This window comes from Pantoea sp., from assembly GCF_032114055.1.
In the GTDB taxonomy this organism is placed as follows: Bacteria; Pseudomonadota; Gammaproteobacteria; order Enterobacterales; family Enterobacteriaceae; genus Pantoea.
In genome coordinates this window covers 229,389-287,059 of the sequence record NZ_DAMCTB010000001.1, presented here as the reverse complement: position 1 = coordinate 287,059, position 57,671 = coordinate 229,389, and the positions used below count along the sequence as shown (strand labels likewise).

The following is a 57,671-nucleotide window of genomic DNA, read 5'->3' as shown; positions in this document are numbered from 1 at the left end:
TGATTTTAAGATGTGATACCGCTCTACATTTTTCTTCGCTAATCCCGCTAAAACTAGCCCAGCGTCTGCACAGGCTGACTACACAGAGCAGTCTAACGCACTGATTTATGGCTGTACCCACAAAACAAAACTAACTGGTAGCGTTTACACCAATTCGTTATTAGCAGCGAAAAATAACCTGGTACCGGAGAGCATCATGCATAAATTCACTAAAGCATTCGCGGCCATCGGCCTGGCAGCGGTTATGTCACAATCCGCTATCGCCGAGACCATGAAGCTGGGTTTTTTAGTCAAGCAACCAGAGGAACCCTGGTTCCAGACTGAATGGAAATTCGCCGACAAGGCGGGCAAAGATCTTGGCTTTGACGTGATCAAAATTGCCGTACCGGATGGGGAAAAAACCCTGAATGCCATCGACAGCCTGGCGGCCAACGGTGCAAAAGGTTTTGTAATCTGTACGCCCGATCCGAAACTTGGCTCCGCCATTATGGCGAAAGCGCGCGGCTACGGCCTGAAGGTCATCGCAGTCGACGACCAGTTCGTGACGGCCAAAGGCAAACCGATGGACACGGTGCCGCTGGTGATGATGGCCGCGACCAAAATTGGCGAGCGTCAGGGACAGGAACTCTATAAAGAGATGCAGAAACGCGGCTGGGATGTAAAAACCACCGGCGTGATGGCAATTACAGCCAATGAACTCGATACCGCACGTCGTCGTACCGGCGGCTCTATGGATGCACTCAAGGCAGCCGGTTTCCCTGCCGGACAGATCTACCAGGTTCCGACCAAATCCAACGATATTCCGGGCGCATTTGATGCCGGTAACTCCCTGCTGGTTCAGCATCCTGAAATCAAACACTGGCTGGTTGTCGGTATGAACGACAACACCGTGCTGGGTGGCGTTCGTGCCACAGAAGGTCAGGGCTTTAAGGCGGCTGACGTCATCGGTATCGGCATCAACGGTGTGGATGCGGTCAGCGAACTGTCGAAAGACAAAGCGACCGGCTTTTACGGCTCGCTGCTGCCAAGCCCGGACATTCACGGCTATAAAAGCAGCCAGATGCTCTACAACTGGGTCAGCAAAGGTGAAGAGCCGCCGAAATTCACCGAGGTTACTGATGTGGTGCTGATCACCCGTGACAACTTCAAAACCGAACTGGCGAAAAAAGGACTGATGTAACCCTGAGCCTGTCAGGTGTTTTGCACCTGACATCCTTCGTAGCCGATTTCGCGTCACCCGCTGCAACCGGCGGGTGGCGCGAAAGAGTGAGGATCCACATGAACACTGATTCAGCATTTCTGTCGTTTCATGGCATCAGTAAAACGTTTCCTGGCGTGAAAGCGTTGCAGGATATCTCTTTCGACTGCCGCGGCGGTGAAGTCCATGCACTGATGGGCGAAAACGGTGCGGGCAAATCGACGCTGTTAAAAATACTCAGCGGCAGTTATCAGCCGAGCGGCGGTGAGATTCGTATCAAAGGTCAGCCAGTGAACTTTCAGCGCACCACGGATGCGCTGGACGCGGGCGTGGCCATTATCTACCAGGAACTGCATCTGGTACCGGAAATGAGCGTGGCGGAAAATATCTACCTCGGTCAGATCCCCCATAAACACGGGCTGGTAAACCGTAAGCTGATGCGCTTTGAGGCGGGCCTGCAGCTGAAAAATCTCGGCATGGATATCGATCCGGATATGCCGCTGAAATACCTGTCGCTGGGGCAGTGGCAGATGGTGGAGATTGCCAAAGCACTGGCGCGTAACGCACGCATCATCGCCTTCGATGAGCCGACCAGCTCTCTGTCGGCACGTGAGATCGACAACCTGTTCCGCGTCATCCGCCAGCTCCGTCAGGAGGGCCGGGTGGTGCTCTACGTTTCGCACCGTATGGAAGAGATCTTCGCCCTCAGCGATGCCATTACCGTCTTCAAGGATGGCCGCTACGTGCGCACCTTTACCGACATGGCGAACACGCATCACGACGATCTGGTGCAGGCGATGGTGGGGCGTAACCTTGGTGACATCTATGGTTACACGCCGCGAGCCAAAGGCGCGGTGCGGCTGGAACTGGATAAGGTTGAGGCGAAGGGCGTCCGCACACCAATTTCGCTGAAGGTTCATGCCGGTGAAATCGTCGGGCTGTTTGGCCTGGTGGGCGCCGGACGCAGCGAACTGCTGAAAGGGCTGTTTGGCGGCACCCGTCTGCGTGGCGGTCAGGTGATCCTGGATGGCAAGCCGCTGCCGCTGCGCGAGCCGATCGACGCCATCCGGGCGGGTATTATGCTCTGTCCGGAAGATCGCAAAGCCGAGGGCATTATTCCGGTGCATTCGGTGCGCGATAACATCAATATCAGCGCCCGCCGTCATAATCTCACCGCTGGCTGTCTGATTAAAAACGGCTGGGAAAATAAAAACGCCGACAGCCACATCCGCTCGCTGAAGATCAAGACGCCCAGCGCCGATCAGCTGATCATGAATCTTTCCGGTGGCAACCAGCAGAAGGCGATTCTGGGACGCTGGCTGTCGGAAGAGATGAAGGTGATCCTGCTGGATGAGCCGACGCGCGGCATTGATGTCGGGGCCAAACACGAGATCTATAACCTGATTTATCAGCTGGCGAACCGGGGCATCGCGGTGCTGTTCGCCTCCAGCGATTTACCGGAAGTGATGGGCCTGGCCGATCGCATCGTCGTGATGCGCGAAGGTGCCATCGCCGGTGAACTGCTGCACGACGACGCCACGGAGCAGCAGACGCTGAGCCTGGCGATGCCTAAAACCACTCAAGCGGCCGCCGTGGCCTGACAGGAGAGTATCATGGCTTCATCCACGACCTCAAATACGCCGCAGCCTGCATCACGCGGCGGACTGCAGTTCGGTCGCATCTGGGACAACTTCGGCATGCTGGTTGTTTTTGCGCTGCTGTTTATTGTCTGTGCGATTTTTGTGCCGAACTTCGGCTCCTTTATCAACATGAAAGGCCTGGGGCTGGCGATGTCGATGTCCGGCATGGTCGCCTGCGGCATGTTGTTCTGCCTGGCGTCAGGGGATTTTGACCTGTCTGTCGCCTCTGTTATCGCCTGTGCGGGTGTGGTTACCGCTGTCGTGATTAATATGACTGAAAGCCTGTGGATTGGCGTGGCGGCCGGTCTGGTGCTGGGTATGGTCACGGGTTTTATCAACGGTTTCGTGATTGCCCGGCTGAAGATCAACGCGCTGATCACCACGCTGGCAACCATGCAGATTGTGCGCGGTCTGGCCTACATTTTCTCGGACGGTAAAGCGGTCGGCATTGAAGATGAACGCTTTTTTGCGCTGGGCTTTGCTAACTGGCTTGGTGTACCGGCGCCGATCTGGCTGACCCTGGCGACCATGCTGATCTTCGGTTTCCTGCTCAACAAAACCACATTTGGCCGCAATACGCTGGCCATCGGCGGCAATGAAGAGGCGGCGCGACTGGCGGGCGTGCCGGTGGTGCGTACCCGCATCATCATCTTTATCCTCTCCGGTCTGGTGTCGGCGGCGGCGGGTATCATCCTGGCGTCACGCATGACCAGCGGCCAGCCGATGACCTCTATCGGCTATGAGCTGGTGGTGATCTCAGCCTGCGTGCTGGGCGGCGTTTCGCTGAAGGGCGGGATCGGCAAAATTTCTTATGTCGTGGCCGGGGTGCTCATTCTGGGTACGGTTGAGAATGCGATGAATTTATTGAATATCTCGCCATTCTCACAGTATGTCGTGCGCGGTCTGATACTGTTAGCTGCGGTGATATTTGACCGTTATAAACAGAAAAAAGCCTGATTGCACGCGTCGCTGGCCCGCAGGTGCAGCCGCTTCTGCGGGCTATCCGGACAATAACAGACTGAGTGAGGACGCTATGTATCACCGCGAATTACCGGCCGAACAGCAAAACCCCTTGCTGCCGGGCTATTCATTTAACGCCTGGCTGGTCGCGGGGCTGACCCCGATTACTGCCGATGGCCCGCTCGATTTCTTTATCGATCGTCCGCACGGCATGAAAGGTTATATTCTGAATCTCACCATCAAAGGTAAAGGACGGGTATTCGACGGCGAGCGGGCATTTGACTGCGAACCGGGCGAACTGCTGCTGTTCCAGCCAAAAACCGCCCACTATTATGGCCGCGCGCCAGACAGCCCGCAGTGGTTCCACCGCTGGGTTTATTTCCGCCCGCGTGCTTACTGGCAGGACTGGCTGCGCTGGCAGGATGAGCAGGAGGGGGTCGGACGCCTGCTGCTGCCGGAATCGCTGCGCGGCGAATTCGACCGGCTGTTTGCCAGTATCGAACAGACTCACAACTCCGGACGTCGCTTCGCGGAAGAGCTGGCGATGAACCTGCTGGAACGGCTGCTGCTGCGCGCCGTCGAAGAAGATCCCCGCAGTCATCAGCTGATCCGCGATCCGCGCGTTATTGAAGCCTGCCAGTATGTCACTAACCATCTCGCCAGCGAAGTCAGAATCGAAGAGGTGGCCCGCCACGTCTGCCTGTCACCGTCGCGACTGGCGCATCTGTTCCGCGAGCAGATGGGGGTCAACCTGTTGCGCTGGCGGGAAGATCAGCGCGTGATCCGCGCCAAGCTGCTGCTGCAGACGACTCAGGAACCGATTGCCTCGGTCGGGCGCGAAGTGGGTTACGACGATCAGCTCTATTTTTCCCGGGTCTTTCGTAAGCGGGTCGGCGTCAGCCCCAGCGACTTCCGCCGCCGTAATCAGGATGCACACGACAGCCTGGCGGCGCAGACTGCCTGGCCGTTGGCGCGTAGTGCTATCTCTTAGTTTTTTTGGTAAATTCCTCCTTGTCCCTATCAGGTTAATCGTCTTAAATCAGTCAGGTTAGCGACTAAATACCTGACCCAGCGGGCGGATCCTGACATCAGCCGGAAGCCGGGCAGTGTGATTGCGCCTTATGGACTGCACTGCCTGTACCCGCGCTGACTGTTAAGATTTCACCGGATGGGCTGGCTCTGAGAGGGAGTAAAATGAGCGATAAATTACGTGTTGGCCTCATCGGCTACGGTTTTGCCAGTAAAACGTTTCATGCCCCGCTGATTGCGGGAACGCCGGACGTGGAGCTGGCTGCGATTTCCAGTAGCGACGCCAGTAAAGTCCACGCCGACTGGCCTGGCGTTCAGGTCGTCACCGATCCTCAGGCACTGCTGGACGACCCGACACTGCAGCTGATCGTGATTCCGACACCCAACGATACCCACTTCCCACTGGCTAAAGCGGCGCTGAATGCCGGAAAGCATGTCGTGGTGGATAAGCCTTTTACCGTGACGTTGTCACAGGCGCGTGAGCTGGATGCCCTGGCCAAAGCGAAAGGACTGCTGCTTTCCGTCTTTCATAACCGTCGCTGGGATAGCGACTTCCTGACGCTGAAGTCGCTGCTTGAAGCCGGTACGCTGGGCGAAGTCCGTTATTTTGAGTCGCACTTTGACCGCTTCCGTCCGGAAGTCCGCAATCGCTGGCGCGAAATGAAGGGCGCAGGCAGCGGCATCTGGTACGACCTGGGGCCGCATCTGCTGGACCAGGCGCTGCAGCTGTTTGGCCCGCCGGTCGCCATCAATGTCGACCTGGCCGAGATGCGGCCGGGGGCGCAGACGACGGACTACTTCCATGCCACACTGACCTATCCACAGCGCCGCGTGGTGCTGCACGCCAGCATGCTGGTAGCGGCGGAGTCCGCCCGCTATACGGTGCATGGCACGCGCGGCAGCTACATCAAATATGGGCTGGACCCGCAGGAAGATCGTCTGAAATCAGGTGACTTCCCGCCGCAGGAAGACTGGGGTTACGACATGCGTGATGGCACCCTGACGCGGGTGGATGGCGATGCGCTGAACGAAACCACGCAGCTGACACAGCCGGGTAACTATCCGGCTTACTATGCAGCGGTGCGCGAGGCGATTGCCGGGCGGGGCAGTAACCCGGTTACGGCGGAAGAGGCCATTCAGGTCATGGAGCTGATCGAGCTGGGTCTGCAATCCGCCGAAAAGCGCCAGACAATGTCGCTGAAGCGCGTCTGATCGCCAGAGGGTAGTCCGAGAGCAGAACGGGCCGGCTAAGCCGGCCCGTTTTTTTTCGCGTCGGAATTACTGCACGCGGGCGCGAATGGCCGCTTTCTCTGCGTCGCTGAGGAAGGCGATCGTCAGCCCATTTTCCTGCGCCTGACGGATCTGCGCCGCGCTCAGACCCGCCGCAGGCGCGGCGTGATGGTATTCGTGGGCCAGCTCAATGCCCTGTACTGCCGGATCATCCGTGTTAATGGTCGCCAGAATGCCATGCTCAAGGAAGGTCTTCAGCGGATGCTGCGCCAGTGACGGCACGGTGCTGGTCTGAATGTTGGAGGTCAGACAGGATTCGATGCCGATGCGGTGCTCCGCCAGGAAGTCCATCAGCGCCCGATCCTCTATCGCTTTAACGCCGTGACCGATACGCTCCGCGCCCAGCTCACGAATCGCCTGCCAGATGCTCTCCGGACCCGCGGCTTCGCCCGCATGGACCGTCACGCGGAAGCCCGCATCGCGCGCGCGCGTAAAGTGGCTCAGGAATTCGCTGCCGGGAAAGCCCAGCTCATCGCCCGCCAGATCGACCGCGGTGATATGATCGCGATGTGCCAGCAATCCCTCCAGCTCGTTCAGGCAGGCTTCTTCACCGAAGGTGCGGCTCATAATGCCAATCAGGCGCACGTCAATGTCGTGCTGCTGACGGCCTGCGCGCACACCGTCGATGACCGCTTCCACCACACCGGCGATCGGCAGGTTGTGGGTCATCGCCATATAACCCGGGGAAAAACGGAGTTCCGCGTAGTGAATGCCCGCGCGGGCGGCATCTTCGATATTCTCCTGCGCGATGCGGCGGCAGGCATCCAGATCGCCCAGCACTTTTACGCCCCAGTCGAGTTTCTGCAGAAAGCTCACAAGATCGGGTTCATTCTGGCCCACCTGGACGTGCGGACGCAGCGTTTCCAGCGTGGAAGCGGGCAGAGCAAGGTTAAACTGGCGACCTAAATCAAGAATAGTCTGTGCACGGATGTTGCCATCAAGATGGCGATGAATATCAGTCAGGGGAAGTTTAGAATCAATCATAGTGCACTCGCTCAGTTGTCAGTGAAGTGCAGAGCATTATAAAAATATCATGCGCAACAGCGCCAGTTATTTGCGCAAACGGTGCCGCCGGATGCTGCATAATTACCCATAACCCCGCTGAAATGCCTGGTCAGGCCGTTGCGGCGAAAAAAAAGGCGACCCGAAGGCCGCCCTGATGCGATGAAACGACTTACTGTGGCATCCCTTCGCTGGTCGGCATCCCCAGCATGTAGCGGGACAGAAATTGCTCCAGCGTCATCTTGTCGCCGTTCATATTGACCTGGCCATTAGCGTACTGCAGGCTGGTCACAATGTTGTTGTCCTGCTGCTGCGTCAGGCGGAACATCTGGCCCATCGCCGCCAGTCCTTTCACCTGCTGATCGGCCAGTTTCTGCGCGTCATCAGCCTGATATCCTTCAGCCAGACCCACTTTTTGCATGGTTTCGGTCGCCATCGGCATATTGATCGTCAGCTTGCTGTCCAGCGACTTCAGAACCCGGTCCACCATGGCGCTCAGGCTCTGCGCCTCGCCGGTTACCAGAGAAGGATCGTCGAAATTAGCGGTCAGGTTGAAGGTGCTTTCCCCTTTGTCGTTTTTCCAGCTCAGCGGTGCAATGCTGAGAGAGGGGGCGCCTTTCAACAGCACGGGCAGATTATTCATTAGGATCTGATGAAGGCCCGCCTGATAGCGGATTGGGTCATCGGCCAGGCCAGGCTGACTCTGCAGCGCCTGTATCTGCGCGTTATAGCGGTCGGAGAAGGCTTTTACCGCCTGCGCGTCAAACTGAGACAGTTTCATCTTCAGCGCCGCCCGACCAAAATCCTGCTTCTGCAGCTGAACGCTTTCGACCTGATAGTCGATATTACCGCCAATCTTACCGGCGCTGTTATCGAACGAGGAGGTGCCCTTCATTTTATGCAGCGTCAGCGCGTCCTGACCGTTGATGCTGGCATTGACCTTCTCAATATCGACCGACTGATCGCCAATTCGCACGCCTTCAGGGCTGAGGTGGCTGTTACCGCTCAGCTTCAGGCCGTTCAGGGTGAACAGCACCGGCTGACCCATCTCATTTTTACTGGTCAGCGCCAGGCTATCGACATCACTGTCGAGCGAGACTTTGTCGCCCTTGTTGTCCGCGCTGACGTTGAAGGTGCCGCCATTGGTCGCCAGACGTTCGCCGCTTTGTGCGTTCTGATAATCAATCGGCAGGATACGCAGCGCCGTATCGGTCGCGCCGCTGTAACCAATGCGGGTATCTGCATTGATCAGCGATTTATTTCCGGTCAGCTCAAACAGCTTTTTCACCGCATCGGTATTCGCCAGTTCGGTATGCACGGAGGCCATGCTCGGGATCAGGTTGAAATGCTTCAGCTGCGCAAACGGGAAGGGGCCATGGTCGATGGTTTCATTCAGTATGAGGCTCTGGCCAGGCTTGAGCAGGGGATTATCTTCGGTCTGTGAGCTGGCCTGAATCACCAGATTCACTTTGCTGCTGAACACACCGCGCTGATAATCCTGATAGCTGATTTTCAGTCGGCTGTTGGGGGCATAAGCATTCAGCTGCGCGTTAGCATTCTGGACCAGCTGATCCCTGTGACTTTCAATCTGTTTGCCCGTGAACCATGCCGCGCCAGTCCAGATTACACCCAGTGCGATGATGACACCTACGGCAACATTGGTCTTTTTCATTGCTGATTCGTCCTTATCCTTGAGTCCGCTAACGCCGCAGGTGTGCCCTGGCGACCGAAGAAAAACGCCCGCAGGCGTTTAAATGCTAATAGGTTGAAATAATAGCAGTTAAGCGACACTTCGTCAGCCGGTTCACCCTAAGTCGTTAAATACCCGCGCCAGACGGCCCGTCCCGGCCACCGACACGGGTGATTCACAGGCGGGAATAAAGCAGGACTCACCGGGTTTCAGCGTCAGTTGCTCATAGCCTCTGACAAGCGTTGCCTGACCCTCAATGCAAAACAGCAGGGCGGCGCTCTGTTGCGCCAGCGATTGCGGCGCGGCGCTCAGGGTGTGAATGGCGAAAGCAAAATCGTCGACCGGAACCGGAAAGCGCAGGGTGTGGCGCTGTTGCATGGGTGCAATCAGCAGGGCGCTGGCGGGTTTCTCTTCGAACGAGAGGTTCGCCATCAGCTCGGCAACATCGATATATTTCGGCGTCAATCCGGCCCGCAGCACATTGTCAGAGTTGGCCATCACCTCCAGCGCCACGCCTTTCAGGTAGGCGTGCGGCGTTTCAGCATAGAGAAACATCGCCTCGCCCGGCTGCAGCGTTATCACATTCAGTAACAGCGGTGAAAACAGGCCGCAGTCGTCGGGATAGTCCGCCGCGATAGCGTGGATAGTCTGCCACGGCTCACCCTGCTGCACCCGCAGCACCGATTTCAGGATATCCAGCGCCCGCGACTTCGGCTCACCCTCCAGCGAGAGCAGGGCAGAAAAGAGTGCAGCCAGCGCCGTCAGGTCAGGATGCTGCAGAAAGTGGGCGATCTGCGGATGGGCGCCTGCGACGGGTTCCAGAAGCGACACTATCTCCGTCAGCGTGCGGAAACCATTCATCGCCTGAAAGGGGGTCAGCGCGTAAAGCAGTTCTGGCTTGTGGTTGGGATCCTTGTAGTTGCGTTCAGCTGCCGTCAGGGGGATCCCTGCCGCATTTTCCCGGGCAAAGCCTGCCTCGGCGGCGGGTTTACTGGGGTGAACCTGAATGGAGAGTGGCCGATCGGCGGAGAGGACTTTGAAGAGAAAGGGCAGTTCACCAAAACGCTGTGCAACGGTTTCTCCCAGCATGGCGACAGGATCGGCCGCGATGACCTCATGCAGCGATCGCGGCTGGCCCCGATCAGACACGGTAGAGGGACTTTTCGGATGCGCCCCCATCCAGAGTTCTGCCATCGGCAGGCCCTGCGGGTTGGCAATTCCATAGAGGCGGGTGAATGCTGTCTGGCTGCCCCAGGCATAATTTTGCAGTGAGTTGTTCATTTTTTGCATCACGAACTCCCGGGGCACAAAAATTATGGTCGTTATTAAAGCAGAAACTGTCGTTAAAAATAGCGACCGGATCCCAAACGGCGCTAAGCTCTGATAATGTTAAATTATTGTGTATTGCTATCTGGTGTACCCTGGACGCGCGCCAGAACGGGTGCACATTCTTTTAAATACAAGGTGAAGGAGATGTATTCATGGCAGCCAACCGCATTGAAAAAGATTCAATGGGCCCCATCGACGTACCGGCAGACAAACTGTGGGGTGCGCAGACGCAGCGCTCACTGGAGCACTTCCGCATCTCAACCGAAAAAATGCCCACTGCGCTGGTGCATGCTCTGGCGCTGACCAAACGGGCGGCCGCCAGTGTTAACCGCGATCTGGGCCTGCTGCCTGCTGACCGGGCCGATGCGATTGTCCGCGCGGCAGATGAGGTACTGGCTGATAAACATGCCGATGCGTTTCCACTGGCAGTCTGGCAGACCGGATCCGGCACTCAGACCAATATGAACATGAATGAAGTGCTGGCCAACCGCGCCAGCGAACTGCTGGGCGGCGAGCGCGGTATGTCGCGGCTGGTGCATCCCAACGACGATGTGAATAAAAGCCAGAGTTCCAACGACGTTTTCCCGACCGCCATGCATGTGGCCGCCGTGATCGCCCTGCGTGAACAGCTGATCCCGCAGATCCACGTGCTGAAAGATACCCTGAGCCAGAAGTCCGACGCCTTTAAAGATATTGTTAAGATTGGCCGTACCCATCTGCAGGATGCCACGCCGCTGACCCTGGGGCAGGAGATCTCTGGCTGGGTAGCGATGCTGGAGCACAACCTGAAGCATATCGGGCAGAGCATTCCGCACGTAGCGGAGCTGGCACTGGGCGGCACCGCCGTCGGAACCGGTCTTAACACCCATCCGGAATATGCGGTGCGGGTGGCGGAGGCGCTGGCCGAACTGACGAAGCAGCCGTTTGTTACTGCGCCGAACAAGTTCGAGGCGCTGGCGACCTGTGATGCACTGGTTCACGCGCATGGTGCACTGAAAGGACTGGCCGCCTCGCTGATGAAAATCGCTAACGACGTGCGCTGGCTCTCGTCCGGCCCGCGCTGCGGCATCGGCGAAATTGCCATTCCGGAAAATGAACCGGGCAGCTCGATCATGCCAGGTAAGGTAAACCCCACCCAGTGCGAAGCGATGACGATGCTCTGCTGCCAGGTGATGGGGAATGATGTAGCGATCAACATGGGTGGTGCGTCCGGTAACTTCGAGCTTAACGTCTTCCGTCCGATGATCATCCATAACTTCCTGCAGTCGGTTCGCCTGCTGGCGGATGGCATGGACAGCTTTAATCACCACTGCGCGGTCGGCATCGAGCCGGTGCGCGAGCGTATCGATCAGCTGCTGAATGAGTCGCTGATGCTGGTGACGGCCCTGAATACACACATTGGCTATGACAAAGCTGCCGAGATTGCCAAGAAGGCGCACAAAGAGGGGCTGACGCTGAAAGGTTCGGCGCTGAAGCTGGGCTACCTGAGCGAAGAGGAGTTCGATGCGTGGGTCAGGCCGGAAGAGATGGTCGGCAGCATGAAGTCGTAAGCGATGTCAGAGGCCAGCCTCCGCTGGCCTCTGCATTACAGCGGGCAATCCACCCACAAATGGAGTCGGGGGATGAGCAGATTCAGGGGTTCCGCGGCAGGCTTATGACGATGCTTAATATTGTCCGCATCATAGTTAAGCAACTCGCCCAGCACCGGCACCTGACTGCGATCGCGACAGATCACCAGAATCGGTGACGGGCAGGCCAGCTGCGTCTGTTTTTGCTCATCGGCACGCCAGACGCGCGCGACCGGCTGGACTTTCACCGGCCGTTTGATTTTAAGCCGTGCCGAGGCGGGCAGGGCGCGCACGCTGGCCAGCTCCTCCTGCACTTTTTCTGCCCACTGTTCGCGTGACCAGGGCGCCTGAGCGCGTCCTGCCTTCAGGCTTTTTTCCAGCTGGGCTATTACCTCTTCGCGTTTGAGATTCTTGATGATGTGTTTATTCGCCCAGCCAAAGCGCAGGCTGTCCGGTGCGCTGAGCAGGGTGATGGAGCGGTAGGCGTTGAGTGTAATTAACCCGCGCAGATGCTGGTGGACGAACTCAAAGCGCGCTTCACTCGGCAGGCCCGACTCCACCGTAATCAGCTTTTCCAGCCGCGCTTTCAGCTGATTAATGACTGTGACCAGCGCGCCGATCTCCGCTTCCTCCGCCGCATCGCACTCAATGCAGAGGGCGCCCGGCAAGCGCACGGCGGCCTTGGTGCTCAGCTGTTCCGACTGATGTTGCATAAACAGGCGGCAGTAGTGGTCCAGCGCCATCGTTAACGCGCGCTCACCGAGATGCTGCTCGACGGCAATCTGCGTAATTGCCTCGTGTTCGCGACCTTTCACGACAGGCGGCAGACTAAATACCCGGGCGATGAGCAGAGGCTGCGTTTCAATCTGCTGCCGCAGTTCGCCCAGCGCCTGTTCCAGGTCGTTTACACACTGATGCATATCAGCCACTAAGTCATAGCGCGTCATGGTCGATCCTCATAGTTACAACGTCCACAATGTGGCAGAAGCCTGTCGAAGATGCAAGTGCATTATAGTTACAACATACTTTTGATTGTACCCGATAAAACGTGCGGCCTGCCTGGCTCAGCAGCTAAAAGCGGTCGCGCATTTTGCCTTATCGCAGAACATGTTATAAAACGGTTCGCCTGCTAACCCTGAGATCGCCTGTGAATCTGACGAACAAACCCCGCATAGCCGCCATCATCACCCTGGGCTGGATACAGATCCTCTCATGGGGTGGATCCTTCTATCTGATGGCGGTAATGGCGTCACCGATTGCGGAGGAGACAGGCTGGTCACAGCAGTGGATTTACGGCGCGCTCTCTGTCGGACTTCTGGTGTCGGGCCTGCTGTCGCCGTTTGCAGGCAGGGTTATCGCCCGCACCGGCGGCCGCATGATGCTGGCGCTGAGCGGAGTGGTGATGGCAGCGGGGCTGACAATCATGGCCTGCAGCCATGCGCTGCCGCTGTTTATTGTCGCCTGGATCATCATCGGAATCGGGATGGCCATGGGTCTCTATGATGCGCTGTTTGCTACGCTTGGCACCTGTTATGGTGCGCAGGCGCGGTCAGCCATCACCGGCATTACGCTGATATCAGGTTTCTGCACCACGCTGGTCTGGCCGGGAACGGCTCTGCTCATTCACGGATTCGGCTGGCGCGACGCATCGCTAATCATCGCGGCCATGCTGGTGATCTGCGTCCTGCCTGCTTATCTGTTTGCTTTACCGGCGAGTCACGCTCAGCGACCGGTAAAACGGCGCGATCCCGTGTCCGCAGAGGCGGAGATTGCGCCAGTGCGCTTCTGGCTGCTGTGCGCCATCTTTACGCTGGCATCGGTGATCATGACCGCGATCTCCGTGCAGCTAATTACCTTGCTGCAGGCGAGTGGTCATACCCTGACCTCTGCACTGGCGATCAGCGCGGTGCCTGGCCCGTGTCAGGTCGCGTCCCGTCTCGTCGATATGGCCTTTAAGCGAAGCCATCCCATCCGCACTGCTTTCTTTTCTGTCGGACTGGTGGCGCTGGGGCTGCTGTTGCTGGCCTTGATGCCACAGATGGCACTGATGAGCATGTTGCTCTACGGGGCAGGAAATGGCCTGCGTGCCATTGTGCGGGGAACTTTACCGCTGGTGATGGTCAAACCAGAATCCTATGCCATCGTGGTGGGGAAAATGGCCCGCCCGGCGCTAATGGGGCAGGCGCTGACGCCGCTGGTCGGCGGATATGTCTTTGAAAAGATGGGCGCATCAGCCACGCTATGGTTGCTTTGCGCGCTGGCAATCATTAACGTGATGCTGGTGATGGCGCTGAAGCGGCGATTACCGGCGACCCCGGCCGCAGCCGTTTAAGGGGGTTCTGCGCCAGCCAGCCATTTTAAGGGCTGTTGGCAGGCTAAGCACCTTGTGCGGTCGGGCTTCTGCCTTTGGTGAATACGTGCCTTGTCAGCGTGGGTTGGCTTCAAAAAAGCAACTGTGTTTGTTATATTTATTGCTCATTGATTGTTCACTTATGCGGCAATAAAACAATAAGATGCACCGCAACTCAGGATAAAGAAATGCTTGATTACCGCTTCCCGACAGCTTTGCAAATGGTTCTGAGCGTAGCGATGGCGGAGCAAATGGATAAACGCTCTACCAGCGCGATTCTGGCCTACGGGCTGGAAGCGAATCCCAGTTTCATACGAAAATTGATGGTTCCGCTCACACGTGACGGCATCATTGTTTCGACGCTGGGGCGTACCGGTTCTATCCATTTGGGACGTCCTGCGGCGGAAATTACCCTGCGGGATATCTATGTCTCGGTGATTGAAGATAAAAAGATCTGGGCTGCACGCCCGGATGTCGCACCGCGCTGTCTGGTCAGCGCCAACCTCTGCTGGTACTTCAAGTCGATCGCCGACGAAGCCGAGCAGGCGTCGCTGGACGTGCTGGCAAAACGCACCGTGGCCGACGCGCTGAATGAGCTGAAAAAGCGCGACACCAGTAACTGCACCGCCGTGCCGGAACCTGAACCTGAAGAGAGTGAAGAACTCTGCAAAAAAAGCCGCTGATAAGCGGCTTTTTTTATGGGCGTGGATTCATGCTGCACGTTGCCTTTGGACCCTTCCTGCTTGCTTTCCAGCATTATCTCTCCTGCTCTCAATAAAGAAACATTTATGTTGCCTTAAGCATCATTAGTGTTAATCTTACTTTATACAGAGCGAGGGAACGCGATGAAGTACAGTGAATTCAGACGCTGACTCATTCAGCAAGGCGCTATTCTGGTTAAGCACCGCAGTGGAAGCAGCCATTTCAAAGTCTTCTTAGGCGACAGGCAGTCTGTCTTTCCAGATCATGGCGCGAAAGAAATGCCGGAAGGGACGCGCAAGAAAATTCTAAAAGATCTGGGCCTGTAAGCCTGATCAGTGAGGTCACCCTATGTTTAACTATGCCGTCAGATTAACGCATGACCTGAAAACCGATAGCTGGGAGGTATCATGTCGCGATTTACCATTATTGCATTCAGTTGGCGACACCATTGAGGAAGCGCTGGCCGAGGCAGCAGATGGACTGGTAGCCGCTATCTCTCTGGAAATGGATGCCCGTCGTCCCATCCCGTTAGCGAGTGATGCGCAGCAGGGGGAGTACATCGTCTCTGTGCCTGTCCTGGTAGCAATGAAAGCGGCACTGTATAACGCTATGATTGAAACCGGTACCCGCAAGGCGGATTTGGCACGCCAGCTGGGCGTAAATGGTCCACAGGTTGACCGACTGCTTGACGTAGAGCACTCGTCAAAAGTTGAAAAAGTTGAACTGGCGCTGGCGCAGCTGGGCCGTAAAGCCCGGGTTGAGATTCTCATCTGATGAGCCGCTTTCACGCAAAAGGGCGGTCAGGCGTGTCACAGACAAAAAAGGGGCGATCCTGCGATCGCCCCTTTCAGACATCACGGTTTACGCCGTCGCTGACTCCGCCTGTTCTGCGCGACTCGTCACCAGCTTGCGCAGCGCGACATAGAACACCGGCGTCAGGAACAGGCCGAACAGCGTCACACCGAGCATGCCGGAGAAGACCGTAATACCGGTCACGCCCCGCACTTCGGCTCCCGCGCCTTCACCCAGAATCAGCGGCACGGTGCCGGCGATAAAGGCGATGGAGGTCATCACGATGGGGCGCAGACGCAGGCGACACGCTTCCAGCGCCGCGTCCACAATCCCTTTGCCCTGAATCTCCAGCTCCCGCGCAAACTCGACGATCAGAATCGCGTTCTTACACGCCAGCCCCATCAGCACCACCAGTCCGACCTGCACGAAGACGTTGTTATCCCCGCCGGTCAGCCAGACGCCAGACAGGGCAGAGAGCAGCGTCATCGGCACAATCAGGATCACCGCCAGCGGCAGCGTCCAGCTCTCATAAAGCGCGGCCAGCACCAGGAAGGCCAGCAGCACCGCCATCGGGAAGACGATCAGCGCGGTGTTGCCCTGGGTTGACTGTTGATAACTCAGGTCGGTCCACTCGATATTCATGCCGTTGGGCAGGAGCTGACCGGACATCGCTTCCAGCTGGCTCATCGCCTGTGCGGAGGAGAGGATGCGCGGGTCGGCATCACCGATCAGATCCGCCGCCGGATAGCCGTTGTAGCGAATCACCGGATCGGGACCATAGGTGGTGGTAATGTTGACCATACTGCCAATCGGCACCATTTCACCGCGATCGTTGCGGGTGCGCAGATTCGCAATATCCTCGACGCTGTCGCGGAACTCCCCATCCGCCTGCGCCATCACCCGCCAGGTGCGTCCAAACCGGTTGAAATCGTTTACGTAAGAGGAGCCGAGATAGGTCTGAAGCGTACTGAACAGGGCGGTCAGCGACACACCCTGCGCTTTCGCTTTATCCCGATCGACCTGAACATCCAGCTGTGGCACGTTGGCCTGATAGGAGGAGATAGGGAAGTGCATCCCCGGCGTCTGCATGATGCTGCCCGACAGCGTATTGATCGCCGTCTGCAATGCGCCATAGCCCAGACCGGCCCGATCCTGCACATAGAGCGAATAACCCGATCCCTGACCCAGTCCAAGGATAGGCGGTGGCATAATGGAGAAGCCAAAGCCCTGCTGGATCTTCGCGATCTTCGCATTGATCTCCGCGTTAATCTCGTCCGCCGTATGCTTACGCTCATTAAAGGGCTTCAGACCGAAGAAGACCGTGCCGCTGTTTGGCGTATTGGTGAACTGCAGGGCATTCAGGCCGGGGAAGGCGACCGCATAGGCGACACCATCAGTCTGCATACCGATTTCGCTCATCTTACGAATCACCTCATCGGTCCGCGCCAGCGAGGAGCCTTCCGGCATCTTCACGCCACCAATCAGATAGAGCTTATCCTGTGTCGGAATAAATCCGCCCGGCACGGTGTGGAACATAAACCCGGCCCCGGCCAGCAGCAGCAGATAGACAGCGAACACCGCACCACGACGACGCAGCGTGCGGCCAACCAGCGATTCATACCCATGCGCACTGCGCTGGAAGAAGCGGTTAAACGGACGGAAAAGCCAGCCGAACAGCGCATCGATAATCCGCGTCAGGCGATCTTTCGGCGCGTCATGGCCTTTCAGCAGCATCGCCGCGAGGGCAGGCGAGAGCGTCAGCGAGTTAATCGCTGAAATCACGGTTGAGATCGCGATGGTAGTGGCGAACTGCTTATAGAACTGTCCGGTCACGCCCGACAGAAATGCCATCGGCACGAACACCGCGCAGAGCACCAGCGCAATGGCGATGATGGGCCCTGAGACTTCGCGCATCGCCTGATGCGCAGCGGCACGCGGTGACAGCCCCATCTCAATGTTACGCTCGACGTTTTCCACCACCACAATCGCGTCATCCACCACGATCCCGATGGCCAGCACCAGCCCGAACAGGCTCAGGGTATTGAGCGAGAAACCGAGCAGATAGAGCACGCTGAAGGTGCCGACCACCGACACCGGCACCGCCAGCAGCGGAATAATCGAGGCCCGCCAGGTCTGCAGGAACAGGATCACCACCAGTACCACCAGAATCACCGCTTCCAGCAGCGTCTGCACTACGGCTTTGATCGAGTCACGTACAAACACCGTCGGATCATAAGGTGCCGCCCATTTCACATCGTTGGGGAAGCGGGTCGCCAGCTCATCCATTTTGGCGCGAACCGCATTGGAGAGATCGATGGCGTTGGCGCCGGGTGCCTGGAAGATACCGATACCGACCGCATCCTTGTTGTTGAGCTGAGAGCGCAGGGCGTAACTGCCCGAACCCATTTCAATGCGTGCCACATCGCGCAGCCGCACCAGCGAGCCGTCATCAGAGGTTTTCAGGATGATATCGCCGAACTGCTGCTCGTTCTCCAGTCGCCCCTGAGTGTTGATCGACAGCAGAAAATCACTCTGTTTCTTAAGCGGTTCCGCACCTAACTGACCGGCCGAAACCTGCACGTTCTGCTCCTGCATCGCGGTGATCACGTCCGAGGCGGTCAGGCCGCGCGCCGCCACTTTGTTGGGATCGAGCCAGACGCGCATCGCATATTCACCCGCGCCGAAAATCTGGATCTGACCAACGCCGGGCAGGCGCGCCAGCTCATCTTTCACCTTGAGCGTGGCGTAGTTACGCAGGTAGAGCGAATCGTAGGTATTGTCTGGCGAGAAGAGATGAACGACCAGCGTCAGGGTCGGTGACATCTTCTGGGTAGTAATTCCCAGACGACGTACATCTTCCGGCAGACGCGCTTCCGCCTGCGCGACGCGGTTCTGCACCTGCACCTGCGCCTGATCGGGATCGGTGCCCGGGCGGAAGGTCACCGTGGTAACCAGCACACCATCTGAACCGGCGACGGACTTCATATACATCATGTTTTCGACGCCGTTGATCGCCTCTTCCAGTGGCGTCGCCACCGAATCTGCGATCACTTTCGGGTTCGCACCGGGATATTCGGCACGCACCTGTACGCTGGGCGGGACAACGTCGGGATACTCACTGATCGGCAGCAGCGGGATAGCGATCATCCCGGTGACGAAGATCAGAATCGACAGCACCGCGGCAAAAATGGGCCGATCGATAAAAAAGCGGGAAAAGTCCATAGCGGCCTCGGATTAGTGAGCGGCTGTCGCGCGCATGGCGACCTGCTGAGCGGTAACGGGCATGCCCGGCATGAAGACTTTCTGCAGACCGGCGACGATCACCCGGTCTCCGGCTTGCAGACCCGATTTCACGATACGCAGGCCATCCACCATTGCGCCGGGCTGGATATCACGCCGCTGCGCCTTGCCTTCGCCATCCACCACATAAACATATTTGCGATCCTGATCGGTCAGTACTGCCTTGTCATCGATCAGCATCGCCTGGAACTGCGCGCTGCCGGGCAGCCGCACGCGGGCAAACAGGCCCGGGGTAAACTGACGCTGCTGGTTGTCGAGCAGGGCACGCATCCGGATAGTGCCGGTGCTGGCGGTCAGCTGGTTATCCAGGAAATCGACCTTACCCTGATGCGGAAAGCCCTGATCGCCGGCCAGCGCAATCTCAACCGGCAGGGCGTGGCGCTGCTGGCCCTGACGCGCCATCGTCTGATAGTGCAGGAAGGTGTTCTCATCGACATCAAAATAGACATACATCTGCTGCTGTGACACCAGCGTGGTCAGGACACTGGCGCTGTCGCCCGCGGTCACCAGGTTACCGGCGGTAATCATCGCGCGGCTGGCGCGTCCATCGATAGGGGCGGTGACGCGGGTAAAGTCCAGGTTCAGCTGGGCCATATCGACCGCCGCCTCTGCCGCCAGCACCTCCGCCTGCGCCTGACTGGCCGCAGCGCGCCGCTGTTCCCAGGCTTCGCGGGAGATAGCCTGGGTGTCGATCAGCTTCTCGCTGCGGCCCGATTCGCTGCGGGCCAGACTCGCCTGACTGCGTGCCCGGGCCAGTTCCGCTCTGGCCTGCTCCAGCGCCGCACGGTAACTCCGGTCGTCGATGGTAAACAGCACCTGACCTTTGCGAACCTCATCGCCTTCGCGATAGTTCACGGAATCAATGTAGCCGGAAATGCGCGGACGCAGCTGTACGCTCTGCACCGCCTCTACACGGCCATTGAAGTTGTCCCACTGGCTGACCGGCTTAACCAGCACCGGCGCGGCGCTCACCTCCGGTGGGGCGGGTGGAGCGTTTTGCGCAACGCCTTTGTCGCAGCCGCTGAGCTGCGCGATAAGCAGTATCATCCCAAAGAGGGTCAAGCCCTGACGAACCCGGTTCGTAATCATTATTGTCTTTCCGCGATAAAGAGTAACAGGTGACCTGCTGGTCAATATTTGCAACTTTTAAGATTGCAATTAATCGCGGTGAGTGTAGGCTGGCGTCACTGGCAACTGCAAGAATAACAGATACACTTTATGTGCGGTTTGGGGCGGGTCGATGAAAGCCTGATCGACAGACGTTAAAGCCCCACAAAAAGTGCGGCATTTAATGTACTAATAAAACTTGCATTAAATGGCATAGTCAGCCACCCTTAAGTGTAACTGCAACTGATACTAATACTTTTCGCCGCGGCGACAGGAGAGACTGGAATGATGAGTGACGCCTTTATTCACGATTTAATCGACTGGATTGATAACAATATCGAAGCACGTCTGGATCTGGATACCGTTTCAGAGCGCGCGGGTTACTCCAAGTGGCACCTGCAGCGCATGTTCAAAGAGCACACGGGCTATCCGCTGGGTGAGTATATCCGCGTGAAGAAGCTGAAAAAATCAGCCGATCGCCTGACCAGCACCGATGAACCGATCCTGAACGTGGCGATCTCACTGGGCTTCGACTCCCAGCAATCCTTTAATCGCAGCTTCAAACGTCAGTATGGTGTCGCACCGGGTGCATGGCGTCGACACAGCGGCGATTCGCACGCCGCATAATCTCGCCAGGGCCAGCATGTCTGGCCCGCGCTTTTCTCTGCGCGCAAAACTGGTATCATCTGCATCCTGTCGTCACGGATGCCATTATGTCAAAAAAACTCTGGATTGGACTTTTCCTTGTCCTCGCGGTCTGTTTCTACGGCCTCAAACCCTGGCTGAATCGTCTTTCAGCACCCGCTCAGCCCGATATCGCCATCCTGACCGATGCCCGCACCGTTGCGCGCTGGGTCCTGCAACATCAGCATTTACCGGACTACTACCTGACGAAAAGCGACGCGCGCAAGCGTGGCTGGAACCCGGAGAAGGGCAATCTGTGTGATGTGTTGCCCGGCAAAGCCATCGGCGGCGATCGTTTTGCCAACCGTGAAAAACGGCTGCCCACACGAGCCGGTCGTCAGTGGTATGAGGCGGATGTGAACTACCGCTGTGGTCATCGCGATGCTGACAGGCTGGTCTACTCTTCAGACGGCCTGGTCTTTCTGTCGACCGACCACTACCGCAGTTTCAGACAGGTACCCTGAGCATGCCTGACCTGACTTTTGACCTGCGTCAACTCACCACGCGCGCCGCCTTTTATCAGCAGTTTGCTGAGCAGAGCGGCTGCCCGGAGAGTTTTGGTTATAATCTGGATGCGCTATGGGACTGGCTGACCGGCGGGATGGCGCTGCCTGCCACGGTGCGGTTGCAGCACGTTGCCGCACAGCAGGCCGATTTAGCCCCGGTGCTGGCGCTGCTGGAAGAGGCGGCGCAGTCGCTGGCGGGCGAACTGCGCCTGATTATGGATTAAGCGCGCAGCGGCTTAAGCAGGGAAATCAGTGCGTCACGCGCCGACGGCGGCAGATCGCCGCCGCCGGTGTAACCGTTGTTTTCAATAATCACCTGATTCAGTCCGACCAGCCAGTCATAGATATAGTAGGCGGTGTGGTTGGCCGGCGCGGCAGAAAGCCGGGTGAGGCGCTGACCGGCACCGAAACTGACGCTGGGCGCGGGCGGGCGTGAGAAGATCACCTGACCGCGGTTAACCCGGCTGGCGGGCCGTTCGGTTTCAGGCCGCTGTAAAAAGCCGAGCCAGGCGACGAAATCACCCAGCACCGTCATCGCCCGCGTCACCTGACGGTCGGCACGGGATTCATGGCTGACGCTCTGCGTATCGGGCTCATGCAGCGCCTGCTGCAGCTTTTGCGCGATATCGGTGCGGAACCCCGCCGTAATCAGCTCCTCGACCAGCCACTCCATCGTCGCTTTATCCACGTTCAGCAATGCCAGCAGACTGCGATTCTCCGGCAGCTGACGCAGATGATCCAGCCACAGCAGCATCACCTGACGCGGAAACTGCTGCGCGCCCTGCAGACTCTGACGCGGCTGAACCGGCGCTTCAGCCGGACTTTCGCTGAACAGGTCAAATTCAAAGCCAATCCCGAACTGATTCTCCGGCGCCTGCAGGCTGGCCGGTTTGCTGCCAGGCAGGGCGGACTGATTCAGCCACAGCTGACGCAGTGCCTCGCGGGGCGGCTGCAGGCGTTCCAGCAGCTCACCGTGCAGGCCGGTACGATGCTGCAAACATTTCAGCAGCGTGTCAGCGATGTTCTGTTTGCGGGCCGCCTGCTCCGGCGTGGCTTCCGCTTCGGTCCACGGCAGTAAGCGGCGCTCGACCACGGTATGCTGAATCTGCGCCAGCTGCGCCAGCAGCATGTCGCGACGGGCCTCCGGCTGCATCTCATCCTGTAACCAGCTCGCCATACGGTCAACGCCCGCGCGATCCAGGGCCAGCATCGACCCCCAGTGCTGACCGGGCTGGCCCATCTGACGCTGCACGGCTTCATCCACGTTCACCTGCTGATGACGGGCATCGAAAGGCGTAATCGCCCAGATGAGGCGCGGTTTCCCGGCGGACTCCTGTGCGGGCTGCTGACGCTGCCATTCACGCAGCGATTCGCTCACCAGGCTGGCATCCTGGCGATGGCTGGCGGCGGTGCAGACAATCAGCAGATCGATCGCCTGCCGGGTGGCGTAGAAGCCGGGCAACAGTGCGCGTTTCTGCTCCAGCAACTGCGCCCGCAATGGCTCCTGCTGACGCAGGCGCTGCCGGTCATCCTGCACGGTCGCGTCAGCGGGCTGACCTGGCGCGGGCAGCTCCAGCATGTCGGCATCGTCATAGAGTGCAGTGCGCGGTGTAGAGCAGAGCGGTACCAGCACTTCCAGCGTCAGCAGGGCCAGCAAGCCCAGCGGCACATGCTGCGCCTTGCCAATACGGTTGCCATTCAGCGGACAGACTTCCACCCGTTGCTGCTGATCCTGCTCGCTGGCGGGAACGATCAGCTGTTCAGCTGGTAGCAGTGACGCATCGGTGAGCAGGCTGAGAGGCGCGAGCAGACGGCTGCTGTTACGCAACTGATGACGCAGATGCAGCAGGCTGCGCAGCATCTCATTAAGAGCCGGTTGCGACGGCCACAGCAGCGAAAAGAGCTGCACGCGATCGTCCACGCTTAGCCAGGGGGCCAATTCAACTGCCTGCGGCCAGAAGTGACGGTCGAGACGGGCATCGTAGTGCGGACGGCGACGGCACCAGGACCAGAGCGTGACCAGCGCATCGCCCTCCAGACCCGCCAGCGGCGTCGCCAGGCGATGACGCTGCAGGCGCTGCAGTGCGCTGTCGATCTGCGCGGTGTCGGGCGCGCTCTCACCGGCAGAGGCGACCATCAGCCGCACAATCTCCGCCTCGCTCAGCAGCGCGAGTTCAACCGGCCACTCGCCAGAGAGCGGCTCACGCTGATGACTGAAACGGGTTGCCGTCGCAAAATCGAGGTTGCCGGGATTGATATGCTGGAACCAGCTCAGCAGCTTGTCACCCATGCGGGTCATCAGCTGGCCCTGGGCGTCAGCCACCATCTCATTCAGCAGCCAGGCTTTTCCGGCCTGCGACTGACCAAACAGCGCCAGCGTCACCGGACGCGCCACCTGCTGCGCCAGCGCCTGAGTCTGCACGCGCGCCTGACGCAGTTGCAGCGTCAGGGTTTCCGCTTCCAGCGCCAGACGCGGCGACTGTTCACGGCTCTCTTCAATCCAGGTCAGGCTCTGATTCAGGGCATCCTGCAGCAGGTTCAGGCGTTTTGCCAGCGTCTGCGGCTGGCGGGGTTTCAGGGCTTTCATCGTTTACATACGCTCCCGCTGTCAATCCAGTATTGCGCATTGGCATTGCCGGTGGCCGACAGGGTGTTCAGCTTCAGACTTAACTGCTCCAGCGGCACGCGGGTACCGTCATCCAGACGCGCATCGCTCAGCACCAGATTTTCCGGGCCGGTGGCACCCGGGCCGGCTTTTACCGCCAGGCGGATACGCAGCACGCTTTCCCCGGCCACTTTACGCGCCAGCGTGGCGTCGTTGAGCGTCAGGCTGTAGAGCGGCGAGGCGGGCCAGCGGTCGTTATCGAGCTGGCGGAAGCCCAGACAGACGTTGCCGCGAATACGGAAACTGCTCTTTTTGTCCAGCGCATAAGCGGGGTCGTCGAGGTCAATTTCGCTGTAACAGAGATTCTCATCGGTCAGCGCCTGATTCTCATCAAGCATACCCAGGTAGCGAATCGTCGAGTAGGGCTCAAAGTCGCCCGCGCGGAACCAGAAGCTGCTGAGACGCAGATCCAGCGCCAGCAGGCAGAGCATCGCACCTACCGCCGCAGTAGATTTCGGGTTATCGATGCGGCCATGCTTGTTAAACGGATACCAGTCGCTGGTGTGATAGCCCTCCAGCGACAGAATGCGGCTGCCCGGCAGCGGCTGCAGATGGCGCACCAGCGCCTGAATGCCCGGGAAACGTGACGGCCGACCGGTCAGCAGCAGCACGTCGCACTGATAAAGTGACACCACTTCACACATCGAGCGCAGCGCCGGAATGATCGCCATGCGGTGCTGCATAAACTCGCCGTGCAGCTGCGACAGGCTGACCACCAGCGGCACCTGCAGCAGGTCGAAGCGGCTTTGTCCGCCCAGCTCGCGCTGAATCTCACCGTTCACAAACGCCAGCACCGCTTCGCCCGGCGCCTGTTCCACCAGCTCGCCAAACAGCGCATTGATCTCGGCGTGGCTCTCAAGCGGATCCCAGTTTTCGTAGCGCTCCAGCACGGCCTGCGCCAGCGGAATAAAGAGCTGTAACGTTACCTGCTGACGTAGCGTAGCCTGACCATCCATACGGCTGTCGTGGCCAAAGAGTTTGTTCATCAGCGGATCGGTCAGGGCCAGGCCCGCTTTCTGCAGGTGCTGTTGCAGCGCAGGAAGGATCCACAGCTGAATCACATCCAGCAGGATATCATCGCCCGCCACCTTGAATCCCTCGCGGAACAGCAGACGCGGTGTAATTTTGACGTTGTTACCCTGACCATCATCCAGGCGATACTGGGTGATCGCCAGATCGGTGGTGCCCCCGCCGATATCGATCGAGGCGATGCGCAGGCTCTTACCGGGCAGCTCATCGGCCTCGCGCGGACGATCCGGGCGCGCCATGCTGCTGAAAAAGTCTTCGGCGCGACCGGCAAAATTAACCTGTGTCTCGTTAAACAGCCAGACCATCTGCCCGCAGGTCGCCTCATCCCACTCCATCTGCACATCCGGCAGCGGTTTCGGGCTCTGACGCGGCAGTGCCGGGGCCAGCTCATCCGCTTCGTTCAGCCAGCCCTCGGCTTTCCAGACCAGCGCCAGCGCCTCCTGCATTCTGCGGCGGAAGATTTCACGCTCCGGTTTTGGCATCGCCGAGGGTAGCGTCAGGATGACATGGCGCAGCTGACGCGGCGCGTGGCTCTGTGGCATCCGCTGACGCTGAGCGGCACTGTTCATCTGCATCAGCGCCTGCGCCAGCAGCTCGCACAGCATAAAGGTCATCAGCGAGCTGCGGCTGTAGTGGGGTGAAAAGACCGGCAGGCGGTCGTCCGGCGACAGCGTCGAAAGCGGCTGGCCTTCGTCGTTCAGCAGGGTGGTAAACGGCGCGGCATAGGCCAGCGGCTCACTCTGCTCGCCCGGCGTATTAAAGCGCCAGCCTGGCTGATAGCGCGCTTCATCCCAGAGATAGCGGCGCGGGCTGGAGAGGCCGGTGCTGCCTTCCAGTCCTGCGCGCTGCAGTGCCAGACGGCTCGCTTCACGGCCGACGCGGGTCAGAGACGGCCACATAAAGGCCTGCTCGCGGCCGCTCTCCAGCGAGAAGTTCGCCTTGCCAAAGCGCGCTTCGGCAAATTCCAGGCGACTGTCGAACAGCTCGTTGTAAACCTGATGCGGCTGGGAGAGATCGCGCAGCTGCAGTTCATAGGTCTGCTTCAGACCGTTGCTCTCTTCCGGATGATCTTCCACCAGGATGCCGCAGGTGTGGGAGTTGCCGACGTCGAGAATGATGTCGACGCTGACGGCCGGGGTCTGCAGCGTGGCGGCCTGAATATGGATCTCGCTGAGATCGAGCTTTTCGCCCAGCAGCTCCAGCAGATTGAGATAGTGCGCCTGATATTCAAACTCGCGAAGCGCCTGATTGATCGCCTGTTCACGGCGGTCGGCAACGCGATCGATAAAGGTTTCCCGCAGCCAGCCGTCAACCCAGGTGAGATCGAGAAAGTCACCCAGTTCGTAGTTGTGCCAGGCGAGCGCAAAGGTGACGCCATTCTGCGCATCGGCAGGCGTCAGGCCGAGCTGTTCGCCGCCATCCTGTTCCGCGACACAGCGGGTGTCGAATGCCACGCTGACGCGATGAGTATTGCCCGCCGCATCGGGCGCTGGCAGGGCGACCAGACGCATCCGCGCCCAGTTCTCCGGGCCGCCGATGAAACGGCGGCCACTGGCGCAGCGCAGCATGGGCAGCGGCAGCCAGCAGGCGGACAGGAGCGAGAGGGAGTCGGCCAGCGCGATATCGGACTCCGGACGCACCACTTCTGCGGCACCGCCATCTTCCGGGTAGAGCAGGAACTTACCGCTGTTGCCGTCAACGTTCAGGCGCAGCAGCGGGCCGTTGGCGGTCTGGCGCACAAACTGGCGGCGCGCCGGGGTGGCAGAGAGCTGCAGGCCGAAATCCAGAAACTGCACACCGCTGTTTTCAATCAGCGTAATTTTTTGTTTGTCATCGATCAGGGGAGCCAGCATCGTTATTTACTCTCACGCTTAATCGTCATCGGGAAGATCCGGTCTTCCGCATACTGCGCTTCACACACTGCGGCACCGATACTCGCGTGGCAGACCAGCAGCGGCATACGGTAGCGGGAACCATTCTGGCACTTCGCCGTATAACGGCTCTCGATTACCAGGTTACCGGCGCTGGTCATGGCCGCGCTGACATCCGCTTTGCAGCTGGTATTGCCCTGAGCAACCTGCACGCTGCCTTTGCCCTTTTTGAACTCGAAACGCATTACCGGCGGTTTACCGGTGGGCGTCGGCATCTGGTCGATGGTGACGCGCCAGCGGCCATCGATAACCTGCACCTGACCATCGCGCACCGCATCCGGCGTTACGATCAGGTCATCAGGCCGCGCCGGTACCGCAGGCGTCACCACACTGGCAAGGGTAGCAGATGAGTCGGCCGGTGCGGCTTCAGGCGCTGCGACGCTGGCCGGTTTCTGCGGCAGCGTCTCAGGAAGTTTCTCCGCGGCGGCCATCACGGCAGGGGGCGCAACGGCGGGCGCCGACGCGACCTGTGCTGGCGCAGCGGCCGGTGTCGGGGCAGCCGCAGCAGGCGTCGTCGCAGGTTCTGCACTGACTTTCGCGCTCTCAACCGGCGTCTCGGTCACGGGACGGTGCAGCAGCACCGCCACTGCGACGGCGGCCGCAATCGCCACCGGCGGCAGCAGATACCAGATACGGAAGCGGCGGCGGGCCGGTTCCTGTGTCTTCTGCACCGGTTCAGGCGCCATCACCGCTGGCTGCGGTTCAGTCACCTCTTCAGGTTCCGGTTCTGCCATCAGCACGGGTTCGGCGACCACGGGCGCGACAGGCAGCTCGGGCAGCGGCTCAACCAGCGCAACCGGCAGATTCTCCTCCAGGGTGTCGCGCAGACAGGCCAGCGCATCATCGCGGCTGCGCGCCTGGGCATCGACAAAGCCCCAGAACGTGATGACCGGTTTGCCATCCACCAGATAGACATATTGCTGATCGGGAAACTGCAGGGTTTTGCTCAGCAGCGCACCAAAGAGCCGCATGGCGGGGTTCTCTGCCGCGCGCGCGCGCGTGCTGAGATCCTGCATATCCTGCTGGCAGGCGGTGAGCTGCTGCAGGGCCGCGCGACGTTCATGATCGCTCGCGCCCAGCCAGGATTTTACCCGGCCACTGAAAGGGGCATACCAGTCGAGGCGGTCGCCCCGTTCATTGGCCTGCGGGATCGCCAGGCAATCTGCCAGTGCGCTCTGACGGCGCAGGCGCAGCGTTTCACGAATTTGCAGTGCTGAGGCGTAGACCGGCTGGCCGTTTTCACCTAGCGCCAGAACAGCATCTAATTTACCGCTGCGCAGAAAAGTTTTTGCCACCTGTTGGGCCCTTATCGGTCGTTGTCTGAGGCAGAAAATCGCGTGTTATCGACGATTAAATTGATTTTACGCCGGGCAATGACAAATCAAACGGCAGAAAAGGGGCTAAATCCACTGTTTTTTTCGCTGGCTGGCGTAAAAATAACCGAAATTTCAGAACAATGCGATCCTCAGCCCGTTTTGCGTACCAGCAGCAGGTGAGCGATAACGCCCCCGGTCAGCCCCCAGAAAGCGGGTCCGATGCCCAGCAGTGATACGCCCGAGGCGGTGATTAGAAAGGTAATCAGCGCGCTGTCACGTTCGGCTGGCTGCTCCAGTGCCCGCTGCAGGCTGCCGCCCAGGGTGGCCAGCAGCGCCAGACCGGCGAGCGCCTCGATCAGTACCGCAGGCAGGGCACTGAACAGCACGGCGATTAGCGCGCCAGACGCGCCCGCCAGCAGATAAAATACCCCGGCCAGCGCCGCCGCACGCCAGCGTTTCTGCGGGTCGGGATCGACCTCATCGCTCATGCAGATGGCGGCGGTGATCGCGGCAACGCAGACCGAAAAACCGCCAAACGGTGACAGCAGCAGCGCCGTCAGACCGGTGCGGGTCATCAGGGCAGAGACGGGCGGACGATAGCCGTGCGCCTGCAGGGTTGCGATGCCGGGGGCATTCTGCGACGCCATCGTGACCAGAAAATAGGGCAGGCCCGTGCCCAGCAGCAGGGTCAGGGTAAAGTGCGGCATGATCGGCTCCGGCAGCGCCAGGCTGACCGCCTGCGGTGGAAAGTGGATGGCGTGTTGTGCCAGAGCGACCCCAATGCCCGCCAGCAGCGTCACCAGAATAGCGTATCGGGCCAGCCAGCGGCGCGCGAGCAGCCAGGCCAGGCACATGCTGCCGCATAAAGCGAAGTTGCTCTGCAAATCGGCGAAGGTCTGCAGACCGAAGCGCAGCAGAATACCCGCCAGCATCGCCGCCGCCAGCGAGGCGGGGATGTGCTTCATCAGGCGAGCGAAGAGGCCGGTTACGCCGCAAAGCACGATCAGCAGGTTGGCAAAAACAAAAACCCCTACCGCCTCATTCAGCGTGACGCCGTGAAAACTGGTCGCCAGCAGCGCCGCGCCGGGCGTGGACCAGGCGGCGAGCAACGGCATCCGGTAGCGCAGCGACAGGCTCAGAGAGACGATCCCCTGCGCAAGACCCAGTACCGACAGCCAGCCGCCGATCTGCGCGGGCGTAGCGCCTGCCGCCTGAAACATCTGATAGATGATCGCGCCACTGCTGCTGTAGCCAACCAGCACCGCAACAAAGCCGGAGATCAACATCGGCAGGGTGAAAGGGGGGTGTTCCGCTCTTGTCATGCAGCCATTTCCGCCTGGGTTGTGCGTTATAGCGTACATGGTGGCATGGTGCGCTATAACGCACAAGTGTTACACTCTAAACCTGTTATTTTCAGGCTGTATGCAAACAACCGGGAGAAAAAATGGCGGATATTCAGCAACACCTGAGCGCGGCGCTCAGGCAGTTGCGTCAGGCCAACGGCTGGAGTCTGACGCTGACGGCGGAGCGAACCGGCGTCAGTAAAGCGATGCTGGGGCAGATTGAGCGCGGTGAATCGAGCCCGACCATCGCCACGCTGTGGAAGATCGCCACCGGTTTCAACGTTCCCTTTTCGTTTTTCATCGATGCCCGGGTGATCGCCTCCGGGACTGCGCCGGGATTCAGTCAGCCTGACGCCGGGATGGCCGTCCGGCCCCTGCTGTCCTACGATCCGCAACTGCGGTTTGAGCTGCTGGCGGTGGAGCTGGCCGCGGGAGCACAGAGCCACTCGTCGCCCCATGAAGCGGGCTGCGTGGAGCAGGTGGTGGTTATCAAGGGCGAACTGCTGCTGGCGGTCGGAGAGGTCTGGCGGCGTCTGCTCGCGGGTGAGGCATTCCGCTTTGAGGCCGATATGCCGCACAGCTACCGCAACCCGCTCAGCACGCCGCTGCGCTTTCACAGCCTGATCCACTACCCGCAACGGCCTGACGTTACAAATTGATACGGGCGCAAACTACACAGTCTACCTTCGTATCTCTATACTTTTGCCGGTTCACAGAGAGGGACAATGAGCGATCTGACTGATTCTGCCGCCACACTACGGATGCTGGTGGGTAAGCTGGCACGACGGCTGCGCGAGTCGGCACCGCCAGGCGAGCTGACCTGGTCCCAGGTGGCGGTGCTGGGCCATCTGGTGCGCGACGGAGCGATGACGGTGACGCAACTGGCTGCGGCTGAGGGCGTACGGACCCAGTCGATGGGCGCGACCGTAGCCGGTTTGCTGGCGTCAGGCCTGGTGACAGGCGAGCCCGATCCCCATGATGGTCGCAAAACGCGTTATCTTCCGACGCCCCCGAGTCTGGCTGTCATCACGTCGAGCCGGGCGATGCGCGAGGACTGGCTGGTGCGGACGCTGGCGGCCCGGCTGAGCCCGGCAGAACAGCAGCAACTGACCGATGTTCTCCCTCTGCTGCAACGACTTGCTGACGATTAACCCTGAGGATCTAACATGGCTGTAACCACACTTGATGCAAAAACTGCGCTGATTGTTATCGACCTGCAACATGGCATCGTGGCGCTGCCGCTGGTGCATGCGCCAGAGCCGGTGATTGATCGTTGTGTCGCACTGGCAGATGCTTTCCGTGCGCACCAGCTGCCTGTGGTACTGGTGAATGTGGCTGGCGCTGCACCGGGCCGCAATGAGCAGGGACGCCACAGCGGCGAATTGCCTGCCGACTGGGCCACGCTGGTGCCGGCGATGACGCCTCAACAGGATGACCTGACCGTCACCAAGAAAACCTGGGGTGCGTTTCACGGCACGGCCCTGCATGAGGAGCTGCAGGCGCGCGGCGTCACGCAGGTGGTGATTTGCGGAATCGCGACCTGCATCGGCGTCGAGTCCACAGCCCGTCAGGCGTATGAGCTAGGTTACAACGTCACGTTAGCCACCGATGCGATGACCGATCTCAATGCCGATACCCATAACAACAGCATCACTCTGATCTTCCCGCGCCTGGGCGAAACCGGCAGCAGTGAGGAGATCATGGCGTTAATGGGTAACACCCGCTGACAGAAAGTTCGCCTGCCTTGTCCTGCCACAACCAGCAGGGCAAGGTGTAAGGCGGATTTTGCCAGATCAGAAACTAAACCGGTAACCTGCATTTATCCGGTGCTGGTTGAAGCGTTCTCCCCGTGTCAAATCCGCTTCCAGATAAAGATGATGCGTATTGCGGATACGCGCACTGATGCCCAGGCCGTTATTCCATCCATTTCCACTGTAATCTGCATTTTCAGCGGCACCGTTAAGGGTGTAGTGCATTCTGGCTGAAAACTCGCGCTCCAGACCTGTTTTGATATAGGCATCATAATGGATACCTTCATGCGTCTGGCTGAATCCCGCAAGCGTGCTGATTCGCCCGTAAGCAGAATGATAGTGATCGAATTTGATGGCAAGGCCATTACTGGCCCGGGCTTGTGCACTTTTCTGGTGGGCTAACGTGATTTGTGCCTGAGGCTCCAGGTATAGCCCCTGTTCGTCGGGCGAAAAGCTGAAACGCTGTCCCACTTCTGTTGAAACGGTGATACCGGTGGATTTTGCCTGGCCGGACACCGGATTCTGCTGACTGTCCTTCACTTCGAACTGGTTGCTGATGCGGTTAATTTTCAGCACCTGATCTATATAAAAACCCGTTTCAGTCACCCAGGTCAGATAGCCACCGCCATATTCTGATCTGACAGTGCCCCTGCCGCCGCGATAGTCTGGCGAAGCGTGATTGACGCCCATAAACAGACCACCATATAGCTGTTTGCTCTCAGAGAGATTTTTGTCAGCACCAAACTGAAAACCGCTGTATTGCATTCTGAAACCATCGAGTTTCCCGGCAGAAGAGGCGTTCACTTTGCCGTCAATACCCCGCAGCCAGACGTTGCCGTGACTGCGGTTGTTGCGGATTTCACCCAGCCGCTGGAGGAGAGGCTGAGTTTCGGCGAGGTTCATCAGATAACTGACATGCAGGAAATTTCCGCCGGCATCAGCGGTGGTGGTGAGACGTTGAGCTTTTCGGCCCGAAGCGGGCGCTGTCGCCGGTCCGGCTTTTTGCTGCGCCGCAGGCGCGGGTACAGGTACAGGCTCAGCTTCCTGCTGAGTGATGGCTTCAGGGGCCTGTTTTTCTACAGGTGCAGGCTCAGACTCCTGCTGTGCTGTCGCTTTGGGTGCCTGTGATTCCACAGGTGCAGGCTCAGACTCCTGCTGTGCTGTCGCTTTGGGTGCCTGTGTTTCCGCAGGTGCGGGGGCAGGTTCCTGCTGTGGCGTCGCTTCGGGTGCCTCTGTTTCCGCGGGTGCAGGTGCAGGTGCAGGCTCAGGTTCCTGCTGTGAAGGGGAAATCATCGCCGGTTCTGGCACAGAGCCTGAAGCAGCGAGTTTCCAGTCAGTCCCGGCTTTGCGTAACGAATAAAGATATCCGCCAAGTTCAATATCAGCGTTGGCCGTGAAGCTTGCCTTGCCATCGGGTGTTTCAATGACTGTAATCTGCTCATTGCCCGTTGCTGACAGCGATCCCTGATTGACAAAAGAGACAGTATGGTTGCCTGCACTGCTATGCGTCACCACCAGCTTATCGCTTTTGTCATTCACGCCGTCGCCAGCCAGACCGACACGCATTAAAAAATCGCCGGTTCCCGTTAAGTCCGCGACGGTCAACGTGGTAAAACCACCGCGGGATGCCTCACGGTTGAAATCAATTCTGCTGTTTGTCAGGTTTAATGCATCAAGATTAGAGGTGTGACTTACATTCCATGTGCTGCTATTTAATGTGGCATTCAGATAACCATTATCGATATTATCACTGGATGCAGAACCCTCCCATTCGGAGCCCGGCTGCAGCGTTAAATCAATTTTACCACCGTTGGCGTATACAGAACCTTTTATATTCAGCCTGCCCTCTGCGTGTATATTCCCTGGCAGGTATTTTTCATTATATTGCGTAGCAATAGCCAGCTGTTCCGGTGAGGGTAGAGTAATGGCTACATCGCCCGTCAGATTGATTTTTCCACCGGCCATGGCGATAACTGCGGCATTTTTTGTGGCATCGTTATTAATTGTGATATTTTTTCCCGTCAGCTGGCCGGAAAGTAAAGCCAGTAGCGCAACGTCACCACTGGTAATATCTGTCTCTTCAATATTGACTTTCGACCCCGCTATCTGTGCAGAGGCTGCATAGGAAGTCGCTGCATTAATTGTGTTGCGTTTGTCGGCGGAGCCTTTGAAATTAATCGTGGTCGCCATGCCACTGGCAACGATACCCGCACCTTGTGAGGTTGTTACATGGCTGTCAGGACCAATATTGGCGACGCCGTTTAAACGGACCTCAAGACCGTTAGCCGCTTTGCCGGAGGTCGCGATGGTCAGATTCTCCGCCGTGAGATCACCAAAGTTCCAGATGCCCAATGAACCTTCGCCGGTCGTGGCAATACGGCTGCCTTTGCCTAAATTTACCCGGGTATGTTCCTGCATCTCCAGACCATTTGAAAAAGGGCCTGCTGTGGTAATGCTAAGCTGATCCGCATTCAGAAAAGTCTGCGTTGATGAGGGTTTACCATTGAGTGAATCAATTAAAATACCGGGACTTACCTCGCCGTTTGTCGAAATGGTCGTGCCACTGCCGAGTTCAGCGCTGCTGCCATGATTAGCAACAGCGAGACCGGTACCATATTTGCCAGAGGTGGTGATTGAGAGAGCATTGGCTTTCAGCGATGATCCATACGCCACTCTTACCCCACTGGCGAATAAGTTTTCGGTTCCGGTCACGTTAACCGTGGTTCCCGTACCCAGGTTAGCAGCCACCCTGTCAGCGTTAATGTTTATGCCTGACGCTCGCTGGCCCGTGACGTTAAGGGTAAGCGCCTCCGCCATCAGCTGGCTTTCCTGACCCATGATTTCCACGCCGCGAGCATAGGAATCAGGATCGCTGACGAAAATAAACGCGTGACGACCCAGATTGATCACGCCTGTCTGGTCAAGGGTATTAAACACACCATAAATGCCTGTCTGATAAGTTTTATCGCCGGTCAGAATATCGCCGTCATCCAGCGTGATATTGGCTCCTGACTGGCTACCGATGTTTTTGCCTGCCACCCCGCCGCTCAGGATGCATCCGGTGAACAACGCCAGTGGTGTAATGTGGCGCCTGCTTATTTTATTCATAAAACACTCCCTGTGTCGCATCTGTGCCTGTTCTGACTGTGATAAACGCAGACCAGTCGTATGACTGGCTGCATATACTGGCGAATAATTTATCAGGAAAGTGAGAGGGCTATTCTGGTTAAACCCGATGAGGGCTGATTTTTTTATTCTCAAAAGAGAACGTGTTTTGAAGTGATATAAAAAGGTATGGGCGTATTATGGTGGTTTTATTTAGTGATTTAATTAATTTCGGAGAGTTTTTTAAGCGGGTAAGAAGATATAAAAATAAAAGGGCGCTATTGCGCCCTTTTCTGGAGCAACAAATTAGTTAAAGGCGTAACTTAACGTGGCACCCACACTGTAGTTGCGGCCCGGCGCCGATTCAAAATAGCGTCCGTTGCTCTCATTCACGATCACCGATCCCACATAGTGGCGGTCAAACAGGTTATCGACCCGGCCAAACAGGTCCAGCGTCCAGTTCTCAATCTGCCATTTGTAACCACTGTTCAGCGCGGCGACAGTATAAGAAGGGCTGTTTACCCGGTTCTGATCTTCCGCGGCGATCTGACTCAGATAGCGTACCTCGCTGCCCGCGTAGAAACCCGTTTCCGGCAGATAACCCAGCCCGGCATAAACCATATTGCGGGCGATGCCCGGGATCCGGTTGCCGTCACAACTCTCGCTGCCACAGGCGTTGCTGCGATAGCGCGCATCCAGCAGGGTATAGGCCATCTTCAGCCGCCAGTCCCATGCAAACTGCTGATCCAGGCTTAACTCGAGGCCGCGACGACGGGTCTGGCCGGCATTCTTATAGGTGGTCCGCCCACCGCGGCTGGCCTCTGCCACAATCTCATCGCGGGTATCGGTCTGGAACAGTGCGGCACTGACCAGACCGTTGCCGATGCGTTTTTTGCTGCCAATCTCCAGCGTGTCGCTGGTGGCGGGTTTCAGACCCAGATTGAGGCCCGTGGCGTTGTCTGATCGATAAGAAAGCTCGTTAATGGTCGGGGTTTCAAACCCGCGCCCGGCGGAGATCCATGCATTCCAGCTGGGATCAAACGCGTACTTCAGCGCCGCAGCAGGCAGCCACTTGTGATAGCGCGCTTCACCGCTGTCATCGCCGTTACCGGGCCGGATATAGAAGTCATCAGAGTCAAAATTCACGGTGCTGAAGCGTACACCGGCATCCAGCGACAGTTTATCCGTCAGCTGCCAGCCGGTCTGGAGATAGGGGTCCAGCGTCCACATCAGGTTGCGTTCGTTGCGGCGCAGGTTGCCCTGTTCGCCCAGCTGCGTTACCCCATTGCTGACGGTAAAGTTTTCATAGCCCTTGCGGCGTTCGCTCATGGTTTCGTAATCGAGTCCGGCGGTCACCGCTACCGGAACCGACAGCAGCGTATCGCGATGGGTCCAGCGGCTGTCGACCCCCTGATAGTGGCGGGTCAGGGCGATCACGCCACCGGGATGCGCAGCGTTGCGCTGAACGGCCGCGGGAATCGACTGAAACTGCGTGGTTTCGCGCATGCCCGCATAGAGCATCACGCTGAGGTCGTCGTTCTCGCTCATCTGACGCTGATAACGCAGGCCGCCCTGGGTCTGATCCACCGTTTTGCGGGTGTTGTAGAGCGAAACGTTACTGACCACCTGACGCGGGTTGTCACGCCACTGCGCCTCGGTTAATCCGCCCGGATCCTGCGCGTCGATGTGAACGCTGTTAAACAGCAGAGTCAGGGTGCTGACATCATCAATGCGCACGCCGAGCCGGGCGTTGCCGAGGTTCTTCTGCGCCGCACTATGATCCCGGTAGCCGTGCGTGGTAAAGCGCGAGGCCGACACCGTATAGTTCACGTCTCCGGCGTGAGTGCCATCGCCGGTTGCGCCGCTGGCTTTGACGCTGTTGCGCCAGCTGCCATAGCTGCCGTACCAGCTGCTGTATTCAAGAGTGGGGGGCTGCTGACCCTGCTGAGTCGTCACGTTGATGACGCCGCCAGAGGCGTTGCCATAGAGCGCCGAAAAGGGGCCGCGCAAAACGTCGACGTGATCGATCGAGCCGATGTCGATGTTGGAGGTCTGCGCCTGGCCATCCGGCATCGTGGCCGGGATGCCATCCACGTAGATGCGTAAACCGCGCACACCGTAGGTTGAACGCGAGCCAAAGCCGCGCATCGACAGCTGCAGATCCTGGGCGTAGTTCTGCCGGTTCTGGATCTGCAGACCCGGCACGCTACTGAGGTTTTCCGACAGGTTGACGCGCGGTGCGGCCTGACGCATATCTTCACCGCTGACCACGCTCAGCGCCGCCGGGGTATCGAGTTCATTAAGCCCGTTTTCTGGCGGGGCAGCCGTAACGACCAGGGTATTATTATCATCCGCCGCCTGCAGCGACAGCGGTAAGAGCGCAGGCAGCATCAGCAGTGTTGCCCGTCGCAGAGAGAGTATTTTCATTATCAATGGCCTGAAAAAAAGAGCAGTAATGAACCAACAGGAATAATGGCCGGGTATGGTAAGGGTTTGATGCGCCAGGGTATACCGTTTCGGGCTGGATTTTTTCACCGTTTACCGCCAGGCTGGAATCCATCTTTAGCAGTGATCACGCGTCCGGTTTGCCCGGATGCAGAGAGATAACTTACGGGAGTCAGCATGAAACAACCTGAAGTCGCGGTTCTGGGATTAGGCGCAATGGGGCACGCATTTGCCGCCAACCTGCTGAAAAAAGGCTTTCGCGTTCACGGCTGGAACCGCACGCGCGCACGCGGTGAAGATCTGCTGGATGAGGGTTTAACGCTGGCTGAGTCAGCAGAAGAGGCGGTGCGTGATGCGGATGTGGTGATCGCCATGCTCGCCGACGGTGAGACCACGGAGCAGGTACTGCATCAGGCGAAAGCGGCCTTTAAGCAGGGGGCAACGCTGTGTCAGATGGGCACCATCGGGGTCGAAAAAACCGACGCGCTGATCGCCTTTTTCGCCGAACAGCGTCCCGATATGCTGTTTATCGATGCGCCGGTTTCCGGCACCAAAGCGCCAGCGGAGAACGCGCAGATCCTGGTGCTCGCCAGCGGTGACCAGAGCCGGGCGCAGGCGGCAGAAACGGTGTTCGCCGCCATCAGTAAAGGAACGCAGTGGCTGGGCGAAGCGGGTAAAAGTACCCGGATGAAGCTGGTGGTCAACAGCTGGCTGATTGGCCTGATGCAGAGTCTGGCAGAGAGTACCCGACTGGCAGAGCAGTTTGGCTTTTCTACTGACGATCTCTGGCAGGTGCTGGAGGGCGGTCCGCTGGCCGCGCCCTATGCGAAAATGAAGCTCGGGATGATCGCCAGCGACGACTACACGCCGCAGATGCATCTGGTCTGGGCGCTGAAGGATGCGCGGCTGGCGCTGGATTCGGCAGAGACGCCGCTGCCGGCGCTGGACAACATCGCCCGGCTCTGGCAGCAGGCAGTTGAGGCCGGACACGGCGAAGAGGATCTGGCGGTGATCTACCGCTACCTGAAGACACAATGAGCCAGCAACCCATTGCGTTTCAGTCGCGTCCGCTGGTGCCGCTGGCCCACGATTATCCGCACGGTGCCAGCGAACCCTGGCATCATCACACCTGCGCACAGCTGATTCATACGCTGAGCGGGGTGATACGGGTCGACACGGAGTATGGCAGCTGGATTGTGCCGCCAGGTCGCGGCGTCTGGCTGCCCGCCTTTACCCGTCATGCGCTGCAGATGACCGGTCAGGTGGCGGCGCGAACGCTGTTTATCGATCCGCTGGCGCGTGCCGATCTGCCCGCCAGTTGTCAGGTCGTGCCGATCTCCCCGCTGCTGCGTGAGCTGATTGTCAGTGCGATGAGCCTGCCGGCATCTTATGACGCAGGCAGCCGGAGTGAGCGGGTTGTCGAGCTGATTCTGGATGAAATCCGTGGCCTGGATGTGCTGCCGTTTGACCTGCCGATGCCGGAGAGCCCCCGGCTGCAGGCGCTGTGCGCGCAGATCCGGGAGGCACCCGGTGAGCGCTGGACGCTGCAGCGTGCCAGCACCCTTGTGAGTGTCTCGGGCCGCACCCTGGCCCGCTACTTTATGCGTGAAACCGGTCTGCAGTTCAGTGACTGGGTGCGTCGCGCCCGCCTGGCTATCGCCCTGACACGGCTGGCGCAGGGCGACACGGTACTGCGGGTGGCGCTGGAACTGGGCTATGAGAGCCCCAGCGCATTCAGTGCGATGTTTCGTCGTCTGCTGGGTGTTTCGCCGACGGACTATTTTCCGCCATCAGAAAGTGGCCCGCCGCACTGAGCAGCGCCTGCAGAGCCGCGCGGGCAGTATCGTTATCGATGCTCACACCCCAGGCCCGTGTGCCATGGCTGTCCACGCAGCTGACGTAGGCGACCGAGCGGCTGTCACTGCGTCGCCCCAGCGTATGCTCATGATAGTGCTCAATGGTCAGCGGCAGGTCAAACGTGCTGCGCAGGGCATTGACCGCCGCGGACAGCCAGCCATTACCCTGACCGTTCAGCGCCAGCGACCGCCCCTGCCAGCTCACGCTGGCGCGGAGTTGGGTCTGCCCGCCGCTGTCACTCTGACTCTCCGCCCGCTGCAGGGCCACCACAGGCTGCGTCACGCCATAGTGGCGGCAGAAGAGCTGCCACAGCGCGTAATGGGTCATCTCGCCGCCATGCCGGTCTGTTTCCTGCTGAACGCACTGGCTGAACGCCTGCTGCAGCGCGCGCGGCATCTGTAATCCATGATTCTGCTCCAGCAGCCAGGCGGCACCGCTTTTTCCCGACTGGCTGTTGACGCGGATCACCGCCTCATAGCTGCAGCCGATGTCGGCCGGATCCAGCGGCAGATAGGGCATCTGCCACACTTTTTCCTGCTGTTCAGCGCGGATGGCGAACCCTTTTTTAATCGCATCCTGATGCGAACCCGAGAAGGCGGTGAAGACCAGCTCGCCTGCATAGGGATGACGCGGGTGAACCGGCAGCTGATTACAGCGGGTGACGACCTCGATTACCTCATGCATCTGGCTGAAATCGAGCTGTGGCGAAACACCCTGGGTGTAGAGATTCAGCGCCAGCGTCACCAGGTCCACGTTACCTGTGCGCTCCCCGTTTCCAAACAGGCAGCCCTCGACCCGATCCGCGCCAGCCAGCAGGGCCAGTTCGGCGCAGGCGATACCGGTGCCGCGATCGTTGTGCGGATGGACGCTGATGCAGACGGCGTCACGGCGACTGAAATGGCGGCAGAAATATTCAATCTGATCGGCATACACGTTAGGCGTATTGACCTCGACCGTGGCGGGCAGGTTGATAATCATCGGCCGCTGCGCATCGGGTTGCCAGACATCGGCGACCGCCTCGCAGATTTCCAGCACAAACGCCGACTCTGTAAAACAGAACGTCTCCGGTGAGTATTCAAACGTCCAGTGGGTGTCCGGCTGCGCCTCACAACCTGCCCGGATTTGCGCGGCACCCGCCGTCGCCAGCGCCACAATCTCCGCTTTACTCTGTTTGAATACCCGCTCACGAAACAGCGGGGCGGTGGCGTTATACAGATGCACGATAGCGCGCGGCGCGCCCTGCAGCGCCTCGAATGTCCGGGTAATCAAATCTTTCCGCGCCTGCGTCAGCACCTGCAGGGTGACATCCTGCGGAATGCGCTGCTGCGCAATCAAATCGCGGACAAAGTCAAAGTCTGTCTGCGACGCAGACGGAAAGGCGACTTCAATTTCGCGGAAACCACAGCGCAGCAGCAGATCCCAGAACGCCATTTTTCGCTCCGGGTCCATCGGCTCTGCCAGCGCCTGATTGCCGTCACGCAGGTCGGTAGAGAGCCAGCGCGGCGCCTGGGTGAGCTGGCGTGAAGGCCACTGGCGATCGGGCAGGTCGATCAGCGGCGAGGGACGATATTTGTCAGCGGGTCGGGTCAGCATAGTTTTCTCCTCTGTTTTTTTATCAGTCTGCCGCTGTGTCCTGCGGCCTGCGCACTCAGGGGTGACAACCTGCCGCGCAAAAGTGACAACGCGCGGCGTGCGCCGGAGTTTGATGAATCCGCCGGGCGGGGTTAGCATGGCAGGCTGTTTATCCGGGTGGACTTTTATGCTGATTTTTGACGGTCACAACGATCTGCTGCTCAACCTCTGGCTGCATCATCGCGATGCGCCCGTGCAGGCGTTTTATCAGGGAATTGAGCGGGGGCATCTCGATTTTCCCCGCATTCAGCAGGGCGGCCTGGGCGGCGGGCTGTTTGCGATTTTTGTGCCACCTCAGGCGTACATTGCGCAGGCTGTTCCGGACCGCGCCAGTGTGCCCTATGAACCGCTGACCATCATGTGGCAGCAGTTGCAGATCCTGCAGCAGCTGGCGGATGAGTCGGGCGGCCGGGCGCGCCTCTGCCGCAGTGTGGATGAAATTGCCGCCTGCCGCGCCGCCGGCGTGCTGGCGATGGTGGCCCACATCGAGGGTGCGGATGCGCTGGACGAGGAGGGCGAACAGTTGCACGCTTTCTGGCAGGCGGGCGTGCGCAGTATCGGGCCCTTCTGGAATCTGCCTAACCGCTTTGGTCAGGGCGTCAGCGGCACCTTTCCCGGCTCACCCGACACCGGCCCGGGCCTGACCGCTGCCGGTGAAAAACTGATTCAGCAGGCGGGATACCTGAAGATGATGATCGATGTGTCACACATGAACCTGCAGGCGTTTCGTGACACCGCCCGACTCTTCAGCGGGCCGCTGGTGGCCAGCCACTCTAACGCGCATGCGCGCTGTCCGCAGCCGCGTAACCTCACTGACGATCAGTTGCGGGCAATTCGCGACAGCGGCGGTCTGGTGGGCATCAATTTCGGTAATGCGTTTCTGCGCGCTGACGGCAAACGTGACGCTGACACGCCATTGACAGAAATTGTTAAGCATTGTGATCACCTGCTGGCGATAATGGGCAGTGACCATGTTGCCTTTGGCTCCGATTTTGATGGCATTACCCCCCCGGTTGCGCTGGGCGATGTCAGCGGAATGCCGCGATTGCTCGCTGCTTTTCAGGAAGCAGGCTATGATCAGACACTGACAGAGAAACTGACATGGGGAAACTGGCAGCGGGTTTTACGTCTGACCGGGCTGTGATAACAATTTCCTTACGTTCCGGGCTTGATCCTGACGCGCCATTGGCGCACCATCTGCCTGGAATTTGTGATGGCGGTCTCATTTAACGCCGTTGATGCTGATTCCAGGCAGCTAATATACTGTTAATAAAGAGGAAATAACTCATGTGGAAAAAACCAACTTTCGTTGATATGCGTCTCGGTCTGGAAGTGACTCTCTACATCTCCAACCGTTAATCGTTCTGCCCGCCCTCTGTGCGGGCATTTTTTTCAACTTCTGGTTTTCCTCTATGTTTATCAAAATCCTCGGTTCAGCCGCGGGTGGCGGGTTTCCGCAGTGGAACTGCAACTGCGCCAACTGCCACGGTGTGCGAAACGGCACCATTCAGGCCCGCCCACGCACGCAGTCGTCGATTATCCTCAGCGATAACGGCACGGACTGGGTGTTGTGCAACGCCTCGCCCGACATCAGCCAGCAGATTCTGCACACGCCAGAACTGACCCGCCAGGGCGTACTGCGCGGCACGGCGATCGGCGGGATTATCCTGACCGACAGTCAGATCGACCATACTACCGGGCTGTTGAGTCTGCGCGAAGGGTGCCCGCATCAGGTGTGGTGTACACCGGAAGTGCATGCCGATCTCAGCAGCGGCTTCCCGATCTTCCCGATGCTCTCTCACTGGAACGGCGGTTTACAGCACCGGCCAATTGCGCCCCTGACGCCGTTCAGTGTCGATGTCTGCACCGATTTGCAGTTCACCGCGATTCCTATCATCAGTAATGCACCGCCTTACTCGCCTTATCGCGACCGGCCGCTGCCGGGCCACAACGTGGCGCTGTTTATCGAAAACCAGGCCAATGGTCAGACGCTGCTCTATGCGCCAGGCCTGGGCGAGCCTGATGCGGTGATCCTGCCGTGGCTGCAGAAAGCGGACTGCCTGCTAATCGATGGCACCGTCTGGCAGGATGATGAGCTGCTGACGACCGGCGTGGGCCACAACACCGGAAAGGCGATGGGCCACCTGGCGCTGGCGGAAGAGCAGGGACTGATGGCGCTGCTGGCGTCGCTGCCGGCAAAACGTAAAATTCTGATCCACATTAACAACACCAATCCGATTCTCAACGAGCAATCACCGCAGCGTCAGTTCCTGACGGCGCAGGGAATAGAGGTGAGCTGGGACGGAATGGCGATTCATCTTCAGGGTTAAATCATGCAGATCACGGAAACGCTCTCCCCGCAGGCTTTTGAACAGGCGCTGCGCGATAAAGGCGCTTACTACCATATTCATCATCCCTATCACATCGCGATGCATACCGGTCAGGCGACGCGCGAACAGATTCAGGGCTGGGTGGCGAACCGCTTCTACTATCAGACCACCATTCCGCTGAAAGATGCCGCGATCATGGCCAACTGTCCCGATCCGGCCACCCGGCGCAAATGGGTGCAGCGCATCCTCGACCATGATGGCAGCAACGGCGAAGAGGGCGGCATTGAGGCCTGGCTGCGGCTGGGCGAGGCGGTGGGTCTGACGCGTGAAGCGCTCCTGTCAGAACAGCATGTGCTGCCGGGCGTACGTTTTGCGGTGGATGCGTATATTAACTTTGCCCGCCGTGCCAACTGGCACGAGGCGGCCTGCAGCTCACTGACCGAACTGTTCGCGCCGCAGATCCACCAGTCCCGGCTCGACAGCTGGCCGCAGCACTATCCGTGGATTAAAGAAGAGGGCTATTTCTACTTCCGCAGCCGCCTGGGTCAGGCTAACCGCGACGTGGAGCATGGCCTGGCGCTGGCGCTGGAAACCTTCACCACAGCAGAGTCGCAGAACCGTATGCTGGAAATTCTGCAGTTTAAGCTCGATATTTTATGGAGCATGCTGGACGCGATGACGATGGCCTATGAACTGAAACGTCCGCCTTATCACACCGTCACCGACAAGGCGGCGTGGCACACCACCCGACTGGTATAACAGATGAACGAAAACTCTATTGTCGCGTTCCGTCGCGGCTATCGCCTGCAGTGGGAAGCTGCGCAGGATACCCATGTGGTGCTCTATCCTGAAGGGATGGCAAAACTGAACGAAACCGCCGCCGCCATTCTTGAGCTGGTGGATGGTAAGCAGGACGTCGCTACGATTATCGCCACGCTGGACAGCCGCTTCCCGGAAGCGGGCGGCGTCGGGCCAGATGTCACTGAGTTCCTGCAGTCAGCCTATGAACAGAAGTGGATACAGTTCCGTGACCCCGCATAAACCTGGCGTGAATCCGCCGCTCTGGCTGCTGGCCGAGCTGACCTATCGCTGCCCGCTGCAGTGTCCTTACTGTTCCAATCCGCTCGACTTTGCGCAGCAGGAGAAGGAGCTGACCACGGAGCAGTGGATTGAGGTCTTCCGCCAGGCGCGCGCTATGGGCAGTGTGCAGCTCGGTTTTTCCGGTGGCGAGCCGCTGACCCGCAAAGATCTGCCTGAACTGATTAAAGCGGCGCGCGATCTCGGCTTCTATACCAATCTGATTACCTCGGGTATTGGCCTGACCGCGAACAAACTGGAGGCGTTCAGCGAGGCGGGTCTGGATCATATCCAGATCAGTTTCCAGGCGAGCGATGAAACCCTGAATGCCGCGCTGGCCGGATCGAAAAAAGCGTTCCAGCAGAAACTGGAGATGGCGAAAGCGGTCAAGGCGCACGGCTATCCCATGGTGCTCAACTTCGTGCTGCATCGCCATAACATCGACCAGATCGATAAAATCATCGACCTCTGCATCGAACTGGAAGCGGATGACGTAGAACTGGCCACCTGTCAGTTCTACGGCTGGGCGCAGCTCAACCGCGAAGGTCTGCTGCCGACGCGCGATCAGATCGCCCGCGCTGAAGCGGTGGTCAGCCGCTATCGTGAGCAGATGAGCGGCAGCGGTAACCTGACCAATCTGCTGTTCGTGACGCCCGACTACTATGAAGAGCGACCAAAACCCTGCATGGGTGGCTGGGGAGCGATCTTCCTCAGCGTTACGCCAGAGGGCACCGCGCTGCCGTGTCACAGTGCGCGTCAGCTGCCCGTCGAGTTTCCATCGGTGCTGAACCAGAGCCTGGAGGATATCTGGTACAACGCCTTTGGTTTCAATCGCTACCGTGGTTTTGACTGGATGCCGGAGCCGTGTCGCTCCTGTGATGAGAAAGAGAAAGATTTTGGTGGCTGTCGCTGTCAGGCGTTCCTGCTGACGGGCGATGCCGACAACACCGATCCGGTCTGCAGCAAATCGCCGCATCACGGCAAAATCCTGGAAGCCCGCCGCGAAGCGGATTGCAGCGACATTAAAATTGGTCAGCTGCAGTTCCGTAACCGCGCCAACTCGCAGCTGATCTATAAGACCCGGAATCTCTGATGAAGACGCGCGGTCTGGTGATCGAGGGGCTGAACGTCGAACTGGTTCATCAGGCCGACGCCCGCCAGGCCGCCGCGCTGGTCAAGGTGGGCGCAGGCAGTCACGACGAACCCTCACGCTGGTCCGGCCTGGCGCATCTGCTGGAACATCTGCTGTTTACCGGCAGCACCGGCTGGCCTGACGAGGGGCGGCTGATGCCGTGGATCCAGGCGCAGGGCGGGCGGGTCAATGCCACCACCCTGGCGCGCCACAGTGCTTTCTTCTTCGAGGTCGCGCCGTCGCAGCTGGCGGATGGGCTGGCTCGCCTGCAGGATATGATCGCCCATCCGCTGCTCGATAACCGGGCGATCGGGCAGGAGGTGGCTGTGATCGATGCGGAGTATCAGCTTCTGCAGCAGCATCAGCCATCCCGTATCGACGCCGCGCTGCTGCATGCAGCCAACACTCCCCCTGAATTCCGGCATTTCCATGTGGGCAGTCGCGTTCACTTTGGCGATGAGCTGCCCGCGCTCCAGCGGGCGCTGCGTCAGTTTCATCAGCGTTACTATGTCGCCGGTAATATGCGCCTCTGGCTGCAGGGTCCCCAGTCGCTGGCGGCGCTTGAAGCACTGGCGCGTGAGTTTGTCGCGGCGCTGCCTCCCGGTGTCTCCCGGCGCGACCTCTCCGTGCCGCAGCTGACAGAAGAGACGCGCTGGCAGCTCGGCGGCGCACCGGGCGCGCTGTGGCGCAGCTGGCTACTGAACAATAGTGACGGTGTCATGTTGTGGCGCGAGTTTCTGCTGGATGAGGCACCCGGTTCGCTGCTGGCCACCCTGCGTGAACAGGCGCTGGCGGAGACGCTGGAGCTGAAGATTCTTTATCAGACTGACGGCGTGACCTGGCTGGCGCTGGGCGTCGACACCCACCGGCCGGTTGCGGTCAATGGCCTGATCGACCGCTATCTGGCGGCGCTGCGTCAGACCAGTGAACTGCAGCACCAGCACTATCATCAGCTGGCGCAGAGTCGCTTCGTGACGCTGTCACCTATGGAGCAGCTGCGACAGCGTGCTATCGGCTTTGCGCCGGATGAAAACCTGCCTGCACTGCTGCCGCTGGTGGAGAAACTCACCACCGCGCCGGGCACGCTGCTGCGCTGCACCCCGGACTCAGTGGAAGGCAATCAGATCACCCAGGGTTTCAGTCTGGCGCTGACTCCCTGGCGCTCCCCAACGCCTGAAACGCTGCCTGACGCCAGTTTCTTTTTCTATCCGCTCGACAGCGTCGTCGCGACCGGGCCGCTGCCTGAGCAGGCGGTGGCGCTGCCTCATCATCAGCCGGATGAGGGCGAGGCCACGCTGATCCTGCGGCCTGAGTTCTGGTCGACGTTCTCCCCGGCGATGGGTGACGAGCTGGCGCGGCGACTGCCCCCGCTGTTTGCCGCGCTGCGTCATCAGGGCGGGCACGGCAGCTGGCAGGAGGTGGAGGGCGTCTGGCAGCTGACGCTTCAGCTGCCGCCGGACAAGGCGATCGCTGACTGGGCGCTGAGCCAGATCGTTGCGGTGATGGCGCAGCCCGCAGCACGTGGTCAGCCCCCCGTAACGGAAACGATCGCCATCCGTGCGCTGCTGCGGCAGTTGCCCGGACAGTTAGCGGCGAACGTGAATCCGCCATGCTGGCGGGCGGCACTGAAAGGCGGCGATGCGGCGTTGCATTCGCGGATTGCCCGGCGGCTGAGCGCGCTGTCGCTGCCGGTCAATCCCGCCACGCCGCCGACGCGCATGACTGCCCGCACCGGCATGACACACCTGCCGCACAGCAGCTCAGACAATGCGCTGCTGCTGTTTATCCCGCTGAACCGGGTGGAGCCGCTGACGGCGCTGCGCGCGCTGGCGCTGATTTATGAGCCGCGCTTTTTCCAGCGCTACCGGGTTGAGCAGCCTGTGGGTTATGTGGTCAGCAGCCGCTATCTGCGCTGTGCCGATCAGGAGGGGGTGATGTTTGCACTGCAGTCACCTGACTACAGCCCGCTGTCGCTGCTGCGCTACTGCCGCACTTTTCTGCGGTCCCTGACGGAAACCCTGGCGGATGCGGATCTGGAGGCGATAAAAACGCGGTTGCTGAGCCAGCAGGCGGATCAGCCGCTGGCGCTGCTGCGGCATGAAAATGGTCTGGCGGAGCCGGACGCGGCGCAGATCGAGGCGCTGACCCTGGTGGATTTGCAGCAGCTGCATCGCGCCCTGATTCAGGATCGTCGTCGCTGGCGCGTTCTGTTTACTGGCGGCCCGGTCGCATGAAGCTTATCCCGTGTTGCTGAATTTATTTGAAAATTACCGACAAATCTCTTCACTGTCTATTCGTGCCAGTCTGAACCACACTCAGTCTACTTTTGTCTGCATAAGGAATTGACCGTGAAGAATGTTAAACGTATTGCACTGCCCCTGTTAGCCGTTGCCGCGCTCTATGCCCCGCTGTCCCAGGCTGAGGCAATGCACTATCAGCTGAACCCTGAGCATACATCGGTAGTGGTGGCCTGGAACCATTTTGGCTTCTCAAACCCGACTGCCGATATCCCGGATGCGACCGGTACGCTGGTGTTTGACAAAGATCATCCGGAAGCCTCACGTGTTGACGTGACCCTGCCGGTCAGCAAAATCGACAGCCACGTTGCGGCGCTGACCAAAGAGTTCAAAGGCGCCGAGTACTTTGATACCGCAAAATACCCGACCGCGACCTTCCACAGCACCAAAGTGGTGGCGAAGGGCGACAACAAGTTCGACGTTGAAGGTAACCTGACCCTTAAAGGGATTACGAAGCCGGTTACCCTGCACGCGACGCTGAACAAGCAGGGCGAGCATCCGATGGTGAAGAAGCAGGCGATTGGTTTTGATGCCACCGGCACCATCAAGCGCTCTGACTTCAAACTGGACAAATATGTGCCTGCCGTCAGCGACGACGTGACGCTGACGCTCTCTACTGAAGCCTACGCGAAGTAATCTGTCGGGGCGCGGCGGTTAACCGTGGCGTCCCGGTTTTTTATCCCCTCTGTCGACCGCCCCGAAAATCACTTTTCACGCCACCTTCGCTGTTTTTCACCCCTTGTCCGGCCGCAAAACCGGGAAAAATGAGGTGAAAATCACAATTTTGCAACATTATAAATTATCCCGTTCGTCAACCCGCCATAGCCCGCATCACCATTCCGGGTTCCTGCTTTAACTCCCTGATTTAAATCAGTTTGAAAACCCTGCCCGGGCGACTTACGTTGTGATAACTGTCACAAAAAGAGACCCTTCAGGTTCGCTGTCAACATCACCTCTCAAAAAATACCGCACGTAACTGTGATCTCACCTGCAAATAGCTGACCGGCTTCCCGGAAGAATGATTGCCAGCAGATTAAGCCAGTGAGGAGCGGGAAATGCGAATTGGAATGGTAATCAGCGGCGGCGATGTGACCGGCATAAATAATTTCGTTTTCCGGTTAGGGCATCTGGCGCAGGCAGAAATGGTGATATTTGACGGCGGCATTCCCGGCCTGCTGGCAAATAAGCACCGTGATATCAGCGAGCGCGATCTGCTCGACTTTTCCATCGCCGCGATCCCTGTCATGCAGTCAGGCCGCACCCAGAAAAAACTGGTGCGCAGCGAATATGAAACGATTGCACGTCAGCTAAAAGGCGCCCGAATCGATGTATTAGTGATGGCGGGCGGCGACGGCTCACTGCAATTTCTGCATGCGCTGTCGGAGTGGGGCGTCAATTGCTTTGGCGTCGGCATGACCATTGATAATGATGTATTTGGCAGCGATTACACCCTGGGTTTCTCCACCGCCTGTGAACAGGTTTTAAAAGAGGTGGCAAAACTCCGTAATACCGGGCGCGCCTTACCGGGCCGGGTCTTTATGCTGGAATTACTTGGCGGCTACTGCGGTGAATTAACGCTGCAGTCTGCTATTAAATCGAACGCCGATATTGCACTGATTCCGGAGTGCCAGATCCCACTGCCTCAGCTGGCGCAGCGCATTACTCAGCGGCTGGCGCAGCAGAACAGCGTCATTATTCTCTGCTCGGAAGGCTACACCCGGGAGTATTCGCCCGGCTTTCAGGGGGCTATCGACACCTTAATCAGGCAGCTTGAGCCGCTGATTGGCGTACGTATCCGTAAAACCATCCTGGGCTACGGGCTGCGTAATGGTGACCCCACCTGTGAAGAGATCTATCAGGGCACCATTATGGCCAGTGAAGTAGTGCGATGTATTCAGTCAGGTATGCGGAATAAAGCGGTCATTATTAATGGCAGCAACAAACCGATTCCGATTGATTTAAAAAGCATGCAGAAACGCCTGGTCGATATTGACGGGCACCAATACAAACTCGCTAAACAACTCAATATATTGTGAGGAAAAAGACCATGCTGAAAATATTATGTGTCTGTGGTTGTGGATTAGGTTCCAGTTTCGCGATTGAAATGAGCGCGAAGGCCGTATTAAAAAAGCTGGAAATCGATGCGGATATCGACCACACCACCATTTCTGAAGCAAATGCCTTTAAGTCAGACATGATTCTGACGCAGAAAGCCTTTGCCGATGTGTTAAATGCCGACGCCAGTCCGGAACAGATTAAACGGGTCATTATTCTTAACCGGCTCACCGATAAAGCGGAAATTGAGCAGAAGATTCTGGCGTTTTTAAAAGAACATAATCTGAAGGTCGCGGCTCATGAATAGTGTAATCGACTTCCTGGTCAAAGATCTGCTGGGGCAGGCCTCCATTCTGATCGCCTTTATTGCGCTGATTGGTTTGGTGCTGCAAAAAAAATCGGCCGGCAAGGTGATGGAGGGCACCTTTAAAACCCTGCTCGGCTTCTTAATTATGATGGCGGGTATCAATATTATCGTTGGCACGCTGACGTTCCTGAATACGATATTTACCCACGGTTTTGGGATGCGCGGCTACATCACCGATGTTGCCGCCATTGCCGGGCTGGCCAACCGCGAGCTGGGCTCGGAAGTGGCGCTGACGCTGCTGGTGATCTTCATCGTGAATATCGTTATCGCGCGGCTGACACCCTTTAAGTACATTTTCCTCACCGGGCAGGCGTTGCTGTGGATGGCAACGATTGGTGCCGTAATCGGCTACAAAGCCGGACTCACGGGTCTGCCGCTGATCCTGACCGGTGGTCTGTTTGGCGGGATCATGGCCGTTGTGATGCCTGCGCTGGCCCAGCCGGTGGTGCGCCGCATCACCGACTCGGATGACGTGGCGCTGGGACACTTCTGCACCATCGGCTATCTGGTCACCGCGGCAGTGGCGAAAGTCGTCGGCAAAGGATCGCGCTCCACTGAAGATCTGAAACTGCCCGATAACTTTAAGTTTCTGCAGGATACCTATCTGTCGATGGCGCTGGTGATGGTGCCGATGTACCTGATCCCCGCTCTGGCGGCCGGTCCGGCGTTCATTGCGCAGTACAGCAACGGCATGAACTACCTGATGTACGCCTTTATGCAGTCGATTCAGTTCGTGGCCGGGGTATTCGTGCTCTACAGCGGGGTGCGTCTGCTGCTGAACGAGCTGGTTCCTGCCTTCCGCGGTATCGCCATGCGCGTGGTGCCGGACGCGAAACCGGCGCTGGATTGTCCGGTGATGTTTCCCTATGCGCCCAACGCGGTGATTGTCGGCTTCCTTGCCACCACACTCGGCTCCATCGTCGGCATGCTGGTCTTTCCGATGTTCGGCCTGGCGATGATCCTGCCGGGGCTGCTGACCAACTTCTTTGCCGGTGGCACCGCCGGGGTATTCGGCAATGCCATGGGCGGTCGTCGCGGCGCGATGATCGGCGGCTTTGTACACGGCCTGTTTATCACCATTCTGCCCGCCATTCTGGTGCCGATGCTGGAGAGCTATGGCTTCACCGGCGTGACCTTCAGTGACTCCGACGTCATCAGTACCGGCCTGGTGCTCGGCCACGCTTTCCAGAATAACTGGCTGTTCGTGGCGCTGTTTATCGCCTTTGTCACCGCCATCGCCTGGTTCGTTAACGGTAAATCCACCCATCCTCAGGAGGAAAAAATCCATGAAACTCTATAATTTCGCCGACCTGTTAGCGCTGGCTAAACAGCGGGACTTTAAAGCCGTTGGTTCGTTTAATCTTCACTGCCTTGAGATGCTGCCCGCCTATTTCAAAGCGGCAGAGAAAACCAACAGCCCGTTAATGATCCAGATCTCCACCGGCACCGCGAAATATCTCGGCCATAAGCTGCTGGTGGATGCCATTAAATCGCTGTCAGAAAGCATGAACGTGCCAGCCTGTCTGCACCTCGATCACTGTTCCGATTTAGCCGCAATTCAGACGGCGATCGATGCCGGATTCAGCTCCGTGATGTATGACGGGTCACATCTGCCGATTGAGGAGAACATCGCTAATACCCGTCGGGTGATTGATATGGCGCGTCCGCACAATGTCTCAGTGGAGGCTGAACTGGGAGCAATTGGCGGCTCGGAAGATGGTCTGTGCGTGGAGATGGACGCCATCGCTTTTACGCCGGTGGAAGATGCGCGCCGCTTCGTCGAGGAGACTGGCGTCGACATGCTGGCGATCTCTATCGGCACCGTACATGGTCTTTACACCGGTAAAGCCCACATTCAGCACCAGCGACTGGCGGATATCACCGCGGCTACCCACACGCCGCTGGTGCTGCACGGCGGCACCGGTGTCAGCGACGAAGATATGCGGCTGGCCGTCAGCAGCGGGATCGAGAAAGTCAACGTCGGCACCGAGATGAACGTTCAGTGGGTGGCGCGATGCAAATCGACCTTTGAGAAAGGCAAGGTCAACGACAGCGTGCGCAATTTCCTGGTTCCCGCCAACGACGCCGTCACCGATGTGCTGGTCGGGAAGATGCAGTTATTCCGGTAAGCGCAGAGCCTTTGTCCGGTTATTTTTATCCTTCCTTTACGCTGAGTGACCCCGACAGAGCCGGGGACAGGAGAGCCTATGTTCGGATTTTTAAAAAAGTCAGCGGCAGCAGACACCGCTGACGAGCAGCAGCAGGATCATCTGGCAGAGATCAGTCGCGAGAAAATAGCGCAGCTGGAGCAGCAGCTGGCGATGAATCCCCGAAATGGCGAAACGCAAAAAGCGTTAATGCTGGAATATAACCGGGCATTGAGTCTGTTTGCCAAAAGCCGCCGCTACCGCAATGACATTGATGGGCTGTTTGTCAAAATCGATGAACTGCGCAACGTGGTTCGCCAGTCGATTTAAGGAGTGCTGATGACGATTAAGCAGTTATTGCAAGAGGCCAATGCCATCCAGATCGGGATTGACGCCACGGACTGGCGTCAGGTAATCGCGCTGGCCGCGGCCCCGCTGGTCCGCGGGGGATATCTGGCGGCCTCCTATCCTGATGCCGTGATCGCCAATACGCTGACGCATGGCGCCTACTATGTCTTTGAAGAGGGGATCGCGATCCCCCATGCGCGACCGGAAGCCGGGGTCATCCGCGACTGTTTCAGTATGATCCTGCTGAATGAGCCGATCTCGTTTGACGGCAGCGATAAGGCCGACATTGTGATTATGTTTGGCGCCCGCGACAGCAATGCACATATCGAAGAGGGGATCCGGGCGATTGTGTCGTTGCTGGAAGATGAGCAGACGCTGGTCAGACTCCGTCAGGCCGGTAGCGTCGCGGAGGTCATTGATATCTTATGACGCTGAAAACTCCCCCAAAACGTGTGGTGCTGGTGAACGGCATTCCGGCGTCTGGCAAAAGCACCCTGACGCATGCGCTGTCACACCACTTTGGCTGGCCGGTGCTGACGCTCGACAGCCTGAAAGAACCTTTTATGGCCTGTTTCTCGCCAGTGGATCGCCAGCGTAACCGGCAGCTGGGCTGTGCGGCGTATCAGGCGATCTGGAACATTGTCGGGCAGTCACCCGCCACGCCGATCTGGCTTATCGATGCCTGGTTTGGCTTCCAGCCGCGCACGCAGCTGGAGCAGGGCCTGAAACAGGCGGGCGTCGGTGAGGTGCTGGAGCTGTGGCTGAAGATCGAGCCGGACGTGGCGGTGGCTCGCTATCAGGCGCGGCTGTCGCAGCGGCAGCCCGGCCATCCGGGGGCGGAGTATCTGCCGGAGCTGCACCAGCTGGCGCAACGGGCGCGGCCAATGGCGCTGGGCCCGCTCTGCGAGGTCAACGCCTGCGCGCAGGATCATGCGGCCGTCTTTCACTGGCTGCAGCAGCAACTCAGCAGAACGCGCTACACTTCAGCTCATCATCTGAATAGTGAGGCGCTGCAGGATGTCGTCACCCCCCTATCTGCAAACCGGTGAAAGCGCCGTGCTCTATGACGGCGTCTGTAAGCTCTGCAATGGCTGGGTTCAGTTCCTGCTGCGCCACCATCTGGCGCGACAGGTTCGTTTTGCCTCGGTGCAGAGCGAGCAGGGCAAAGCGCTGCTGCGCTGGGCCGGGCTGCCGGAAGAAAACGTCAGCACCATTGTCTACATTGCCGGTAATCAGCACTGGCTGCGGGCACAGGCGGTGTTTCGGGTCATGCAGCATCTCCCGGCGCCCTGGCGTGGTCTGGCGGTGCTGCGTCACTTTCCGGATGCCATCAGCAACTTCGCCTATGACCGCATCGCCCTGAACCGCTATAAGCTGTTTGGCCGTTACAGCAGCCAGCACGCCATCACACCCGATTATCCCGACCGTTTTCTGCATGAGGTTGAGCCGAAGCAATAATTGCTTGCTATGAGCTGTGCTGACATCAATGATATCCTTGCTGTTATGACCTGAATCCCGGTACGCCCCCGTGCCGTCAGGATCAGGTCAGGATGCTGACAGACAACGGATAGAGGGATTTATGCCGGTCAATTTCGATCTCAACGATCTCTACGCGTTTCGCGCGCTGGTGGAGTTTGGCAATTTTCGTCTGGCGGCGGAATCGATCTGCCTTTCCCAGTCGGCGCTGAGCCGCCGGATAGACAAGCTTGAAACCGCGCTGGGGATCAGACTGTTTGAGCGAACTACCCGTCGGGTTACGCTGACGCTGAAAGGGCATGCGTTTGCGCAGCGGTCGGAAAAGCTGCTGGCCGATTTTGAAGAGGTGATGGCCGATCTCAGTGAGGTGAGTTTAGCCCGTACGGGCCTGATTACCGTGGCCTGCGTGCCGTCCGCCGCCTACTACTTTATGCCCAGCATCATCCGGCTGTTCCAGACGCGCTATCCCAGAGTGCGGGTCAAACTGATCGACAGCAGCGCGGGCAATGTCTACGACGCGGTAATCGGCGGGCAGGCTGACTTCGGCATCAGTTTTTCCGGCCGCGCTCAGCCGGATGTCCATTTCCAGCCGCTGATGAATGACCCCTATGTGGCCGCCTGTCGTCGTGATCATCCCATCGCAACCAAAAAGAGCCTGAGCTGGCGGGCATTCTATCAGTCTGAATGGATTGGGCTGGATAAAACCTCCGGCAACCGTAACCTGCTGGATCAGGCGTTGCAGGCTATCGTGCCAGAGAAGCCCTGTGTCTGTGAAACCCGGCACGTCACGACCATGCTGGGAATGGTTGAGGCGGGGCTGGGCATTGCTGCCGTCCCCGCCATGTCGATGCCTGATTACGATCACGCCCTGCTGATGGCTGTGCCGCTAACCGATCCGGAGGTGAAACGCACCGTGGGCCTGCTGCGTAAAGATGGCCGGACGTTGTCGCATATCGCCAGCGAACTGGAGGCCCTGATTATTGAACAGTATCAGCGTCTTTAACCGGGGCGGCCGCTTTCACGCTGTGCAGTCCACTATCATGCACCGCCTGCTGTGCCTCGGGCGAGGCAAGCCAGTGTAACAGCTTCGCCGCCTCGTCCGGCTGGGCCGACTGGCGGACTACCGCACCGGCGAAGCGGGTGGTGTACTGCACCTTATCCGGCAGTTCACCAATAAAGGTCACCCCCTGAACCGGCAGCAGCTCGCTCACCTGCTGGAAACCGATGGCATATTTCCCGGCGGCGATCTCAGAAGCCACCGGAATACGCTCGACCTTCACCGCCTTCGCTTTGACCTGATCCTCAATCCCCAGACGGCTGAACAGCTGGCTGCTGACATATCTGCCGCTGGCGCTATCGGAATAGGCAATAGACTGCGCTTTCAGCAGGGTCGCGCGCAGCTCGCTTTCCGTGCCGATCTTCACTGGCGGCGCCCCCTTTTTAATCACCGCACCAATACGGGAATCGGCGAGTTCAACCCGCGAGCCTGGCAGCGTCTTTCCCTGCTTTTGCAGTTCGCCCAGCGCATCGCCGACCATGATCACCACATCGGCTGGTTCACCGCGCGCCAGTCGCGCCGGGATTGCCTGCGGCGTCTTACCCATCGACGGTCCGGGCACCGTATTAATGGTGATCCCTTCGCGCTCGGCAAAGCGGGGCGACAGGGTGTCCCACGCCGCTTTAAATCCGCCGGAGATCATCACCGTCAGCGCTTTAGCCTGCGCCGCAGCACTGCCTGCTACGCTGGACAGCAGAACGGCGTACAACGCGATCTTTTTCAGTTTCATCTTCATTCCTTAGCTAACCGTTTCATGGGCCGGTGATACGACACTGCGGGTACGACGATAGAGATAGAGTGTGGCGCCCAGGGCACAGACAGCCGCAAAGCTCATCCAGTAGCCCGGCGAGGCTTTGTCGCCAGTCAGTTCGATCAGGCCGGTCGACATCACCGGCGTAAAGCCGCCAAACAGCGCCGTTGCCAGGCTGTAGGCCAGCGAGAATCCCGCCACACGCACTTCCGCTGGCATGATTTCAGTCAGCGCCGGAATCATGGCGCCGTTGTAGAGGCCGTAGATCATCGACAGCCACAGCAGAACGCCCAGCATCATCGAGAAGCCTGGTGCCGCCGCCAGCATGCTCAGCGCCGGATAGCTGGTCGCCATTGCCAGCAGAGTCATCGTTACCAGTACCGGCTTACGGCCAAAGCGGTCAGAGAGTGCGCCACCAATCGGCAGCCAGATGAAGTTTGAAATGGCCACCAGCAGCGTAACCAGCAGGCTGTCGGAGGCGCTGAGCAGCAGAACTTTCTTACCAAAGGTGGGGGCATACACCGTGATCAGATAGAACGCGGTGGTGGTCATCGCCACCATCAGCATGCCGGCGATCACCACCTGCCAGTTGTTCAGCAGAATGCGGAACACCTGGCGCACTTCAGGATGGCTGCGGCGGTTGTTAAATTCCTGCGTCTCTTCCAGCTTACGGCGCAGCACGAAAATAAACGGCACAATCAGGCAGCCAAACAGGAACGGAATACGCCAGCCCCATTCGCGGATGGCACTCTCTGCCAGTACGGCGTTGAGGATAAAGCCCATTGCCGCCGCCACCATGATCGCGACCTGCTGACTGCCCGACTGCCAGCTGGTGTAGAAACCTTTGCGGCCAGGTGTGGCGATCTCGGCCAGGTAGACGGAGACGCCGCCCAGTTCCGCACCGGCAGAGAAGCCCTGCAGTAAGCGACCGATCAGCACCAGCAGCGGAGCCCACAGGCCGATGCTCTGGTAAGAGGGGATCAGCACAATCATAAAGGTGCCCGCTGCCATGATAGAGAGCGTCACGATCAGCCCCTTGCGACGGCCGACTTTATCGATGTAGGCTCCCAGCACCACGGCACCAATTGGCCGCATCAGGAAGCCCGCCCCGAACACGGCAAAGGTCATCATCAGTGACGCAAACTCACTGCTGGCCGGGAAGAAGGTATGTGCGATATAGGTGGCATAGAAACCGAACAGGAAAAAATCAAACTGTTCGAGAAAATTGCCGGAGGTCACACGGAAAATAGCGCCAATCCTGGCGCGATGGGTCATGGGTGAGATCGTCTGCATCAGTAACTCCAGTAAGGTATGACGCTTTTAGCTGCGCCTGTTGCAGAAGAGTGGATCAGGGTCCGCGGCTAAATAAGTGCAAAAAGATCATGGATTGATGAGCCTGTCGCATGACTGGCGGGCATGCTCATTAAAAATGCTTTTTATTCAGCGGTTTGAGTGAAAGAACAATTTCCCGGCAATTGTAAACTGTGTTGAGATGAGTTTGCGGAAATGTGACAGGATTCATAAGCGTGCTCAGCACTGACGGGGAGAGAACGGGCTGACTGGGCTATCTGAACGACTTACCTGCCGGGCCAGAAAGGCACCAGACGTTTCAGGAACGCGCTGTCTGAAACCCTAATCTTTTTGCAACAGTGTGGAAGGAGGGGTAAGTCAGGCGATGTCTGAGTATTTCTTACGGGACTGTGCCTGTATAGCGGCCGTCCCAGACAATAACGCGCAGCGGCAGCGTGGCTGGCTATAGCAGAAAATCACGATTAACGGCATTTGCTGTTAACGCGCGCTGGCGCATAAGGCCAGCCTGATGCGGCATCAGATTTCATTCTCTTTCAACACAGATGTTGCAGTAAAGGCAGGATAAAAAAGGAAGCAATACGTCTGAATAGCAGGGGGTTCAGACGTAAAGCGGAGAGAACCATAACCCCATCGGGACACTGAGTTGCTTCAGAGAGAAAGCGCACATTATTTTGCCATCAGCATCGTCAGCAGCTCGCGACAGCAGGCCTCTTCTTCTGCGCTGTCCGCAGAGGCCAGATAGCGCAGCAACTCCATACAGCTTTTTTCCTTGCCCGCTTCCAGTAACTCTTCGATCAGAAAATTCAGCTTCTCCTGCTCAGACGCCGCGAAGGCGGAGCCGAACTCATTTTTAACCGGGATGGTATGATTCGCCGGCAAGGTAAGGGTGTTCTGCATTGGCATATTCTTATCCTGTTCTGGGTTAAAAAATGTACTGGTGTTGCTATTAAACTTATACAGCGATCCCGATTTTGTACAGAAATCTGGCGAATTGATTTTCAGGCTGATGCGAAGCGTAGCGCGGGCTGGCGGTAAATCCCTGCTTATCATTCAGTTAGCGAAAAGGCGTTATTCAGAAATTTTTTGCGGTTTGCAGTCAGGC

Annotated in this window: 51 protein-coding genes; 35 read left to right on the top strand and 16 right to left on the bottom strand. The window is 58.6% G+C overall.

Features of this window, described 5'->3' with window-relative positions; genetic code table 11:
- Positions 1–196: 196 nt before the first annotated feature.
- The 5 genes from RT657_RS01300 to RT657_RS01280 all read left to right on the top strand — a co-directional run bounded on the left by RT657_RS01300 (position 197) and on the right by RT657_RS01280 (position 6,039).
- Positions 197–1,180 carry an arabinose ABC transporter substrate-binding protein gene (locus tag RT657_RS01300; RefSeq protein ID WP_313651808.1) on the top strand — a complete coding sequence of 328 codons (984 nt, stop codon included), beginning with the start codon at positions 197–199 and terminating at the stop codon, positions 1,178–1,180.
- A gap of 98 nt (positions 1,181–1,278) precedes the next feature.
- The gene (gene araG, locus RT657_RS01295; protein ID WP_313651806.1) at positions 1,279–2,799 is read left to right on the top strand and encodes an L-arabinose ABC transporter ATP-binding protein AraG; all 1,521 of its coding nucleotides are present in this window, start codon (positions 1,279–1,281) and stop codon (positions 2,797–2,799) included.
- A 12-nt stretch (positions 2,800–2,811) separates the two neighbouring features.
- On the top strand, positions 2,812–3,795 hold the full coding sequence (araH, locus tag RT657_RS01290) for an L-arabinose ABC transporter permease AraH (protein WP_313651803.1): 984 nt from the start codon (positions 2,812–2,814) through the stop codon (positions 3,793–3,795).
- A 76-nt stretch (positions 3,796–3,871) separates the two neighbouring features.
- Positions 3,872–4,789, top strand: coding sequence for an arabinose operon transcriptional regulator AraC (gene araC, locus RT657_RS01285; RefSeq protein ID WP_111140482.1), 918 nt, complete (start codon positions 3,872–3,874; stop codon positions 4,787–4,789).
- Positions 4,790–4,992: 203 nt separating this feature from the next.
- The gene (locus RT657_RS01280; protein WP_313651800.1) at positions 4,993–6,039 is read left to right on the top strand and encodes an oxidoreductase; all 1,047 of its coding nucleotides are present in this window, start codon (positions 4,993–4,995) and stop codon (positions 6,037–6,039) included.
- 66 nt (positions 6,040–6,105) lie between these two features.
- Here the strand turns inward: RT657_RS01280 and add are convergent, their stop codons facing one another.
- From add to manA, 3 genes are all read right to left on the bottom strand, one after another.
- Positions 6,106–7,101 (bottom strand): adenosine deaminase, encoded by a 996-nt coding sequence (add, locus tag RT657_RS01275; RefSeq protein WP_313651797.1) that lies wholly within the window; start codon positions 7,099–7,101, stop codon positions 6,106–6,108.
- A 190-nt stretch (positions 7,102–7,291) separates the two neighbouring features.
- Positions 7,292–8,791 carry a YdgA family protein gene (locus RT657_RS01270; protein ID WP_313651795.1) on the bottom strand — a complete coding sequence of 500 codons (1,500 nt, stop codon included), beginning with the start codon at positions 8,789–8,791 and terminating at the stop codon, positions 7,292–7,294.
- 132 nt (positions 8,792–8,923) lie between these two features.
- Positions 8,924–10,099, bottom strand: coding sequence for a mannose-6-phosphate isomerase (gene manA, locus RT657_RS01265; protein WP_313651793.1), 1,176 nt, complete (start codon positions 10,097–10,099; stop codon positions 8,924–8,926).
- Between the two features lie 191 nt (positions 10,100–10,290).
- On the opposite strand from manA, the gene fumC reads away from it, so the two are divergent.
- Complete coding sequence (gene fumC, locus RT657_RS01260; RefSeq protein ID WP_313651790.1) at positions 10,291–11,688, top strand: class II fumarate hydratase; 1,398 nt, start codon at positions 10,291–10,293, stop codon at positions 11,686–11,688.
- A 35-nt stretch (positions 11,689–11,723) separates the two neighbouring features.
- Here fumC and tus read toward each other — a convergent pair whose 3' ends face one another.
- A complete protein-coding gene (tus, locus tag RT657_RS01255; RefSeq protein ID WP_313651788.1) occupies positions 11,724–12,653 on the bottom strand; it encodes a DNA replication terminus site-binding protein in 930 nt (309 codons plus the stop codon).
- 200 nt (positions 12,654–12,853) lie between these two features.
- Between tus and RT657_RS01250 the strand changes: the two genes are divergently transcribed.
- The 4 genes from RT657_RS01250 to RT657_RS01235 all read left to right on the top strand — a co-directional run bounded on the left by RT657_RS01250 (position 12,854) and on the right by RT657_RS01235 (position 15,532).
- Positions 12,854–14,038, top strand: a complete 1,185-nt coding sequence (locus tag RT657_RS01250; protein WP_313651786.1) for an MFS transporter — start codon at positions 12,854–12,856, stop codon at positions 14,036–14,038.
- A gap of 206 nt (positions 14,039–14,244) precedes the next feature.
- A complete protein-coding gene (locus RT657_RS01245; protein ID WP_313651784.1) occupies positions 14,245–14,739 on the top strand; it encodes an Rrf2 family transcriptional regulator in 495 nt (164 codons plus the stop codon).
- A gap of 192 nt (positions 14,740–14,931) precedes the next feature.
- A complete protein-coding gene (locus RT657_RS01240; RefSeq protein WP_313652681.1) occupies positions 14,932–15,084 on the top strand; it encodes a type II toxin-antitoxin system HicA family toxin in 153 nt (50 codons plus the stop codon).
- A gap of 22 nt (positions 15,085–15,106) precedes the next feature.
- The gene (locus RT657_RS01235; RefSeq protein WP_313651782.1) at positions 15,107–15,532 is read left to right on the top strand and encodes a type II toxin-antitoxin system HicB family antitoxin; all 426 of its coding nucleotides are present in this window, start codon (positions 15,107–15,109) and stop codon (positions 15,530–15,532) included.
- Between the two features lie 87 nt (positions 15,533–15,619).
- On the opposite strand, the gene oqxB is transcribed toward RT657_RS01235, so the two are convergent.
- On the bottom strand, positions 15,620–18,772 hold the full coding sequence (gene oqxB / locus RT657_RS01230) for a multidrug efflux RND transporter permease subunit OqxB (protein WP_313651780.1): 3,153 nt from the start codon (positions 18,770–18,772) through the stop codon (positions 15,620–15,622).
- Positions 18,773–18,784: 12 nt separating this feature from the next.
- Positions 18,785–19,939 carry an efflux RND transporter periplasmic adaptor subunit gene (locus RT657_RS01225; protein ID WP_313651778.1) on the bottom strand — a complete coding sequence of 385 codons (1,155 nt, stop codon included), beginning with the start codon at positions 19,937–19,939 and terminating at the stop codon, positions 18,785–18,787.
- 303 nt (positions 19,940–20,242) lie between these two features.
- Here RT657_RS01225 and RT657_RS01220 point away from each other — a divergent pair, with 303 nt between their 5' ends.
- The 3 genes from RT657_RS01220 to RT657_RS01210 all read left to right on the top strand — a co-directional run bounded on the left by RT657_RS01220 (position 20,243) and on the right by RT657_RS01210 (position 21,371).
- A complete protein-coding gene (locus tag RT657_RS01220; protein ID WP_009090299.1) occupies positions 20,243–20,584 on the top strand; it encodes a helix-turn-helix domain-containing protein in 342 nt (113 codons plus the stop codon).
- Positions 20,585–20,670: 86 nt separating this feature from the next.
- The gene (locus tag RT657_RS01215) at positions 20,671–21,105 is read left to right on the top strand and encodes a ribonuclease domain-containing protein (RefSeq protein WP_313651776.1); all 435 of its coding nucleotides are present in this window, start codon (positions 20,671–20,673) and stop codon (positions 21,103–21,105) included.
- 2 nt (positions 21,106–21,107) lie between these two features.
- Positions 21,108–21,371, top strand: coding sequence for a barstar family protein (locus tag RT657_RS01210; RefSeq protein ID WP_313651773.1), 264 nt, complete (start codon positions 21,108–21,110; stop codon positions 21,369–21,371).
- Here the strand turns inward: RT657_RS01210 and RT657_RS01205 are convergent.
- From RT657_RS01205 to RT657_RS01190, 4 genes are all read right to left on the bottom strand, one after another.
- The gene (locus RT657_RS01205) at positions 21,368–23,734 is read right to left on the bottom strand and encodes a virulence factor SrfC family protein (RefSeq protein ID WP_313651770.1); all 2,367 of its coding nucleotides are present in this window, start codon (positions 23,732–23,734) and stop codon (positions 21,368–21,370) included. The genes RT657_RS01210 and RT657_RS01205 overlap by 4 nt on opposite strands.
- Positions 23,731–26,694: a virulence factor SrfB gene (locus RT657_RS01200; RefSeq protein ID WP_313651767.1), complete on the bottom strand. Its 2,964-nt coding sequence runs from the start codon at positions 26,692–26,694 to the stop codon at positions 23,731–23,733. The genes RT657_RS01205 and RT657_RS01200 overlap by 4 nt, the downstream gene beginning before the upstream one ends.
- A 2-nt stretch (positions 26,695–26,696) precedes the next feature.
- A complete protein-coding gene (locus RT657_RS01195) occupies positions 26,697–28,067 on the bottom strand; it encodes an SrfA family protein (protein WP_313651765.1) in 1,371 nt (456 codons plus the stop codon).
- Positions 28,068–28,237: 170 nt separating this feature from the next.
- Positions 28,238–29,410 (bottom strand): benzoate/H(+) symporter BenE family transporter, encoded by a 1,173-nt coding sequence (locus RT657_RS01190; RefSeq protein ID WP_313651763.1) that lies wholly within the window; start codon positions 29,408–29,410, stop codon positions 28,238–28,240.
- Positions 29,411–29,532: 122 nt separating this feature from the next.
- On the opposite strand from RT657_RS01190, the gene RT657_RS01185 reads away from it, so the two are divergent.
- The 3 genes from RT657_RS01185 (at position 29,533) to RT657_RS01175 (ending at position 31,158) form a co-directional block, all read left to right on the top strand.
- Positions 29,533–30,090, top strand: coding sequence for a helix-turn-helix domain-containing protein (locus RT657_RS01185; protein ID WP_313651762.1), 558 nt, complete (start codon positions 29,533–29,535; stop codon positions 30,088–30,090).
- Positions 30,091–30,156: 66 nt separating this feature from the next.
- Entirely contained in the window at positions 30,157–30,582 is a 426-nt protein-coding gene (locus RT657_RS01180; protein WP_313651760.1) for a MarR family winged helix-turn-helix transcriptional regulator, read from the top strand.
- 15 nt (positions 30,583–30,597) lie between these two features.
- A complete protein-coding gene (locus tag RT657_RS01175; RefSeq protein WP_313651758.1) occupies positions 30,598–31,158 on the top strand; it encodes an isochorismatase family protein in 561 nt (186 codons plus the stop codon).
- Between the two features lie 66 nt (positions 31,159–31,224).
- Here RT657_RS01175 and RT657_RS01170 read toward each other — a convergent pair whose 3' ends face one another.
- Entirely contained in the window at positions 31,225–34,290 is a 3,066-nt protein-coding gene (locus tag RT657_RS01170; RefSeq protein WP_313651756.1) for an autotransporter outer membrane beta-barrel domain-containing protein, read from the bottom strand.
- A gap of 303 nt (positions 34,291–34,593) precedes the next feature.
- Entirely contained in the window at positions 34,594–36,714 is a 2,121-nt protein-coding gene (pqqU, locus tag RT657_RS01165) for a TonB-dependent receptor PqqU (RefSeq protein WP_313651754.1), read from the bottom strand.
- 195 nt (positions 36,715–36,909) lie between these two features.
- Here pqqU and RT657_RS01160 point away from each other — a divergent pair, with 195 nt between their 5' ends.
- Both RT657_RS01160 and RT657_RS01155 read left to right on the top strand, forming a co-directional pair.
- On the top strand, positions 36,910–37,770 hold the full coding sequence (locus RT657_RS01160; RefSeq protein ID WP_313651752.1) for an NAD(P)-dependent oxidoreductase: 861 nt from the start codon (positions 36,910–36,912) through the stop codon (positions 37,768–37,770).
- A complete protein-coding gene (locus tag RT657_RS01155; protein ID WP_313651750.1) occupies positions 37,767–38,546 on the top strand; it encodes a helix-turn-helix transcriptional regulator in 780 nt (259 codons plus the stop codon). The genes RT657_RS01160 and RT657_RS01155 overlap by 4 nt, the downstream gene beginning before the upstream one ends.
- Here the strand turns inward: RT657_RS01155 and leuA are convergent.
- A complete protein-coding gene (gene leuA / locus RT657_RS01150; protein WP_313651748.1) occupies positions 38,467–40,182 on the bottom strand; it encodes a 2-isopropylmalate synthase in 1,716 nt (571 codons plus the stop codon). The two genes, RT657_RS01155 and leuA, sit on opposite strands and share 80 nt — an antisense overlap.
- 166 nt (positions 40,183–40,348) lie before the next feature.
- Between leuA and RT657_RS01145 the strand changes: the two genes are divergently transcribed.
- The 17 genes from RT657_RS01145 (at position 40,349) to RT657_RS01065 (ending at position 54,453) form a co-directional block, all read left to right on the top strand.
- On the top strand, positions 40,349–41,365 hold the full coding sequence (locus tag RT657_RS01145) for a membrane dipeptidase (protein ID WP_313651746.1): 1,017 nt from the start codon (positions 40,349–40,351) through the stop codon (positions 41,363–41,365).
- Between the two features lie 143 nt (positions 41,366–41,508).
- A complete protein-coding gene (pqqA, locus tag RT657_RS01140; protein WP_010245082.1) occupies positions 41,509–41,580 on the top strand; it encodes a pyrroloquinoline quinone precursor peptide PqqA in 72 nt (23 codons plus the stop codon).
- Positions 41,581–41,633: 53 nt separating this feature from the next.
- Entirely contained in the window at positions 41,634–42,551 is a 918-nt protein-coding gene (pqqB, locus tag RT657_RS01135; RefSeq protein ID WP_313651744.1) for a pyrroloquinoline quinone biosynthesis protein PqqB, read from the top strand.
- 3 nt (positions 42,552–42,554) lie between these two features.
- Positions 42,555–43,310, top strand: coding sequence for a pyrroloquinoline-quinone synthase PqqC (gene pqqC / locus RT657_RS01130; RefSeq protein WP_313651742.1), 756 nt, complete (start codon positions 42,555–42,557; stop codon positions 43,308–43,310).
- 3 nt (positions 43,311–43,313) lie between these two features.
- The gene (pqqD, locus tag RT657_RS01125; protein ID WP_313651740.1) at positions 43,314–43,592 is read left to right on the top strand and encodes a pyrroloquinoline quinone biosynthesis peptide chaperone PqqD; all 279 of its coding nucleotides are present in this window, start codon (positions 43,314–43,316) and stop codon (positions 43,590–43,592) included.
- On the top strand, positions 43,555–44,721 hold the full coding sequence (gene pqqE / locus RT657_RS01120) for a pyrroloquinoline quinone biosynthesis protein PqqE (RefSeq protein ID WP_409520972.1): 1,167 nt from the start codon (positions 43,555–43,557) through the stop codon (positions 44,719–44,721). The genes pqqD and pqqE overlap by 38 nt, the downstream gene beginning before the upstream one ends.
- The gene (gene pqqF / locus RT657_RS01115) at positions 44,721–46,994 is read left to right on the top strand and encodes a pyrroloquinoline quinone biosynthesis protein PqqF (RefSeq protein ID WP_313651736.1); all 2,274 of its coding nucleotides are present in this window, start codon (positions 44,721–44,723) and stop codon (positions 46,992–46,994) included. Before pqqE ends, pqqF begins: the two co-directional genes overlap by 1 nt.
- Positions 46,995–47,108: 114 nt before the next feature.
- A complete protein-coding gene (locus RT657_RS01110; protein ID WP_128086732.1) occupies positions 47,109–47,693 on the top strand; it encodes a YceI family protein in 585 nt (194 codons plus the stop codon).
- A gap of 419 nt (positions 47,694–48,112) precedes the next feature.
- Positions 48,113–49,093, top strand: coding sequence for a 6-phosphofructokinase (locus RT657_RS01105; protein WP_313651734.1), 981 nt, complete (start codon positions 48,113–48,115; stop codon positions 49,091–49,093).
- Positions 49,094–49,104: 11 nt separating this feature from the next.
- On the top strand, positions 49,105–49,419 hold the full coding sequence (locus tag RT657_RS01100) for a PTS sugar transporter subunit IIB (protein ID WP_128086730.1): 315 nt from the start codon (positions 49,105–49,107) through the stop codon (positions 49,417–49,419).
- Entirely contained in the window at positions 49,412–50,779 is a 1,368-nt protein-coding gene (locus RT657_RS01095; protein ID WP_313651729.1) for a PTS sugar transporter subunit IIC, read from the top strand. The genes RT657_RS01100 and RT657_RS01095 overlap by 8 nt, the downstream gene beginning before the upstream one ends.
- On the top strand, positions 50,766–51,608 hold the full coding sequence (locus RT657_RS01090; protein ID WP_313651727.1) for a class II fructose-bisphosphate aldolase: 843 nt from the start codon (positions 50,766–50,768) through the stop codon (positions 51,606–51,608). The genes RT657_RS01095 and RT657_RS01090 overlap by 14 nt, the downstream gene beginning before the upstream one ends.
- 78 nt (positions 51,609–51,686) lie before the next feature.
- The gene (locus RT657_RS01085; protein ID WP_313651726.1) at positions 51,687–51,956 is read left to right on the top strand and encodes a hypothetical protein; all 270 of its coding nucleotides are present in this window, start codon (positions 51,687–51,689) and stop codon (positions 51,954–51,956) included.
- Positions 51,957–51,965: 9 nt separating this feature from the next.
- Entirely contained in the window at positions 51,966–52,403 is a 438-nt protein-coding gene (locus RT657_RS01080) for a PTS sugar transporter subunit IIA (protein ID WP_313651723.1), read from the top strand.
- The gene (locus RT657_RS01075) at positions 52,400–53,023 is read left to right on the top strand and encodes a glucokinase (RefSeq protein WP_313651721.1); all 624 of its coding nucleotides are present in this window, start codon (positions 52,400–52,402) and stop codon (positions 53,021–53,023) included. The genes RT657_RS01080 and RT657_RS01075 overlap by 4 nt, the downstream gene beginning before the upstream one ends.
- Positions 52,992–53,432 carry a thiol-disulfide oxidoreductase DCC family protein gene (locus tag RT657_RS01070; RefSeq protein WP_313651719.1) on the top strand — a complete coding sequence of 147 codons (441 nt, stop codon included), beginning with the start codon at positions 52,992–52,994 and terminating at the stop codon, positions 53,430–53,432. Before RT657_RS01075 ends, RT657_RS01070 begins: the two co-directional genes overlap by 32 nt.
- 121 nt (positions 53,433–53,553) lie before the next feature.
- Complete coding sequence (locus RT657_RS01065; protein WP_313652679.1) at positions 53,554–54,453, top strand: LysR family transcriptional regulator; 900 nt, start codon at positions 53,554–53,556, stop codon at positions 54,451–54,453.
- Here the strand turns inward: RT657_RS01065 and RT657_RS01060 are convergent.
- From RT657_RS01060 to RT657_RS01050, 3 genes are all read right to left on the bottom strand, one after another.
- Entirely contained in the window at positions 54,428–55,237 is an 810-nt protein-coding gene (locus RT657_RS01060) for a substrate-binding domain-containing protein (RefSeq protein ID WP_313651717.1), read from the bottom strand. The genes RT657_RS01065 and RT657_RS01060 overlap by 26 nt on opposite strands.
- Before the next feature lie 9 nt (positions 55,238–55,246).
- Positions 55,247–56,551: an MFS transporter gene (locus RT657_RS01055; RefSeq protein WP_409520971.1), complete on the bottom strand. Its 1,305-nt coding sequence runs from the start codon at positions 56,549–56,551 to the stop codon at positions 55,247–55,249.
- Between the two features lie 684 nt (positions 56,552–57,235).
- Positions 57,236–57,472 carry a hypothetical protein gene (locus RT657_RS01050; protein WP_313651715.1) on the bottom strand — a complete coding sequence of 79 codons (237 nt, stop codon included), beginning with the start codon at positions 57,470–57,472 and terminating at the stop codon, positions 57,236–57,238.
- Between the last annotated feature and the right edge of the window lie 199 nt (positions 57,473–57,671).

Excerpts from the sequence above, each read along its gene's own strand:
- RT657_RS01055 (WP_409520971.1), bottom strand. The coding sequence starts at position 56,551 with ATGCAGACGATCTCACCCATGACCCATCGCGCCAGGATTGGCGCTATT.
- pqqB (WP_313651744.1), top strand. The coding sequence starts at position 41,634 with ATGTTTATCAAAATCCTCGGTTCAGCCGCGGGTGGCGGGTTTCCGCAG.
- RT657_RS01155 (WP_313651750.1), top strand. The coding sequence starts at position 37,767 with ATGAGCCAGCAACCCATTGCGTTTCAGTCGCGTCCGCTGGTGCCGCTG.
- RT657_RS01050 (WP_313651715.1), bottom strand. The coding sequence starts at position 57,472 with ATGCCAATGCAGAACACCCTTACCTTGCCGGCGAATCATACCATCCCG.
- oqxB (WP_313651780.1), bottom strand. The coding sequence starts at position 18,772 with ATGGACTTTTCCCGCTTTTTTATCGATCGGCCCATTTTTGCCGCGGTG.
- araC (WP_111140482.1), top strand. The coding sequence starts at position 3,872 with ATGTATCACCGCGAATTACCGGCCGAACAGCAAAACCCCTTGCTGCCG.
- araG (WP_313651806.1), top strand. The coding sequence starts at position 1,279 with ATGAACACTGATTCAGCATTTCTGTCGTTTCATGGCATCAGTAAAACG.
- RT657_RS01210 (WP_313651773.1), top strand. The coding sequence starts at position 21,108 with ATGCCTGACCTGACTTTTGACCTGCGTCAACTCACCACGCGCGCCGCC.
- leuA (WP_313651748.1), bottom strand. The coding sequence starts at position 40,182 with ATGCTGACCCGACCCGCTGACAAATATCGTCCCTCGCCGCTGATCGAC.
- RT657_RS01105 (WP_313651734.1), top strand. The coding sequence starts at position 48,113 with ATGCGAATTGGAATGGTAATCAGCGGCGGCGATGTGACCGGCATAAAT.
- RT657_RS01070 (WP_313651719.1), top strand. The coding sequence starts at position 52,992 with ATGTCGTCACCCCCCTATCTGCAAACCGGTGAAAGCGCCGTGCTCTAT.
- tus (WP_313651788.1), bottom strand. The coding sequence starts at position 12,653 with ATGACGCGCTATGACTTAGTGGCTGATATGCATCAGTGTGTAAACGAC.
- RT657_RS01170 (WP_313651756.1), bottom strand. The coding sequence starts at position 34,290 with ATGAATAAAATAAGCAGGCGCCACATTACACCACTGGCGTTGTTCACC.
- pqqE (WP_409520972.1), top strand. The coding sequence starts at position 43,555 with ATGAACAGAAGTGGATACAGTTCCGTGACCCCGCATAAACCTGGCGTG.
- RT657_RS01065 (WP_313652679.1), top strand. The coding sequence starts at position 53,554 with ATGCCGGTCAATTTCGATCTCAACGATCTCTACGCGTTTCGCGCGCTG.
- RT657_RS01080 (WP_313651723.1), top strand. The coding sequence starts at position 51,966 with ATGACGATTAAGCAGTTATTGCAAGAGGCCAATGCCATCCAGATCGGG.
- RT657_RS01185 (WP_313651762.1), top strand. The coding sequence starts at position 29,533 with ATGGCGGATATTCAGCAACACCTGAGCGCGGCGCTCAGGCAGTTGCGT.
- RT657_RS01220 (WP_009090299.1), top strand. The coding sequence starts at position 20,243 with ATGATGAGTGACGCCTTTATTCACGATTTAATCGACTGGATTGATAAC.
- RT657_RS01225 (WP_313651778.1), bottom strand. The coding sequence starts at position 19,939 with ATGATTACGAACCGGGTTCGTCAGGGCTTGACCCTCTTTGGGATGATA.
- pqqD (WP_313651740.1), top strand. The coding sequence starts at position 43,314 with ATGAACGAAAACTCTATTGTCGCGTTCCGTCGCGGCTATCGCCTGCAG.
- RT657_RS01180 (WP_313651760.1), top strand. The coding sequence starts at position 30,157 with ATGAGCGATCTGACTGATTCTGCCGCCACACTACGGATGCTGGTGGGT.
- RT657_RS01060 (WP_313651717.1), bottom strand. The coding sequence starts at position 55,237 with ATGAAACTGAAAAAGATCGCGTTGTACGCCGTTCTGCTGTCCAGCGTA.
- add (WP_313651797.1), bottom strand. The coding sequence starts at position 7,101 with ATGATTGATTCTAAACTTCCCCTGACTGATATTCATCGCCATCTTGAT.
- RT657_RS01270 (WP_313651795.1), bottom strand. The coding sequence starts at position 8,791 with ATGAAAAAGACCAATGTTGCCGTAGGTGTCATCATCGCACTGGGTGTA.
- RT657_RS01095 (WP_313651729.1), top strand. The coding sequence starts at position 49,412 with ATGAATAGTGTAATCGACTTCCTGGTCAAAGATCTGCTGGGGCAGGCC.
- RT657_RS01245 (WP_313651784.1), top strand. The coding sequence starts at position 14,245 with ATGCTTGATTACCGCTTCCCGACAGCTTTGCAAATGGTTCTGAGCGTA.
- RT657_RS01280 (WP_313651800.1), top strand. The coding sequence starts at position 4,993 with ATGAGCGATAAATTACGTGTTGGCCTCATCGGCTACGGTTTTGCCAGT.
- RT657_RS01235 (WP_313651782.1), top strand. The coding sequence starts at position 15,107 with ATGTTTAACTATGCCGTCAGATTAACGCATGACCTGAAAACCGATAGC.
- RT657_RS01215 (WP_313651776.1), top strand. The coding sequence starts at position 20,671 with ATGTCAAAAAAACTCTGGATTGGACTTTTCCTTGTCCTCGCGGTCTGT.
- RT657_RS01085 (WP_313651726.1), top strand. The coding sequence starts at position 51,687 with ATGTTCGGATTTTTAAAAAAGTCAGCGGCAGCAGACACCGCTGACGAG.
- RT657_RS01160 (WP_313651752.1), top strand. The coding sequence starts at position 36,910 with ATGAAACAACCTGAAGTCGCGGTTCTGGGATTAGGCGCAATGGGGCAC.
- pqqU (WP_313651754.1), bottom strand. The coding sequence starts at position 36,714 with ATGAAAATACTCTCTCTGCGACGGGCAACACTGCTGATGCTGCCTGCG.
- RT657_RS01200 (WP_313651767.1), bottom strand. The coding sequence starts at position 26,694 with ATGCTGGCTCCCCTGATCGATGACAAACAAAAAATTACGCTGATTGAA.
- RT657_RS01205 (WP_313651770.1), bottom strand. The coding sequence starts at position 23,734 with ATGAAAGCCCTGAAACCCCGCCAGCCGCAGACGCTGGCAAAACGCCTG.
- pqqC (WP_313651742.1), top strand. The coding sequence starts at position 42,555 with ATGCAGATCACGGAAACGCTCTCCCCGCAGGCTTTTGAACAGGCGCTG.
- fumC (WP_313651790.1), top strand. The coding sequence starts at position 10,291 with ATGGCAGCCAACCGCATTGAAAAAGATTCAATGGGCCCCATCGACGTA.
- RT657_RS01100 (WP_128086730.1), top strand. The coding sequence starts at position 49,105 with ATGCTGAAAATATTATGTGTCTGTGGTTGTGGATTAGGTTCCAGTTTC.
- RT657_RS01075 (WP_313651721.1), top strand. The coding sequence starts at position 52,400 with ATGACGCTGAAAACTCCCCCAAAACGTGTGGTGCTGGTGAACGGCATT.
- RT657_RS01190 (WP_313651763.1), bottom strand. The coding sequence starts at position 29,410 with ATGACAAGAGCGGAACACCCCCCTTTCACCCTGCCGATGTTGATCTCC.
- pqqF (WP_313651736.1), top strand. The coding sequence starts at position 44,721 with ATGAAGACGCGCGGTCTGGTGATCGAGGGGCTGAACGTCGAACTGGTT.
- manA (WP_313651793.1), bottom strand. The coding sequence starts at position 10,099 with ATGCAAAAAATGAACAACTCACTGCAAAATTATGCCTGGGGCAGCCAG.
- RT657_RS01300 (WP_313651808.1), top strand. The coding sequence starts at position 197 with ATGCATAAATTCACTAAAGCATTCGCGGCCATCGGCCTGGCAGCGGTT.
- RT657_RS01145 (WP_313651746.1), top strand. The coding sequence starts at position 40,349 with ATGCTGATTTTTGACGGTCACAACGATCTGCTGCTCAACCTCTGGCTG.
- araH (WP_313651803.1), top strand. The coding sequence starts at position 2,812 with ATGGCTTCATCCACGACCTCAAATACGCCGCAGCCTGCATCACGCGGC.
- RT657_RS01175 (WP_313651758.1), top strand. The coding sequence starts at position 30,598 with ATGGCTGTAACCACACTTGATGCAAAAACTGCGCTGATTGTTATCGAC.
- RT657_RS01090 (WP_313651727.1), top strand. The coding sequence starts at position 50,766 with ATGAAACTCTATAATTTCGCCGACCTGTTAGCGCTGGCTAAACAGCGG.